This window comes from Salmonella sp. 2018103 (assembly GCF_026247685.1).
GTDB classification, from domain to species: Bacteria; Pseudomonadota; Gammaproteobacteria; order Enterobacterales; family Enterobacteriaceae; genus Salmonella; species Salmonella enterica.
In genome coordinates, this window is the sequence record NZ_CP111029.1 from 1,318,283 (window position 1) to 1,375,953 (window position 57,671).

47 protein-coding genes and 5 pseudogenes (2 of these 52 running past the window's edge) are annotated in these 57,671 nt (G+C 52.0%); 28 read left to right on the forward strand and 24 right to left on the reverse strand.

Annotated features, from left to right (window positions below; translation table 11 throughout):
* Positions 1–2,600, forward strand: the 3' portion of a protein-coding gene (shdA, locus tag OLG56_RS06265; protein ID WP_079900365.1) for a fibronectin-binding autotransporter adhesin ShdA. The gene continues 2,770 nt to the left of window position 1, outside the view; 2,600 of the gene's 5,370 nt are visible here — the last part of the coding sequence; the start codon falls outside the window, past its left edge; it ends in the stop codon at positions 2,598–2,600.
* Between the two features lie 163 nt (positions 2,601–2,763).
* On the opposite strand, the gene xseA is transcribed toward shdA, so the two are convergent.
* Positions 2,764–4,113 carry an exodeoxyribonuclease VII large subunit gene (gene xseA, locus OLG56_RS06270; RefSeq protein WP_000953183.1) on the reverse strand — a complete coding sequence of 450 codons (1,350 nt, stop codon included), beginning with the start codon at positions 4,111–4,113 and terminating at the stop codon, positions 2,764–2,766.
* A 160-nt stretch (positions 4,114–4,273) separates the two neighbouring features.
* On the opposite strand from xseA, the gene guaB reads away from it, so the two are divergent.
* The 3 genes and pseudogenes from guaB to OLG56_RS06285 form a co-directional block, all read left to right on the forward strand.
* On the forward strand, positions 4,274–5,740 hold the full coding sequence (gene guaB / locus OLG56_RS06275; RefSeq protein WP_000944174.1) for an IMP dehydrogenase: 1,467 nt from the start codon (positions 4,274–4,276) through the stop codon (positions 5,738–5,740).
* A 68-nt stretch (positions 5,741–5,808) separates the two neighbouring features.
* Positions 5,809–7,386, forward strand: a complete 1,578-nt coding sequence (guaA, locus tag OLG56_RS06280) for a glutamine-hydrolyzing GMP synthase (RefSeq protein WP_000138293.1) — start codon at positions 5,809–5,811, stop codon at positions 7,384–7,386.
* Positions 7,387–7,599: 213 nt separating this feature from the next.
* Positions 7,600–7,743, forward strand: a pseudogene (locus tag OLG56_RS06285) (Arm DNA-binding domain-containing protein); the annotation flags it as partial.
* Here OLG56_RS06285 and OLG56_RS06290 read toward each other — a convergent pair.
* From OLG56_RS06290 to OLG56_RS06300, 3 genes and pseudogenes are all read right to left on the reverse strand, one after another.
* Positions 7,732–8,505, reverse strand: a pseudogene (locus OLG56_RS06290) (DUF927 domain-containing protein); the annotation flags it as partial. The pseudogenes OLG56_RS06285 and OLG56_RS06290 sit on opposite strands and share 12 nt — an antisense overlap.
* Before the next feature lie 62 nt (positions 8,506–8,567).
* The gene (locus OLG56_RS06295; RefSeq protein WP_023207709.1) at positions 8,568–8,756 is read right to left on the reverse strand and encodes an AlpA family phage regulatory protein; all 189 of its coding nucleotides are present in this window, start codon (positions 8,754–8,756) and stop codon (positions 8,568–8,570) included.
* 298 nt (positions 8,757–9,054) lie between these two features.
* On the reverse strand, positions 9,055–9,711 hold the full coding sequence (locus OLG56_RS06300; RefSeq protein ID WP_023207710.1) for a hypothetical protein: 657 nt from the start codon (positions 9,709–9,711) through the stop codon (positions 9,055–9,057).
* Positions 9,712–10,143: 432 nt separating this feature from the next.
* On the opposite strand from OLG56_RS06300, the gene OLG56_RS06305 reads away from it, so the two are divergent.
* The 4 genes and pseudogenes from OLG56_RS06305 to OLG56_RS06320 form a co-directional block, all read left to right on the forward strand.
* On the forward strand, positions 10,144–13,467 hold the full coding sequence (locus tag OLG56_RS06305) for a VPA1262 family protein (protein WP_001645530.1): 3,324 nt from the start codon (positions 10,144–10,146) through the stop codon (positions 13,465–13,467).
* Positions 13,468–13,569: 102 nt separating this feature from the next.
* Positions 13,570–13,803 (forward strand): type II toxin-antitoxin system Phd/YefM family antitoxin, encoded by a 234-nt coding sequence (locus OLG56_RS06310; protein WP_004853132.1) that lies wholly within the window; start codon positions 13,570–13,572, stop codon positions 13,801–13,803.
* Positions 13,804–13,998: 195 nt separating this feature from the next.
* Positions 13,999–14,166 (forward strand): annotated as a pseudogene (locus OLG56_RS06315) (type II toxin-antitoxin system RelE/ParE family toxin); the annotation flags it as partial.
* Between the two features lie 340 nt (positions 14,167–14,506).
* Positions 14,507–14,827 (forward strand): annotated as a pseudogene (locus OLG56_RS06320) (DDE-type integrase/transposase/recombinase); the annotation flags it as partial.
* Positions 14,828–14,903: 76 nt separating this feature from the next.
* Here the strand turns inward: OLG56_RS06320 and OLG56_RS06325 are convergent.
* Together OLG56_RS06325 and OLG56_RS22180 are read right to left on the reverse strand one after the other, a co-directional pair.
* Entirely contained in the window at positions 14,904–15,233 is a 330-nt protein-coding gene (locus OLG56_RS06325; RefSeq protein ID WP_023215027.1) for a DUF1493 family protein, read from the reverse strand.
* Positions 15,218–15,535, reverse strand: a pseudogene (locus tag OLG56_RS22180) (STM2901 family protein); the annotation flags it as partial. The gene OLG56_RS06325 and the pseudogene OLG56_RS22180, both read right to left, overlap by 16 nt.
* Between OLG56_RS22180 and OLG56_RS06330 the strand changes: the two are divergent.
* Entirely contained in the window at positions 15,459–15,695 is a 237-nt protein-coding gene (locus OLG56_RS06330; RefSeq protein WP_024146631.1) for a hypothetical protein, read from the forward strand. The pseudogene OLG56_RS22180 and the gene OLG56_RS06330 sit on opposite strands and share 77 nt — an antisense overlap.
* A gap of 166 nt (positions 15,696–15,861) precedes the next feature.
* On the opposite strand, the gene OLG56_RS06335 is transcribed toward OLG56_RS06330, so the two are convergent.
* The 3 genes from OLG56_RS06335 to OLG56_RS06345 all read right to left on the reverse strand — a co-directional run bounded on the left by OLG56_RS06335 (position 15,862) and on the right by OLG56_RS06345 (position 17,352).
* A complete protein-coding gene (locus tag OLG56_RS06335) occupies positions 15,862–16,401 on the reverse strand; it encodes a DUF5384 family protein (RefSeq protein WP_000755795.1) in 540 nt (179 codons plus the stop codon).
* 15 nt (positions 16,402–16,416) lie between these two features.
* Positions 16,417–16,935, reverse strand: coding sequence for an outer membrane lipoprotein (locus OLG56_RS06340; RefSeq protein WP_023136450.1), 519 nt, complete (start codon positions 16,933–16,935; stop codon positions 16,417–16,419).
* 225 nt (positions 16,936–17,160) lie between these two features.
* Entirely contained in the window at positions 17,161–17,352 is a 192-nt protein-coding gene (locus OLG56_RS06345; RefSeq protein ID WP_000075924.1) for a YfgG family protein, read from the reverse strand.
* Positions 17,353–17,530: 178 nt separating this feature from the next.
* On the opposite strand from OLG56_RS06345, the gene OLG56_RS06350 reads away from it, so the two are divergent.
* Positions 17,531–17,668 (forward strand): hypothetical protein, encoded by a 138-nt coding sequence (locus tag OLG56_RS06350; protein WP_031603429.1) that lies wholly within the window; start codon positions 17,531–17,533, stop codon positions 17,666–17,668.
* A 96-nt stretch (positions 17,669–17,764) separates the two neighbouring features.
* Positions 17,765–19,978: a bifunctional diguanylate cyclase/phosphodiesterase gene (locus OLG56_RS06355; RefSeq protein ID WP_061377283.1), complete on the forward strand. Its 2,214-nt coding sequence runs from the start codon at positions 17,765–17,767 to the stop codon at positions 19,976–19,978.
* 35 nt (positions 19,979–20,013) lie between these two features.
* On the opposite strand, the gene ppx is transcribed toward OLG56_RS06355, so the two are convergent.
* From ppx to purM, 4 genes are all read right to left on the reverse strand, one after another.
* Entirely contained in the window at positions 20,014–21,555 is a 1,542-nt protein-coding gene (gene ppx, locus OLG56_RS06360) for an exopolyphosphatase (protein WP_001123330.1), read from the reverse strand.
* Positions 21,556–21,559: 4 nt separating this feature from the next.
* A complete protein-coding gene (gene ppk1 / locus OLG56_RS06365) occupies positions 21,560–23,626 on the reverse strand; it encodes a polyphosphate kinase 1 (protein WP_000529555.1) in 2,067 nt (688 codons plus the stop codon).
* A 188-nt stretch (positions 23,627–23,814) separates the two neighbouring features.
* Positions 23,815–24,453, reverse strand: coding sequence for a phosphoribosylglycinamide formyltransferase (gene purN / locus OLG56_RS06370; RefSeq protein WP_001028588.1), 639 nt, complete (start codon positions 24,451–24,453; stop codon positions 23,815–23,817).
* Positions 24,453–25,490: a phosphoribosylformylglycinamidine cyclo-ligase gene (purM, locus tag OLG56_RS06375; protein ID WP_000130477.1), complete on the reverse strand. Its 1,038-nt coding sequence runs from the start codon at positions 25,488–25,490 to the stop codon at positions 24,453–24,455. The genes purN and purM overlap by 1 nt, the downstream gene beginning before the upstream one ends.
* A gap of 413 nt (positions 25,491–25,903) precedes the next feature.
* Here purM and upp point away from each other — a divergent pair, with 413 nt between their 5' ends.
* The 3 genes from upp (at position 25,904) to OLG56_RS06390 (ending at position 28,703) form a co-directional block, all read left to right on the forward strand.
* Positions 25,904–26,530, forward strand: a complete 627-nt coding sequence (upp, locus tag OLG56_RS06380; RefSeq protein WP_000706208.1) for a uracil phosphoribosyltransferase — start codon at positions 25,904–25,906, stop codon at positions 26,528–26,530.
* A gap of 87 nt (positions 26,531–26,617) precedes the next feature.
* The gene (gene uraA, locus OLG56_RS06385; RefSeq protein ID WP_000198346.1) at positions 26,618–27,907 is read left to right on the forward strand and encodes a uracil permease; all 1,290 of its coding nucleotides are present in this window, start codon (positions 26,618–26,620) and stop codon (positions 27,905–27,907) included.
* Between the two features lie 94 nt (positions 27,908–28,001).
* Positions 28,002–28,703, forward strand: coding sequence for a DnaA inactivator Hda (locus OLG56_RS06390; protein ID WP_061835882.1), 702 nt, complete (start codon positions 28,002–28,004; stop codon positions 28,701–28,703).
* Positions 28,704–28,729: 26 nt separating this feature from the next.
* Here OLG56_RS06390 and arsC read toward each other — a convergent pair whose 3' ends face one another.
* Positions 28,730–29,089 carry an arsenate reductase (glutaredoxin) gene (gene arsC / locus OLG56_RS06395; protein ID WP_000132650.1) on the reverse strand — a complete coding sequence of 120 codons (360 nt, stop codon included), beginning with the start codon at positions 29,087–29,089 and terminating at the stop codon, positions 28,730–28,732.
* A 39-nt stretch (positions 29,090–29,128) separates the two neighbouring features.
* A complete protein-coding gene (bepA, locus tag OLG56_RS06400) occupies positions 29,129–30,592 on the reverse strand; it encodes a beta-barrel assembly-enhancing protease (RefSeq protein WP_000489631.1) in 1,464 nt (487 codons plus the stop codon).
* Positions 30,593–30,799: 207 nt separating this feature from the next.
* Between bepA and OLG56_RS06405 the strand changes: the two genes are divergently transcribed.
* From OLG56_RS06405 to OLG56_RS06420, 4 genes are all read left to right on the forward strand, one after another.
* Entirely contained in the window at positions 30,800–31,867 is a 1,068-nt protein-coding gene (locus OLG56_RS06405) for an AI-2E family transporter (RefSeq protein WP_000892056.1), read from the forward strand.
* Between the two features lie 275 nt (positions 31,868–32,142).
* Positions 32,143–33,330: a sugar diacid recognition domain-containing protein gene (locus tag OLG56_RS06410; protein ID WP_061377284.1), complete on the forward strand. Its 1,188-nt coding sequence runs from the start codon at positions 32,143–32,145 to the stop codon at positions 33,328–33,330.
* Between the two features lie 67 nt (positions 33,331–33,397).
* Positions 33,398–34,666, forward strand: coding sequence for a GntP family permease (locus OLG56_RS06415; RefSeq protein WP_000200859.1), 1,269 nt, complete (start codon positions 33,398–33,400; stop codon positions 34,664–34,666).
* 5 nt (positions 34,667–34,671) lie between these two features.
* Entirely contained in the window at positions 34,672–35,811 is a 1,140-nt protein-coding gene (locus OLG56_RS06420) for a glycerate kinase (RefSeq protein WP_000706377.1), read from the forward strand.
* A gap of 46 nt (positions 35,812–35,857) precedes the next feature.
* On the opposite strand, the gene bcp is transcribed toward OLG56_RS06420, so the two are convergent.
* Positions 35,858–36,328 (reverse strand): thioredoxin-dependent thiol peroxidase, encoded by a 471-nt coding sequence (gene bcp, locus OLG56_RS06425; RefSeq protein WP_001068686.1) that lies wholly within the window; start codon positions 36,326–36,328, stop codon positions 35,858–35,860.
* Positions 36,328–36,900, reverse strand: a complete 573-nt coding sequence (locus OLG56_RS06430) for a glycine cleavage system transcriptional repressor (protein ID WP_000189061.1) — start codon at positions 36,898–36,900, stop codon at positions 36,328–36,330. Before OLG56_RS06430 ends, bcp begins: the two co-directional genes overlap by 1 nt.
* A gap of 145 nt (positions 36,901–37,045) precedes the next feature.
* On the opposite strand from OLG56_RS06430, the gene dapA reads away from it, so the two are divergent.
* From dapA to tmcA, 5 genes are all read left to right on the forward strand, one after another.
* Positions 37,046–37,924, forward strand: coding sequence for a 4-hydroxy-tetrahydrodipicolinate synthase (gene dapA, locus OLG56_RS06435; RefSeq protein ID WP_000494020.1), 879 nt, complete (start codon positions 37,046–37,048; stop codon positions 37,922–37,924).
* Positions 37,925–37,940: 16 nt separating this feature from the next.
* Positions 37,941–38,975: an outer membrane protein assembly factor BamC gene (bamC, locus tag OLG56_RS06440; RefSeq protein WP_000331871.1), complete on the forward strand. Its 1,035-nt coding sequence runs from the start codon at positions 37,941–37,943 to the stop codon at positions 38,973–38,975.
* A 174-nt stretch (positions 38,976–39,149) separates the two neighbouring features.
* On the forward strand, positions 39,150–39,863 hold the full coding sequence (gene purC, locus OLG56_RS06445) for a phosphoribosylaminoimidazolesuccinocarboxamide synthase (RefSeq protein ID WP_001171630.1): 714 nt from the start codon (positions 39,150–39,152) through the stop codon (positions 39,861–39,863).
* A gap of 130 nt (positions 39,864–39,993) precedes the next feature.
* Positions 39,994–40,857, forward strand: coding sequence for a KPN_02809 family neutral zinc metallopeptidase (gene ypfJ / locus OLG56_RS06450; RefSeq protein WP_001267523.1), 864 nt, complete (start codon positions 39,994–39,996; stop codon positions 40,855–40,857).
* 15 nt (positions 40,858–40,872) lie between these two features.
* On the forward strand, positions 40,873–42,891 hold the full coding sequence (gene tmcA / locus OLG56_RS06455; RefSeq protein ID WP_061377285.1) for a tRNA cytosine(34) acetyltransferase TmcA: 2,019 nt from the start codon (positions 40,873–40,875) through the stop codon (positions 42,889–42,891).
* A gap of 26 nt (positions 42,892–42,917) precedes the next feature.
* On the opposite strand, the gene OLG56_RS06460 is transcribed toward tmcA, so the two are convergent.
* Genes OLG56_RS06460 through OLG56_RS06470 form a run of 3 tightly spaced genes read right to left on the reverse strand, consistent with a single transcriptional unit; the run spans position 42,918 to position 44,633 of the window.
* Positions 42,918–43,118, reverse strand: coding sequence for a YpfN family protein (locus OLG56_RS06460; protein WP_000383843.1), 201 nt, complete (start codon positions 43,116–43,118; stop codon positions 42,918–42,920).
* A gap of 27 nt (positions 43,119–43,145) precedes the next feature.
* The gene (dapE, locus tag OLG56_RS06465) at positions 43,146–44,273 is read right to left on the reverse strand and encodes a succinyl-diaminopimelate desuccinylase (RefSeq protein WP_001277825.1); all 1,128 of its coding nucleotides are present in this window, start codon (positions 44,271–44,273) and stop codon (positions 43,146–43,148) included.
* Between the two features lie 3 nt (positions 44,274–44,276).
* Positions 44,277–44,633, reverse strand: coding sequence for an ArsC family reductase (locus OLG56_RS06470; RefSeq protein WP_000631923.1), 357 nt, complete (start codon positions 44,631–44,633; stop codon positions 44,277–44,279).
* 412 nt (positions 44,634–45,045) lie between these two features.
* On the opposite strand from OLG56_RS06470, the gene ypfM reads away from it, so the two are divergent.
* Positions 45,046–45,105 (forward strand): protein YpfM, encoded by a 60-nt coding sequence (gene ypfM, locus OLG56_RS06475; protein ID WP_001386977.1) that lies wholly within the window; start codon positions 45,046–45,048, stop codon positions 45,103–45,105.
* Between the two features lie 101 nt (positions 45,106–45,206).
* On the opposite strand, the gene acrD is transcribed toward ypfM, so the two are convergent.
* Both acrD and narQ read right to left on the reverse strand, forming a co-directional pair.
* A complete protein-coding gene (acrD, locus tag OLG56_RS06480) occupies positions 45,207–48,320 on the reverse strand; it encodes a multidrug efflux RND transporter permease AcrD (RefSeq protein ID WP_079822176.1) in 3,114 nt (1,037 codons plus the stop codon).
* Between the two features lie 184 nt (positions 48,321–48,504).
* Positions 48,505–50,205 carry a nitrate/nitrite two-component system sensor histidine kinase NarQ gene (gene narQ, locus OLG56_RS06485; RefSeq protein ID WP_061377287.1) on the reverse strand — a complete coding sequence of 567 codons (1,701 nt, stop codon included), beginning with the start codon at positions 50,203–50,205 and terminating at the stop codon, positions 48,505–48,507.
* Positions 50,206–50,390: 185 nt separating this feature from the next.
* On the opposite strand from narQ, the gene aegA reads away from it, so the two are divergent.
* Positions 50,391–52,352 (forward strand): formate-dependent uric acid utilization protein AegA, encoded by a 1,962-nt coding sequence (gene aegA, locus OLG56_RS06490; protein ID WP_061377288.1) that lies wholly within the window; start codon positions 50,391–50,393, stop codon positions 52,350–52,352.
* Between the two features lie 448 nt (positions 52,353–52,800).
* On the opposite strand, the gene pbp4b is transcribed toward aegA, so the two are convergent.
* Entirely contained in the window at positions 52,801–54,099 is a 1,299-nt protein-coding gene (gene pbp4b, locus OLG56_RS06495; RefSeq protein WP_061377289.1) for a penicillin binding protein PBP4B, read from the reverse strand.
* Between the two features lie 203 nt (positions 54,100–54,302).
* On the opposite strand from pbp4b, the gene nudK reads away from it, so the two are divergent.
* The 3 genes from nudK to OLG56_RS06510 all read left to right on the forward strand — a co-directional run bounded on the left by nudK (position 54,303) and on the right by OLG56_RS06510 (position 56,405).
* On the forward strand, positions 54,303–54,878 hold the full coding sequence (gene nudK, locus OLG56_RS06500) for a GDP-mannose pyrophosphatase NudK (protein ID WP_000084033.1): 576 nt from the start codon (positions 54,303–54,305) through the stop codon (positions 54,876–54,878).
* Between the two features lie 124 nt (positions 54,879–55,002).
* The gene (locus OLG56_RS06505) at positions 55,003–56,046 is read left to right on the forward strand and encodes a DUF1176 domain-containing protein (protein WP_001270668.1); all 1,044 of its coding nucleotides are present in this window, start codon (positions 55,003–55,005) and stop codon (positions 56,044–56,046) included.
* A 128-nt stretch (positions 56,047–56,174) separates the two neighbouring features.
* Positions 56,175–56,405, forward strand: coding sequence for a hypothetical protein (locus OLG56_RS06510; RefSeq protein ID WP_000700635.1), 231 nt, complete (start codon positions 56,175–56,177; stop codon positions 56,403–56,405).
* Positions 56,406–56,467: 62 nt separating this feature from the next.
* Here OLG56_RS06510 and tkt read toward each other — a convergent pair whose 3' ends face one another.
* Positions 56,468–57,671, reverse strand: partial view of a transketolase gene (gene tkt / locus OLG56_RS06515; protein WP_000087328.1) — the 3' portion only. Its footprint extends 797 nt past the window's final position; the window shows 1,204 of its 2,001 coding nt (coding positions 798–2,001); its start codon lies off the right edge, out of view; its stop codon occupies positions 56,468–56,470.

Below are 57,671 nucleotides of genomic sequence, written 5' to 3' on the forward strand. Positions count from 1 at the left end.
GAGAAGATGTTGACTTCCTGACTATCGACGGAAAAGTCGACGAAGCAGACAACACCCACTATGATCTGACGGCCTCCCTCTCCTGGTATGCGGACAGAGACAACGCTTCTACCGACGCTCACGGTACCTTTACCCTTAGCGACCCTGACGGCAGCTTTAACGTTGCGGCTAATCTGACAGACGTTGACGACACGCTTGATCCGAATAGCACATGGGACGGTAAATCGCTGACCAAAGAAGACGCAGGCACGCTGATCCTCTCCGGCGACAACGACTACAGCGGCGGCACCACCATCAATGAAGGTACGCTGGTCGCCGCCAGTACGACGGCGCTGGGCACCGGCCTGGTCGACAATAACGCCACGCTGGTGCTGGACGCAGATGGTGAAGTCAGTGCGGTGGGCGGCATCACCACTCATAGCGGCGCGACGACCCAACTGGCGCTCGGCACCTCGTTGGATCTCGGCGACAGCGCGTTAATTCAGCAAGATGGCAGTACGCTGAACGTTGAGCTGAATAGTGACTCAGTGCAACCGCTGATTACCGGCGGCAGCGCCACGCTTGGCGGCGATCTGGTCGTCAGCGACGCCAGCCTGCAAGCGCGCGCCTCCGACGCGGAGTTCCAGTCCTTTAAACTGATGGATATGGACAGCGATATCAGCGGCGACTTTACCAGCCTGACGATGAACCTTACTGACCAGCCGGACTATCTGACCGTAACCGGGACAATCAATCCTGAAGATGCGTCAGAATATCTGCTTACCGAAGGGCTGAGCTGGAATGCGACCGCCACGTCAGCGACGCCAGCACATGGCACGTTTACCCTGGGCGCAGGCGACAGTTTTGAAGTCACCAGCGTACTGGGCGATAAAACCGGCAACGGCGACTGGGACGGTAAATCGCTGACCAAACTGGGCGCGGGTAAACTGACGCTGAGCGGCGCGAATACCTATAGTGGCGATACTAACGTACAGGAAGGCACGCTGTGGCTGTCCGGGGACGGTACGATTGGCGAAATGGGCAGCCAGCAGGCGGTGAACGTCGCCTCTGACGCGACCTTCGGCGGCAGCAACGGTACGACCGTTAACGGTAAGGTGACCAACGAAGGGACGCTGGTCTTCGGCGACAGCGAGGAAACTGGCGCCATCCTCACCCTCAATGGCGATCTGATCAACATGGGGACGCTCGCCAGCGGCAGCTCCTCCAGCACGCCTGGCAATACGCTTTATGTCGATGGCGATTACACCGGCAACGGCGGCTCGCTTTACCTGAATACCGTCCTGGGCGACGATGATTCGGCGACCGATAAGTTAGTCATTACCGGCGATGCCTCCGGCACCACCGATCTGTACATCAACGGCATCGGCAATGGGGCGCAGACCACTAACGGTATCGAAGTGGTGGATGTTGGCGGCACATCGACAAGCGATGCGTTTGTGTTAAAAAATGAAGTTAACGCCAGTCTGTATACCTACCGTCTGTACTGGAATGAAAGTGACAACGACTGGTATCTGGCGTCAAAAGCACAGTCTGATGATGACGACAGCGGCAGTGATGTCACGCCTCCAGATGATGACAGTGATGTCACGCCTTCGGACGACGGCGACGATGGCGGTAATGTCACGCCTCCGGACGATGGCGGCGATGTCGCACCGCAGTACCGTGCGGATATCGGCGCGTACATGGGCAACCAGTGGATGGCGCGCAACCTGCAAATGCAGACCCTCTATGACCGCGAGGGTAGCCAGTATCGTAACGCCGATGGTAGCGTATGGGCGCGCTTCAAAGCGGGTAAAGCGGAATCCGAGGCTGTCAGCGGCAATATCGATATGGACAGCAACTACTCCCAGTTCCAGTTAGGCGGCGACATTCTGGCCTGGGGCAACGGCCAGCAGAGCGTTACCGTTGGCGTCATGGCGAGCTACATCAACGCCGATACCGACAGTACCGGTAACCGTGGCGCAGACGGTAGCCAGTTCACCAGTAGCGGCAACGTAGACGGCTACAACCTTGGCGTCTATGCCACCTGGTTTGCCGATGCTCAAACGCATAGCGGCGCGTATGTCGACAGCTGGTACCAATATGGTTTCTACAACAACAGCGTAGAGAGCGGTGATGCGGGTTCTGAATCTTACGATTCAACCGCTAACGCTGTCTCGCTGGAAACCGGTTATCGCTACGATATTGCGCTGAGTAACGGCAATACTGTCAGTCTGACGCCGCAGGCGCAGGTTGTCTGGCAGAATTACTCAGCGGATAGCGTGAAGGATAACTACGGCACCCGGATCGACGGTCAGGATAGTGACAGTTGGACAACGCGCCTGGGTCTGCGAGTTGACGGCAAGCTGTACAAGGGCAGTCGTACGGTTATCCAGCCGTTTGCTGAAGCTAACTGGCTGCACACCAGCGATGATGTGTCGGTATCGTTTGATGATGCTACGGTGAAACAGGATCTTCCGGCTAACCGTGCGGAGCTGAAAGTAGGTCTGCAGGCAGATATCGATAAGCAGTGGAGCGTTCGCGCTCAGGTTGCCGGGCAGACTGGCAGCAATGATTTTGGCGATCTGAACGGTAGCCTCAATCTGCGCTATAACTGGTAAGTTAGTGACAAAACCGGGCAGGTATTCTCTGCCCGGTTTTGAGGCGAATGACAAACCGGTTGATCGTCAGATTATGGCTACACCTTATCCAATGTGGCGCGTAGGTTGGCTGAGGCGAAGTCGAAACCCAACATCGCGCTGCAAAGGGTAGGGGAGTGTTGGATTACGTGCCCGGCGTGACGGATTTGACTTCACTTTCAAGCCAGCCGTCCTCCAGTCTCGTGGTCATGATATCGCCTGCTTTGACCTGTTTGATCTTTTTCAGCACCTTGCCGTCCGTTGTCGTCGAAACCGTATAGCCGCGCGCCAGCGTGGCTAACGGGCTGACCGCCTCCAGATGCGTGACCGCGTTGCCAAAGCGTTCGCGCTGTTCGCTTAACCGTGAGCGGATATTCTCCGTCAGACGATATTCCAGCTGTTGGATGCGCGACTGCGCGCGGTGAATTCGCGGCTGCGGATTTTGCTGGCTCAGGCGTTGACTTACGCGCTGTTGGCGCTGAGTGGCCTGCTTAATCCTGGCCTCAAGCGCAAACCCCATCCGTTGGCGTAGACGTTCCAGCGCGGTTTGCTGGCGGGCCAGACGCAGTTGCGGGTGTTGCTGTTGCAGGCGGTGAAAAATCTGCGTGAAACGACGGCTGCGGTTGGCGAGGTAGTAGTCCATCGCCATGCCCAGACGCTGCTGGGCGGATTGAATCTGGCGCAACAACTCCTGCTGGTTACGGCTGACAATTTCTGCCGCTGCTGATGGCGTCGGCGCGCGCAGGTCGGCGACAAAATCAGCTATCGTGACGTCCGTTTCGTGACCGACGGCGCTGACCACCGGAATGCGGCTGGCAAAAATCGCCCGCGCCACGCGCTCGTCGTTAAAACTCCACAAATCTTCCAGTGAGCCGCCGCCGCGCCCGACAATTAACACATCACACTCGCCCCGCGTGTTCGCCAGTTCGATAGCACGAACGATCTGCCCCGGCGCGTCATCGCCCTGGACCGCAGTCGGGTAGATAATAACGGGCAGGGATGGGTCACGACGCTTTAGCACGTGGAGAATATCGTGCAACGCTGCGCCGGTTTTCGAGGTGATCACCCCCACGCAGTGGGCCGGGGAGGGTAACGGTTGTTTATGCTGCTGATCGAACAACCCTTCGGCCTGGAGTTTGGCTTTTAGCTGCTCATATTTCTGCTGCAACAAGCCTTCGCCCGCCGGCTGCATACTTTCGGCGATGATTTGATAATCGCCGCGCGGCTCGTACAGCGTAATATTGGCGCGTACCAGCACCTGCTGCCCGTGCTGCGGGCGGAACGTCACCCGGCGATTGCTGTTACGGAACATCGCACAGCGCACCTGAGCGGTATCGTCTTTGAGCGTAAAGTACCAGTGGCCCGACGCAGGCTGCGTGAAATTAGAAAGCTCGCCGCTGATCCATACCTGTCCCATCTCCTGTTCTAACAGCAGACGAACCGTCTGGTTAAGGCGGCTTACGGTAAAAATTGAGGAAGTTTGAGAGGATAACATGTGAGCGGGATCAAATTCTAAATCAGCAGGTTATTCAATCGATAGTAACCTGCTCACGGGGGATCGCAAGCACTATTTGCAAAAAAATGTAGATGCAACCGATTACGTTCTGTATAATGCCGCGGCAATATTTATTAACCTCCCAGGTGAGATATTGCCCATGCTACGTATCGCTAAAGAAGCCCTGACGTTTGACGACGTCCTCCTTGTTCCCGCTCACTCCACCGTTTTGCCGAATACTGCCGATCTCAGCACGCAGTTGACGAAAACTATTCGTCTGAATATTCCTATGCTTTCTGCGGCGATGGACACCGTGACGGAAGCGCGCCTGGCAATTGCCCTGGCTCAGGAAGGCGGCATTGGTTTTATCCACAAAAACATGTCCATCGAGCGCCAGGCGGAAGAAGTTCGCCGCGTGAAGAAACACGAGTCCGGCGTAGTGACCGACCCGCAGACCGTCCTGCCAACCACCACGTTGCATGAAGTGAAAGCCCTGACCGAGCGTAACGGTTTTGCGGGCTATCCGGTGGTGACTGAAGATAACGAGCTGGTGGGTATCATCACCGGTCGTGACGTGCGTTTTGTGACTGACCTGAACCAGCCGGTGAGTGTCTACATGACGCCGAAAGAGCGTCTGGTGACTGTTCGTGAAGGCGAAGCCCGCGAAGTCGTGCTGGCAAAAATGCACGAAAAACGCGTAGAAAAAGCGCTGGTCGTTGATGATAACTTCCATCTGCTTGGCATGATTACCGTAAAAGATTTCCAGAAAGCGGAACGTAAACCAAACTCCTGTAAAGATGAGCAGGGCCGTTTACGTGTCGGTGCGGCGGTCGGCGCAGGCGCGGGCAACGAAGAGCGCGTTGACGCGCTGGTGGCGGCAGGCGTTGACGTACTGCTGATCGACTCTTCTCACGGTCACTCTGAAGGTGTGTTGCAACGTATCCGTGAAACGCGCGCTAAATATCCTGACCTGCAAATCATCGGCGGCAACGTTGCGACGGGCGCAGGCGCTCGCGCGCTGGCGGAAGCCGGTTGCAGCGCGGTGAAAGTCGGTATCGGTCCTGGCTCCATCTGTACCACTCGTATCGTGACTGGTGTGGGCGTTCCGCAGATCACCGCTGTTTCCGACGCAGTTGAAGCGCTGGAAGGCACCGGAATTCCGGTTATCGCTGACGGCGGTATCCGTTTCTCCGGCGACATCGCCAAAGCCATCGCCGCAGGCGCGAGCGCGGTGATGGTGGGTTCTATGCTGGCCGGTACCGAAGAATCCCCGGGCGAAATCGAACTCTACCAGGGCCGTTCGTACAAATCTTACCGCGGCATGGGCTCGCTGGGCGCGATGTCCAAAGGTTCCTCCGACCGTTACTTCCAGAGCGACAACGCCGCCGACAAACTGGTGCCGGAAGGTATCGAAGGCCGCGTAGCCTATAAAGGTCGCCTGAAAGAGATCATTCACCAGCAGATGGGCGGCCTGCGCTCCTGTATGGGGCTGACCGGTTGTGCTACCATCGACGAACTGCGTACTAAAGCGGAGTTTGTGCGTATCAGCGGTGCGGGTATCCAGGAAAGCCACGTTCACGACGTGACCATCACCAAAGAGTCCCCGAACTACCGTCTGGGCTCCTGATTCTCTTCGCCCGACTTCATGTCGGGCGATTTATTTAATCTGTTTCACTTGCCTCGGAATAAGCGTCAATGACGGAAAACATTCATAAGCATCGCATCCTCATTCTGGACTTCGGTTCTCAGTACACTCAACTGGTTGCACGCCGCGTGCGTGAGCTGGGTGTTTACTGCGAACTGTGGGCGTGGGATGTGACAGAAGCACAAATTCGTGACTTCAACCCAAGCGGCATTATTCTTTCCGGCGGCCCGGAAAGCACCACCGAAGAAAACAGCCCGCGCGCGCCGCAGTATGTCTTTGAAGCAGGCGTGCCGGTATTTGGCGTCTGCTACGGGATGCAGACTATGGCGATGCAGCTTGGTGGTCATGTAGAAGGTTCTAATGAGCGTGAATTTGGTTACGCGCAGGTCGAAGTATTGACCGACAGCGCGCTGGTTCGCGGTATTGAAGATTCCCTGACCGCCGACGGCAAACCGCTGCTGGACGTGTGGATGAGCCACGGCGATAAAGTGACGGCGATTCCGTCCGACTTCGTGACCGTCGCCAGCACCGAAAGCTGCCCGTTCGCCATTATGGCCAACGAAGAAAAACGCTTCTACGGTGTACAGTTCCACCCGGAAGTGACCCATACCCGCCAGGGTATGCGTATGCTGGAGCGTTTTGTACGCGATATCTGCCAGTGTGAAGCCCTGTGGACGCCGGCGAAGATCATCGACGACGCCGTGGCGCGCATTCGCGAGCAGGTGGGCGACGACAAAGTAATCCTCGGTCTCTCCGGCGGCGTGGATTCCTCCGTAACCGCAATGCTGCTGCACCGCGCGATCGGTAAAAATCTGACCTGTGTTTTCGTCGACAACGGCCTGTTACGCCTCAACGAAGCCGAGCAGGTGATGGACATGTTTGGCGACCATTTTGGTCTGAACATTGTTCACGTACCGGCAGAAGACCGCTTCCTGTCCGCGTTGGCTGGTGAGAACGATCCGGAAGCCAAGCGTAAGATCATCGGTCGCGTTTTTGTGGAAGTGTTCGACGAAGAAGCGCTCAAACTGGAAGACGTGAAATGGCTGGCGCAGGGCACCATCTACCCTGACGTTATCGAATCTGCGGCGTCTGCAACCGGTAAAGCGCACGTCATCAAATCTCACCACAATGTCGGCGGCCTGCCGAAAGAGATGAAGATGGGGCTGGTTGAACCGCTGAAAGAGCTGTTCAAAGACGAAGTGCGTAAGATTGGTCTGGAGCTGGGCCTGCCGTACGATATGCTGTATCGCCATCCGTTCCCGGGGCCGGGCCTCGGCGTGCGCGTACTGGGTGAAGTGAAGAAAGAGTACTGCGACCTGCTGCGCCGTGCGGACGCTATCTTCATTGAAGAACTGCGCAAAGCGGATCTGTACGACAAAGTTAGTCAGGCGTTCACCGTCTTCCTGCCGGTCCGTTCCGTTGGCGTCATGGGCGATGGTCGTAAGTACGATTGGGTGGTCTCTCTGCGTGCCGTCGAAACCATCGACTTTATGACCGCGCACTGGGCACATCTGCCGTATGACTTCCTGGGTCGTGTTTCCAACCGCATTATCAATGAAGTCAACGGGATTTCCCGTGTGGTGTATGACATTAGCGGTAAACCACCGGCTACCATTGAGTGGGAATAAGCCGATAACCCTTCCTGTGTTTTCATGAACAGGTAAAAGGAAATTTAACCCTCTGTTTTTGCAGAGGGTTTTTATTTATGTGCATAGATGCATTTTTTGTGTAGCGCACAGCTCCTGACGGCAAATTTGACGTAATCGTCGAAAAAGTAGACAGCCCTCATTAGTCAATACATACAGTAATTAGTCAATTCTGACGGTATTTCCGGAGGGCGTATGCTTACCGATATCCAGCTTAAAAGACTTAAACCGCAGGAAAAAATCTACAAAGTTACCGATCGTGATGGGCTCTATGTAGCCGTATCGCCCACCGGAACTCACTCATTTCGTTACGATTATCGGATTAATGGCCTGCGCAAAGCCGCCAGTCAGATAGTGGCTGCCCTGAAGGATGACATTGTTGCCACCGGGACCTATAACCTCATCCGGCAGCACATACACCCCGCAGTGCCAGCCGGTTTTCTCCACGCAGGTGACCCGGCGTCCGGGGAGTGACCGTGAGATGTACTCGCACAGCAGGCTGCGCAGGGCGGGGCGGGTGGAGATATAGGTCAGGCCATTCTCCAGCAGGATGCGCCGCAGCTCCTCGCCGTTGCCGCTGAGCATCGCCATCGGCATGGCCCAGTGCCGCAACTGCCCGGTGGTGGTGTGCCATTCCAGCAGGCGGCCATAGCTGCCGTCATGGCTGTCGCAGGTGATGGCGGTGACGCGTAGCGGGGAACAGATGCGCTGGGGCTGGACGCCGCTTTCGCCGTCACGGCGTTCGATGAGCTTGTCAAACCACAGCGCCTCTTCATCGAGGCGGAAGTGCTCCGGCAGGATGTCAGAGGGCCTTTCCTGTCGAAGGCGTTCAAGCTGCCCGGTCCAGTTCTCCAGCAACTCCTCCTCGCGGATATCGCCTGTGCGAAGCACCCGGACGTAGAGCGCGTCAGGTCTGATTATGGTCAGGTTATCCAGATCGGCCCGTTCATCCGGTCCGAGAACCACCGGAGGAATATCATCTTCCCGGTCGGGATCTTTTCGCCAGGCGCGTGAGGTCTCCCATGCCAGGCTTCCGGCCAGGATCAACACCTTGAGCGTGCGCTCGGGAGACTGCTTATTGAGAAAAGGGGCGCGTTTCATGATGGGATATCGGTCGGCTCATCCCTGAGCATGGATTAAAGGATGGCGGTGCGGCGCTGTTGTCACTGGCGGATTTCAGCGGCATCGAAGACCACCAGTCGGGAAGAGAGGTGGACGGGGCGGGGGAACCCGGTCTCTTTCACTCTGCGATGGACAGTGGATTCAGTCATTGCCAGGAACTGTGCGACCTGACGGATGCGCACATTTCCTGAAAGAGGAAATTCCGAGGCTGAGGTTGGTAATATATTCATAATCGCTCCTGCTTGGAGTTGAGGTGGCAAGGCCGATAGTATTCAGCTGGTTAGAACACGTCTATAGGGTTGAAAAAATACAGTGAAAGATGCAGTCGTCCAGTGAAAGAAAGTGCTATCTGATGAATAACGATGGATAGGATAAAAAGGGAAGTATAGTTCCAAAATATGTTCTATCTTTATGTATTATAAATAAAAAAACATGGATTGAGCTAATGGGATGACAGAACAGTGAACGACTACGAACCCGTACGAATACGTCCTGAGACGTCCAGGGATGACTGTGGAACACAAAAAGTTAATCTGCGTGGCGATGTTGGACAGACAGAGCCGATTTTAACTTGTTGTAAATGGTAGCGCGTGAGAGACCTTCAGACGAAAATCCTTCGTCTTCCGCAAGGGTTTGTAAATCCCGATAGAGGTTAGACAGACGAGGTGAGTCGAGTGTTCCATATGTACCATTGGCATTTTTGACTAACAGTGAGAGTAATAAAAAAAGCAACCTGTAGGTGTTTTCCTGCTCTGCCGCTTTCCTGTACTGGCCGCGCTGATTGCGGCGTAGTTCCAGACCGCACTCCAGCAATTGCTGGCCTCCAAGTTGCATCAGTAGATCTCTGGCTTTGTTGCGTTTGGCAATAGCAGCTACTGCTCGAAGGCAACGTTCTTGCACTGGTTTTGGTGTGATCTCTTCATCAATCATCAGGTATGCCAGCGCGAACATTTCATCAGCCGAGTGAGTCTGCGAGTTTCTGCCCGGAGGGAAGCATCCGGCAGATTTGATTTGCCGGATAATTTGGTGAAGGAAGATATCGTAGTACTCGTGTTTATCGTCAGGAATTGCAGCGGTTGTGAGGTGTGGTTCCAGAGCACACAACATCAGCGCCAGTTCACGGGCACTGACGGCAGGTAGGTTAGCAGCCCGTTCGAATAGGCTCTGGCGAATAGGACTTATCATAAGAGAGATACTCCAGTTATTTATTAAATACTTAACATGAGGAAAGCTTAAGTTTCTAAGTGGCTTACGAAAAGTGTGTTGCAAGTAACATCAAGTGTCAGTGCCAAGCATACAATCCAGCATTATGTAGGTTAGTCTACACTTAAAATAATGGCTTGGATGAGACTGGTTTTTTAAAATATTGAATTTGGATTTTGGATCTAAGAGAGACTCTCTCTGATCTCCATCAGAGCAATTTTCGTGGAACTATTTTAGCAGGTTTTGTAAAGTGGGAGTTTTTTGCAAGATTTTTCGACTTTTTTGCAACTTGTGTTCTTGCTCTGGATACTATAGATAAAGAGTGTGATATATTTATTAAAATTTACTAAATATATGTTTTAATGTAAAAATATATTCGATTTTGAAATATTATTAAGGATTGGTGGATATTTTATGGCATTTGCACTTGATGATTTAATAAATGATAATCGATTAGGGCGATTGTTTTCTGCGGATGAGCGTAATTGTGCGTTGCAACTATGGGTCTTACAGATAACATCCAATTCAATGACGCAAAATCGTATTCTTTATGGGCGTTTGCTCCCATATAACCATTCTAATAATAGCTGGTCCTTTAGTGATAATAATAAATTTCAATCGCTTGGTCAATTCAAAGTAAATGTCACTCGGCTAAATTTATATATTAAAAATAATATTTGTGCCGAGTTGTTAAAAAAAATAAATGATGGTTTGACTATATCTGTAATAAGTGAGGCATTAGGTTTTAAATTTCCTGATAAACTAAATAAACGATTTGGAGAAACAAAGCTTTCTACTGAGGCCTTGGCTTATCGTCCTGTTTCATATTTACTTAATCGAGATGCCTATGACTTTCATACTCTTTCTAGCCCTCATGGCGGAGCAGGGGCACTGAGCGCCTCTATAATCCAGACGGATAAGGCTGCGTTGTTTCGCTTGGGGCCAGATTATGACACTGCGTTAATGGACATGGTAGTCAAGGATCTTAATGAAGATACTGGACTGGACTTCGGAAGAACTGATATTGCCCGATTTGGCGAAATCGAGTTGTTGGTTTTTCCTGCTCTGGATGATAAAGAACGTAAACTACTTGATGTTAGTTGGGTAAATAGACCTAGGGCTTTAGTTGTAAGATTTAATTCTATGCAGGTTCCACAGTTTACGGCTTTTCAGTTTCGCCTGAATATAATGAATAATGGACAGGTTATTTTCTCAGGTATTGCTGTTGGTATTCGTGACTCTGAAGGGATATTTGAATGTTCGTTTGAATTAAGTGACCAAATCCGAACTATTACCGACAGTACAGAAATTGAAATTTTTGGTTTCGTTGATGAATGTTATCGCCTCGGAATGCTGTGTTGCCGCTGGCGTATAGGATATATCCGGGAAATTAATATTCTAGGTCATGCTATTGGACAAAAATCTAATCCAGTAAAATTTGATTGGTTAGAAAAAACGATAAAGCCATCAATGTCAGATCGTGCGAAATCTGCACTCACAATTAATCGCGGTAATTTGGGTTTTACCAGTCATGTTGGAGGGCGTGAAATTGATGTGTGGGTTCCTGCTAACAAAGAGTTGTTATCTATTTTTGAACAGCTTCACCCGAAAAAATCTGAGGGTATATTTTTCTTGCGATGGGGACAAAGTGATGGTGAAGGACGGTTGCAATTTGTAGAATGGTTTAGGAAAGTTCTATCTCAATACCAAGAACACCAAATAGTTATTTTTGACCCATATTTTGAAGATGCGGGTTTAGGGTTAGTTTTGCTTTGTGCAGCATCAAACTCTGATTATATTATTTTTACGTCTCTTCCAAAAATACCGAAGTTTGATGAAACGGTTGTAGAGGTAGAGTCAGATAAATTATTCACAGGACGAGTTAATAATCTTGTTGCCTGTTGTGAAAATAATATCAACCTGTTAAGTAAGCTTAAGTTACGTATTTATGGAATGAAAGAAGGGCGACTGCATGATCGCTATATCCTAATTATGGGAAGAAATGGATTACCAGTTACTGGGTTTAACCTATCAAATTCTTTCCAGAAAGCCGCAGAAAATCATCCTTTGTTGATAACTCCAATCCCATCAGATGTATTACTTCAGGTGGAGGAGTATATGTCTAGCCTATTGCAGGAAATTGGAACTAATAAGAATGATGATATAGAGGGAAGTACTGCTATACGACTTCTTTTTGACTCAAAGTCATTAGTTATGAGTCCGAAGCGCTATGAACCATTACGTTTTCTTGAGAAAAAGGATGCTGGAAGTGCATTAAGTTTATGGTTTAATCAAATAATATTACGAGATTTAAGTGGTGATACATTAAAAGAACAGCTAGTAGCACTCGGTTTACTTAAAGGAGACTCACATATTCTGGGTGAAGCCGGTAGCATTCGGTATTATTTAGATAACTTGGCAGTGGATTTATCTGGTTTTATTTCTAGTTGGGATGTCATTGGTGATTTGCTGGCTCATTCCCATAATGATGAGATCAATATACAAAATGAACATAATTTTATTGAATTGTTGACGCAATACCTTGGGTTATCATTTAATCGCTCACATGATGATACTAATAAAGAGTTGGCAGTTGTTGATTCACAACTATTTCAACGAACACTTAAATCTCTCTTACAAACCTCTTATCGTGTAGAACATCTATTTCATTCTACAAAATATACGGTTCTTACTTGGGCTGAATATTACGCAGTCTGTTTATTGTGGCGATATGCTCCTAAACAATTGCTGTTACTTGCTGAAGAGCAAATTACTAAAATGCCAAAAGATACGCAAGGCATAGAAATAGTTAGAATATCTTTATTAAGTCAGATCGTTAGCCAAATTTCCTTATCTATGAATTTTAATCTTAGTGAGGTTCAACAAAAATGTCTTCTCCGAAGTGGCAATGGCTTACTACAATGGATGGGGATAAGTGCTATTGAATCAAAGTTAGAGAAGGTTAGATGTGTTTCCACTGTTTTACCGTTATTAAATATTTTTTCCCATACTGAGCGTGTAATGATATTAGGATGGATGGTTAATCATGCAGCAAGAAACAAGCATGAAATACAGCCCTATAAGGATTTAATCAAAGCATTACATACAGTACTGCCAGAAATTATATCATCAGATGAGTTGCAGCATTTGGTTGACTCTTTACGAGGCCATATGCAGCGATTGGCTTGGGCAGAACCATGGTTATTTACGGATGTAGTTGCTCCTTTGTTGCAAGCGGGAAGAGTGTCTAATGACGACGCTTGTAAAATTTGGACAGAGGAGCTTGTTTATATGCTTGAGGCCCATTCACCGAAGTTGTTTGAGGAATCTAGAGAGGGGCAAACAACTAACATCGCCGCTTTCCTTCTTGCTAATAGTAATCCTGAGGCACAATCGACTAGCGTTAAATTGATACACAATATATTGAAACGTCAGCAACGGATAGTACAACAACCACTTGCGAGTACTTCTAACTGGACTCGATGGGATGGTGCGCTTTTGATTTCTATGTGGATACTGATCTTTGCAAGATGGGGGAAATATTACTTGCGTCAGCGTTCCATGGTTAATGCTGAGTTGGAGCATTTATCACAAGAGGCGTATAGGTTGGTTGTATTTAGACCAGAAGATGAATGGCGATCGAAAAATACAGGTAAAGAAGGTGCATTAATGGCTGTTCTTGATCAAGTAGAGCTACTTTTGACCGAACAGGACGGTGCTGAGGTAAGCCCTCAATAGGCTAAGGTGTTCGCAAGGCAGTTATCAGCACTCATGAATCTTGCTGATGGTCTAAATATAGTCTATATTAAAACCAAAGGATGACTATTAGGCGGACCAATCATGAAAGTAGAGACAATCAGCTACGTTAAAAAGAACGCAGCAACGCTTGATCTGTCAGAACCCATCCTGGTCACACAAAATGGTGTGCCTGCTTATGTTATAGAGTCCTATGACCAGCAACAGGAACGGGAGAACGCCATTGCTTTGCTGAAGCTGCTTACCCTGTCAGAGAAAGATAAAGCTGAAGGGCGCGTGTTCTCGAAAGACCAGTTGCTGGATGGCCTTGCGGATTAAACGCAGCGCGCTAAACGTTAAGGGATTTCCATGGAACAGCAGGTGACCTTTGAGTACACGCTTACGGTAAGACACTGCATTGACACAATAGCCGGTTTTCTGAAGCGTGTTGATGTTGAGCCTCGTCCGGTTATCGCAGATATTCTCACACAGTTTGAGAGTACCGTGGGTCAGTTCCCGCTGGGATGCCAGATTTGCCCTGAATTGCTGAAAATTGGCTGCGCCAAATACCGGGAATTTAACCACTCTGAAGGCTACCGGGTTTTGTATTCAGTAGACGGAACGTTAGTGACAGCACATGCGATCCTGGCACATCGGCAGGATGTTCAGCAGCTGCTGTTTAAGCGTCTGATAATGGCCTGAGAACCCGATCAGTTTACCAATGTCCGCTGTCTGGCAATGGTGAGAGTTCAAAGAAGGCTGGATGTAACTTATGTGTAAAAAATAGTTTACAGCCTCAGCTTTATCATTCTTACGGTATTAATTACGGTATCACAAGAAAGCTTATCTCATAAAACCAATTAATAACAATTAGATAGAATTATTATAAACCATTGAGTGGGAATAAACCGATAACCCTTCCTGTGTTTTCATGAACAGGTAAAAGGAAATTTAACCATCTGTTTTTGCAGAGGGTTTTTATTTATGTGCATAGATGAGTTTTCTGTGTAGTGCACAGCTCCTGACGGCAAATTTGACATAATTACGAACCCACGAAGGTTGGCTGTATCTTGCCGTGGTCGTTGATTTGTTCTCGCGCAAAGTTATCGGTTGGTCAATGCAACCACGAATGACAAAAGATATTGTCCTGAATTCGCTTCTGATGGCCGTGTGGTGACGTCATCCCCAAAAACAGGTGCTGGTTCATTCTGATCAGGGTAGTCAGTACACCCGCTATGAATGGCTGAAATCGCACGGACTGGAGGGCAGTATGAGCCATCGTGGCAACTGTCATGACAATGCGGTTGCAGAAAGCTTTTTCCAGCTACTGAAGCGTGAACGGATAAAGAAAAAGATCTACCAACGACTCAGAAGTGCCCAGGTTATCCGTGGCGATTCAGCCCAAATAAGGGGTATTTAAAATATAGTAACTTTATTCTTCAACTATATAACCAACGTCCAGCTTTAGCACTTTCAACGAGCATACCAACTGTTAGTGGCTTACGCGGATCAGGCTCTTTACTTCCAAAGTACTCTGGATTCAGATAGTTGAGTATGTCAAATCCTTCTGAATCTATATTCCAACGCTTGAAGTACTCTTGTAGAAGTTCTTCACTATCTTCAAAAACGAGTTTTAGATCATCCCTAATACTGGTATCAAGCGTGATGGTTCGCTTTGGCCCACAGAGAAAGTACTTTTTAGTGTTATATTCCTGATCGATAAAATCGATAATTTCTTTCTCAATATCTCTCATTAGAAGCACGTCCACTGAATGCGATCTTTAGGAACCGCCACACGATTAAATGTATCTTTAATATCACGCTGGATATCATAAATCGTAGTGAATGTCATAACCCAACCGAGCCAGGGTACATTACGACCAACGAAACGACCTAAATTATTCGTTGAGCTTAGCTGTAATGAGTTGATGGTTTTGCCTGTCAACGTTGGTAATCTGATCCCAGGTGGCAGTTTATAGTTCAACCAATTACTGATGTACTTAGAAGCAATTGATGTTCCTGGAGTTGTTCCACGAGGTTTACCCCTCGTAGGTAGAACTGGTTGCCCTGAACTGCTGAAAATTGGCTGTGCCAGCTACCGGGAGTTTAACCACGCTGAAGGCTATCGGATTTTGTATTCGGTCGAGGGAATCTTAGTAACCGCGCATATGATCTTGTCACCCAGGCAGGATATCCCGCGGTTGCTCTTTAAGCGTCTGATCATGGCCTGAACCCATTGAGTGGGATTGTCTTTTTGCGTTAACGCTAAAGCTTCTTTTTCTTGCGCGGGCTTTTTTATGTAGGGTGACCCGTCCTGAACAGCGAAAATACTGTGCGACCAGACAGAAACCTCCGCTCACGCAGAGGTTTTTTACTGGTCATAAATGATTAGCGAAATCAGTTAAACCAGCCGCTTGCCTTTTTCTCACGGGCTTTACCTTCGCTTTGCAGCAGATCGCGACCGCCTTCAGATAGATTTCTGTTTGCATCAGCATGAGATTGAATAACATCTGTCTGGGCAGCTTTACTTTTCAGCTCTTGATCGATGAATTCATTTTCTCTTTTTACCCGGGCCTCTTCCCTGGCCAGCGCCAGTTTTTGTTTCTGAATTTCTAAACGACGAAGCTCATCTTCGTAGCTTTGATCGCGCGCTTTATCTTGCGCGGCTTCCGCTGCCAATTTTGCTTGCCGTGCTTTCCGTTCAGCTTCTGCCGCTTTTGCTCGCTGCTTAGCAACCGCGGCCGCATTGGCTTGCCTTTGTCTTTCCTGTTGAGCCTCTTGATCTCGTTTGGCTTGCAGAGCATCACGTTGTCTGTTTTCTTCATTTTTTCCTTGCTGTTCAGCCTGGGCTACCGCCGCAAGCTGATCCTGCAAAGAAGAAGATAAAACCGAGCCGCTTAGGGTGAATAAAACAGTGGCTAAAATAACTTTCTTCATAAAATCTCCTGATAGTTAGCTTTTCTCAGGACATTTCGTATTGGGTTGAATTCGCGTTTCGTTATCTTTGGTCGATATCACCATCGCCAGACCGGTGGTAAATTGGCACGTTTTTCCAACCTGGGTGGAGGTATAAACCTTCGTTCCTTCTTTGTAAGTCAAAGATACAGCTTCAACTAACGTTTTATCTTTAACTAATGAACCCGCCGCTGCGCCAACGGCTCCGCCGCCAACCGCGCCGGCAGTAGTACCCAAACCGCTACCTGAACCCACGTTATGACCAGTAACGCCGCCCGCTACAGCCCCAAGAATTGCGCCGAAGGTCTGAGCGGTTTTTTTATTGGCGGTGTTATCTACGGCAACTTTCGCTGGCAAAACAGAGATAATATTGACGGTCTTTGTTTCTTGCTTCGCGTTTAACTGCCCGGTTTGGTAAACATCTGCGGCATAGTCATCCGCATTGGACTGGCATCCGGCAAGAGAAAAAGAGGCAAACAAAACCAGAGGCAAAGCATTTTTTTTAAAATTCATCACAATTCCTTGTTTAGGTAATAACGTAAAAAGGAATGTATTTAAGACTAATCTTAAAAAAAGTAAACTATCGTTTCTTGTAGTTGATTGTTTTTTTAGACTAAAAAACAAAGCATTAGATAGTACGATGCTTTGTTTTTATCGGTTCATGCTAAGCCAGGGAAGGGAAAACAGAGTTCTGGATAACACAGTAAGCCTGTGACGATAATATCGCCAACGGATAACAGCTTAACGTTGTCCCGGCGTGGTGACAGAAAGCGATGACTGTTGCGCTTCTTTTTTATCCTGATGGTGCTGCCAGGCGCCGATAGAAGAGTAGACGAAACGTCCAAAGAAGAAGAGAAAACTGATAAGCAGTACGATACGGGTCATGCGAGTGTTAAATCGATGTCGTTTTCGCATACTGTTGGCCTGACTCACAAAGGGTTCCTTAACGTTGGCCCAGCGATATGGGCGGGATCAGGCTGGGTTCTTCAAGGGTATTATCAAGGCGAAGAACGTAACAAGCCTGCGTTCACTCTACATTAAGGCATACTGCGAACCGATGGTCAATTCCTCTTAATGTAAAATTGCGTCAGTTGATTTATCTTATATTGTTATGGAAGATAATTTTAGTATTTACATTAATAATAAATTAATGATAACAAAGAATAAAAAGACGAATAAAGGCGGCAGGAGAAAGGTAATAATTGACTTAAATCAAATGTTACTTTTGTTTAATAATTACAATCGATGACTATCGTGTGATGTATATCGCATCATCAATTTAAAGTCAGGTGGGATGCCTGTCTGTTAACGCCCCTTTGGGATTGGGGGGTTCTGCTGAGCATCTATGAAACTAAATAAAACTTATATAAATATCAGAGATAAATGGTGGGGACTACCGCTCATTCTCCCTTCGATTTTACTACCTGTTTTAAGTAGCGCAAATACTTATGCGCTTACCAGCACTGGAAATGTGGTTCTTTTTTACCTGCCGTTAGCTTTTATGCTTAGCCTGATGCTCTTTTTCGGCTGGGCAGCACTGCCGGGCATTGTGCTTGCTATCTTCTGGCGCAGATACCCGCAGACAGGTCTGTATGAAACCCTTTCTGTGACAATGCACTTTATCATTACTATCGTGCTAAGTTGGGGCGGCTATCGTGTCTTTTCCCCCCGGCGAAACAATGTTTCCCACGGCGACGCCCACCTGTTGTTTCAACGAATGTTCTGGCAGGTATTTTGTTCAGCAACATTATTTCTGGTCATCTACCAGTTTGCCGCTTTTGTTGGCATGTACGAAAGTAAAGCCAGCCTGATGGGGGTAATGCCCTTTAATATCAACACGCTGATTAATTACCAGGCGTTACTGGTCGGTAACCTTATCGGCGTGCCATTGTGCTATTTTATTATTCGTACTCTCCGCAATCCGCTGCACCTGCGCGGGTATTATCAGCAATTAAAGCTACAGATTGATAGCAAGGTCACTAAAAAAGAGATCGTTATTTGGCTGGCCGTATTGACTACACTAATGTTTATACTGTGTATGCCATTGACTGATAATAGTTCAATATTTAGTACCAACTATACGCTTTCGTTATTATTGCCGGTCATGCTGTGGGGCGCGATGCGCTATGGCTATAAGTTTATTTCAATTATCTGGGCCGTCGTGCTAATTACGTCAATTCATTATTATCAGCGTTATATGCCCTGGTATTCAGGTTATGATACGCAATTAGCGATTACCTCTTCGAGCTATCTGGTTTTTTCTTTTATTGTTAATTATATGTCTGTGCTGGCCACGCGCCAGCGCGTAGTGAGTGGTCGCGCACGGCGGCTGGCCTATCTTGACCCGGTTGTACATCTTCCCAATTTACGTGCGTTAAACCGCGCGCTCCAAAATGCGCCCTGGTCTACGATCTGTTTTTTACACGTGCCGGGTCTGGAGCTATTGGGTAAAAATTATGGCGTCATGCTACGCATCCAGTATAAGCAAAAGCTCTCTCACTGGATTACGCCGATGCTGGCCTCAAATGAGTGCGTCTACCAGATGTCAGGGCACGACCTGGTGCTGCGTCTTAATACAGAGGCGCATCAGCAGCGTATTGAAGCGCTGGATAAACATATTAAGCAGTTTCGGTTTATCTGGGACGGACTGCCGCTACAGCCGCCTGTCGGCGTGAGCTACTGCTGCGTGCGTTCTCCGGTTAGCCACCTTTATCTGCTGTTGGGCGAATTAAGCACTAGTTCCGATCTTTCGTTGACGACTAACGCGCCGGAGGATTTACAGCGGCGCGGCGCAATGCACCTGCAGCGCGATTTGAAGGGCAGAATTGCGATGATGAATCGGCTGCAACAGGCGTTGGAGCACGATCATTTTTTCCTGATGGCGCAGCCTATTTTCGGTGTTCGTGGGGACGTTTACCATGAAATTTTACTGCGACTCAGGGATGACAACGGCGACGTTATCAACCCGGACAATTTTTTACCCGTGGCGCATGAGTTTGGTTTGTCTTCCGCTATCGATCTCTGGGTGATTGAAAACACGCTGCGGTTTATGGCGGACAGCCGGGAATATATGCCCGCGCATCGTTTTGCCATTAATCTGTCGCCAACATCGGTATGTCGCGCCCGTTTTCCTGCAGAAGTTAAGCAGTTGCTTAAACAATATCAGGTTGAACCCTGGCAACTGGTTTTTGAGGTAACGGAAAGCAACTCTCTCACCAATGCTGAGCAGGCGCAGTTGACGCTGGGACAGCTACAGCAGTTTGGCTGTCAGATAGCGATTGATGATTTCGGTACAGGCTACGCCAGCTATGCGCGGCTGAAAAACGTTAACGCCGATATTCTTAAAATTGACGGCAGTTTTATTCGCAATATAGTGTCAAATAGTCTCGATTATCAGATTGTGGCTTCTATTTGTCATTTAGCTCGAATGAAAAAAATGCAGGTCGTCGCGGAGTATGTCGAGAGCGAAGAAATACGAAGCGTCGTGCTGTCGTTGGGGATCGACTATCTTCAGGGATATTTAATTGGCGAGCCGCAGCTATTATCTGAGATTCAGTAAAGGCAGACGCCGCGGCGCGGCGTCTGATCCACAATTTACGCGGCGATCTCCGGCGAGCTTTCTTCCTCAATATTGAGACGCCAGCCAGTTACCGCTTCCCAGTACTGCTGTTCTTTTTCCAGATCAAGCAGTACCAGCGCATTCTGGCTGAACCAGTCATGCGGAAAACATAACGTCCAGTGGCTGTCATCGGTCGTTAGCCGCAGCGTCGGCGGCGTGGTGGTCGCCTGCCGCTGGTTGTTCAGTAATACGCCCAGCCGAAGTAGCTGAATTAACGGCAGATACTGTTTTTTCTTAAACAGCGTAAAGCGGGGCATATCATCCAGTTTTATGGCTTTACGATGATAACGCACCAGCGTCGCCATCATCATTTGCTGCTCCTGATTAAAGCCGGGCAAATCGCTGTGTTGCAGAATATAAGCCGAATGGCGATGTAAACCGCTGTGATTAATATTCAGTCCAACCTCATGCAGCATTGCCGCCCAGCGGAGCAACGCTTCAAGCTGCGGATGCGCCAGTTTTGGCTGCTGGGCTTGCCACTGCTCGTACATTTGCATGGTGGTTTCCAGCACGCGTCTGGCCTGTTCTCTGTCAATGTTGTATTGATTGGCCAGACTTTTTGCGGTACGGCTGCGAACATCCTGATGGCGGAAGCGGCCTTCCATTTCATACAGCACGCCTTCGCGCAACGCGCCGTCGGAAAGGCGAAGCTCGCGGATAGCCAGAGCATCAAAAACGCCGCACAGAATCGCCAGGCCCGGCACAAAGACCGCTTTTCGTTCTTCAGACAGACCCGGCAGGCTGAGCGCATTAAAGGAGCGGTGCTTCAACACTTCTGACTTCAGTTTATCGAGGCGCTCCGGCGTAATGAAGCCATCTTTCTCACCCAGCGCCAGGAGAACTTCATGAGCGGCCTTAATCGTACCGGAAGCGCCCATCGCCACGTTCCAACCCTGAATACGATACTGCCAGGTTAAGGTTTCCAGTTTTTGCGCCGCCGCCATTCGGGCGCGCTGGAAGTTTTCTTTATTGATAACGCCGCCGGGAAAGTAGAGCTGCGCGAAGCTCACGCAGCCCATACGACGGCTTTCAACCAGCCTGGGTTCGAAGTTTTCGCCAATGACCAGCTCTGTTGACCCGCCGCCGATATCGATCACCAGCTTGCGGCCTTTTTCCGGCTGCGTATGTTCTACGCCCATAAAAATCAGGCGCGCTTCTTCGTTACCGGAAATAATCTCTATCGGGTAGGGAATAACCTTTTCCGCGCGTTTGAGAAAATCAGCGGCATTTTGCGCCTGACGTAACGTATGGGTGCCTACGATACAGACGCTGGAAGGGGAGAAACCTTGTAAGCGTTCAGCAAACAGCGACAGACAGCTAAGCCCCCGTTCCATGGCTTCTTCGCTGAGTTTGTTATCTGCGCCCAGCCCGTCCGCCAGATGGACGCGCTGTTTTAAGCGCCCGATAATCTGCATTGCGCCGTCAACCACGCGGGCAATGACCATATGAAAGCTGTTTGAGCCGAGATCGACCGCAGCGAACTCCTGCGGGCGAGGGGATTTATCGTAAATTGGCATAGCGTTAGTCTGGTTGCTCGAGTGATTTGATGTAGTCATAAATTGCCAGCTGCGCCTGAACTTTACGGCGATTGCCGCGCGGCACGTAGCGGTTGCTGAGTTCTTTATCGATAAAACGCGCTTTTACCGTGTCGCTAAACAGAATGTCAATGATATCCAGGACGCGTTGTTTAAGCCGCGGGTCGAGGATAGGCGTAGCGACTTCGATACGGTAGTCAATATTACGCGTCATCCAGTCAGCTGAAGAGAGCCAAACTTGCTTATCACCGCCGTTTTCGAAAATATAAACCCGATCGTGTTCCAGATAGCGATCCACGATGCTAATCGCGCGAATATTATCGCTAATGCCTTCCAGCTGCGGAATAAGAGAACACATACCGCGCACCAGCAGATTGACCTGGACGCCCGAACCCGACGCGGCGTATAGCCTGTCGACCAACCCTTTATCGACCAGGTTGTTAAGCTTTAACGTAATCCCTGACGGTAAGCCTTGCTGGGCATTGGCGATTTCACGATCGATCATCTCATACAGCAGACGCCGTGAGTTTTGTGGAGAAACCATCAAATAATCGAAAGTGACCGGGCGATAGGGGTTTTCAATAAAATTAAAGACCCGACGCACTTCATTGGTAATGCGCGCATCGGCGGTCAGCAGCGAATAATCGGTATACAGCCGCGCTGTTTTTTCGTTGAAGTTACCGGTGCCGATATGCGCATAACGCACCACGTCATCGCCCTCTTTTCGTGAGATGAGGAAGAGTTTGGCGTGAATTTTCAGCCCAGGCGCAGAGAAAATAACATGGACGCCCGCTTCGGTTAACCGCTTGGCCCAGTGAATATTCGCCTCTTCATCGAAGCGCGCCTGCAACTCCACCACCACGGTGACTTTTTTGCCGTTATGGGCGGCATGGATCATCGAGTCAATAATGCGCGAGTCTTTCGCTACGCGATAAATATTGATTTTGATCGCCAGCACGCTTGGGTCAAACGACGCCTGGCGTAGCAGTTCCAGTACATGCTCGAAGGTATGGTACGGATAATAGAGCAGCACATCACGTTCGCGAATCGCGTCGAAACCGTTACGAAACTTCTCTTTATCAAACCAAAGATGGCGTAACCGCGGTAACGGTTTATTGACCAGGTTGGCTTTACCGACATTCGGAAAATTAATAAAGTCTTTAAAATTGTGGTAGCGCCCGCCGGGTACGATTGAGTCATACCGGGAGATCGTCAGTTTTTCCCGCAGCACGTCGACCAGTGCGGCGGGCATATCGCGTTGATAGACAAAGCGCACAGGTTCAGCGGTCAGGCGCTGCTTCAGGCTGGAAGACATCAGCTCCATCAGACTGGATTCCATCTCATGCACCAGGTCATATTCGGCATCGCGGGTCATTTTCATCGAATAGGCATTAAGCGCGTCATAGTCGAAGAACCCTTTAAAAATGTCATCCAGGCAGTAGCGCAGAATATTATCCAGAAGGATCATCGGCTTGCGTCTGCGTGGTGTTTCCGGCGGCAGATTAACGAAGCGTGGGACTTTGTCGGACGGTATCTCCAGCAGCGCATAGTTGATGGTGTCGCCACGGATAATCTCCACCGCCAGATAGGTGTAATCATCTTTTAAAAACTGAACAAGATCCGTCTCCCGGTTAATGAGAATCGGGGTAATATGCTGGCGCAAATAGTGCTTAAAATAGTGGCGCAACCAGCTTTGTTGGTTCACCGAGAGCTGACGCTCGTTGATCAGAAAGATTTGATTACGCGCCATTTCCAGCAGTAATTCGTTGTACAGGCCGTCGAACTCCTGGTCTGCTTTCAACACGCGGGACTGAATTTTGCCTAACAAATGGCGTGAATGAGAATTTGAACCCTGTTCTTCGCTGATAATAATGCGTCGTTTCAGCTCAGCGAAACGCACTTTGTAGAACTCGTCGAGGTTATTAGAATAGATTCCCAGGAACCGCATCCGCTCAATCAACGGGTTGGATTTATCCGCTGCTTCCTGTAACACGCGTTCGTTAAATGCTAACCAGCTTAGTTCTTTCTCGATATATAGCTTTTCCTGACCCATTACTACCTATACTCCGTTTTATTCACGGGACACTGCCTGATGATTATGGCGAGCATTACGCGTTAATGTCCAACTGCGCCAGAAAAATATGACAATAAACTGATAGCATAAAGGAAGGGAAAAGAGTAGGCCGGATAGGCATTTATGCCACCATCCGGCAAGCAGACGCAGTCCTGTCCGATGACGTATTATTCGTCAGACGCATAACCTTGCGGCGGCAGACGACGCCCGTCCAGCCAGGCGGCGTTATCGCGCATCTTTAGACGCCCCTGCGCAAACCAGCCAATCACCAGCGGATAAATCGCATGTTCCTGAGTTTGTACGCGTGCGGTGATATCATCTTCGCTGTCGTCGGCAAAAACCGGCACCTTCGCCTGGAGAATGACCGGGCCGCCGTCGAGTTCGTCTGTCACGAAATGCACCGAGGTACCGTGCTCCTCATCGCCGTTTTCCAGCGCCTGGCGATGGGTATGCAACCCCGGATATTTTGGCAGCAGGGAAGGGTGAATGTTCAGCAGACGCCCGTAGTAATGCGCGACAAACATCGGACTCAGAATACGCATAAAACCGGCCAGCACGACCACATCGGGCGCATACGCGTCTATCTTGCGAATCAACTCGCGATCGAAGGCGTCGCGGCTGTCAAACCGATCGGCAGTCAGCGCTTGCGCCGGAATGCCTGCTTCTCTGGCGCGTTCAAGGCCGAACGCGTCGGCCTTATTGCTGAATACTGCCCTGAGGGTGCCTTTAATTTTCTTCGCTTCGCAGGCATCGATAATCGCCTGTAAATTGCTTCCATTGCCGGAAATCAGCACCACAATATTCATTATTCAATAACCACACGCTGTTCGGAATCAGAGGCTTTGATGATACCGATTTTCCATGCGTTTTCACCTTTCTCGTTTAGCAGAGCAAGCGCTTTGTCCGCTTCCGGAGCGGAGAGCGCAATCACCATGCCGACGCCGCAGTTAAAGGTACGGTACATTTCATGTCGGCTGACATTACCGGCGGTTTGCAGCCAGGTAAAGATAGCGGGCCACTGCCAGGACGACTCATTAATTACCGCCTGGGTATTCTCCGGCAGAACGCGCGGAATATTCTCCCAAAAGCCGCCGCCGGTGAGGTGGGCGATAGCGTGTACATCGACGTTTTCAATCAGTTCCAGAACCGATTTTACGTAGATACGGGTCGGTTCAAGCAGATGATCGGCCAGCGGCTTCCCTTCCAGCAGAGTGGTCTGTGGGTCGCAGCCGCTAACGTCAATAATTTTCCGCACCAGCGAATATCCATTCGAGTGCGGGCCGCTGGAGCCGAGCGCAATCAGCACGTCGCCTTCGGCAACCCGGGAGCCGTCGATGATTTCTGATTTTTCGACTACGCCGACGCAGAAACCCGCCACATCGTAATCTTCGCCGTGATACATGCCCGGCATTTCCGCCGTCTCGCCGCCAACCAGCGCGCAGCCGGATTGCAGGCAGCCTTCGGCAATACCGTTGATCACGCTGGCGGCGGTATCGACATCCAGTTTACCCGTGGCATAGTAATCGAGGAAAAACAGCGGTTCCGCGCCCTGAACGACCAGATCGTTTACGCACATCGCCACCAGATCAATACCGATAGCGTCGTGACGCTTTAAGTCCATCGCCAGGCGAAGTTTGGTGCCTACGCCGTCAGTGCCGGAAACCAGTACCGGTTCACGATATTTTTGCGGCAACGCGCACAGCGCACCGAAACCGCCCAGACCGCCCATAACCTCCGGGCGGCGAGTTTTCTTCACTACGCCTTTGATTCGATCAACCAGAGCGTTACCCGCATCAATATCGACGCCGGCATCTTTATAGCTAAGAGAGGTCTTATCGGTCACTGCCTGGTTCCCCACGTTTTTTCTTGCGGTAAAAGTTAAATTCGGCGCAATTCTAACAGGGAAAGCAAACGTTTGCGAGCGTGGTCTGCGCCCTGGATATCCGGGCGATTTTTTTGGCATGGTTTCGGTCGCTGCTTGAAAATTTCTCTGTTGGTAAAAAAGAAAAGGATATCCAGCACTTGGTTTACGACAGGTGGTCTGGACAGGCCATTCATCCTTAAAATTGCTAAGATTCAAACGGTTGTTAGCCTTTATCGCCTGTTTCAACGTGAGTGATTTATACTCACTTTTCCGCTATCAGCGCTTTTGGTTGATCCAGGTCAAGCATACATTGTGTTGCGTCAGAGAGGAAAAGCGGTATAATCCGGCGATTTTTTTTGTGGTTGCCAGTCATCTGAGGATAGGAGAAGAGTATGAAGATCGTGGAAGTCAAACACCCACTCGTCAAACACAAGCTGGGTCTGATGCGTGAAAACGACATTAGCACTAAACGCTTTCGTGAACTCGCCTCAGAAGTAGGCAGCCTGCTGACGTATGAAGCGACAGCCGATCTGGAAACGGAAAAAGTCACCATCGAAGGCTGGAATGGCCCGGTGGAAATCGACCAGATCAAAGGTAAAAAAATTACCGTTGTGCCGATTCTGCGCGCGGGTCTGGGCATGATGGAAGGCGTTCTGGAAAATGTACCGAGCGCGCGTATCAGCGTAGTCGGGATGTACCGTAACGAAGAGACGCTTGAGCCAGTACCTTATTTCCAGAAACTGGTATCGAACATTGATGAGCGCATGGCGCTGATCGTCGACCCGATGCTGGCGACCGGCGGTTCTGTCATCGCGACCATCGACCTGCTGAAAAAAGCAGGCTGTAGCAGCATTAAGGTGCTGGTGCTGGTCGCCGCGCCGGAAGGCATTGCGGCGCTGGAAAAAGCGCACCCGGACGTTGAACTGTACACCGCCTCTATCGATCAGGGGCTTAACGAGCACGGATACATTATTCCGGGGCTTGGCGATGCCGGCGATAAGATTTTTGGTACCAAGTAAGTGAATAAATAATTAAAAGCCGACTTTAAGAGTCGGCTTTTTTTTGAATAAAACAACTCATAACAAACACACTTAGAGGAAAACACTATGACGCGCCGTGCTATCGGGGTGAGTGAAAGACCGCCGCTTTTACAGACAATCCCGCTTAGTTTACAGCACCTTTTCGCCATGTTTGGCGCGACCGTGCTGGTGCCAGTTCTGTTTCATATCAACCCCGCGACGGTGCTGCTGTTTAACGGTATCGGAACGCTGCTGTATCTCTTTATCTGCAAAGGTAAAATTCCGGCCTACCTCGGATCGAGCTTTGCCTTTATTTCCCCGGTACTACTGCTGTTGCCGCTGGGTTATGAAGTGGCGCTGGGCGGTTTTATTATGTGCGGCGTGTTGTTCTGTCTGGTTTCTTTCATCGTTAAAAAAGCGGGCACCGGCTGGCTGGATGTGATGTTCCCGCCTGCGGCAATGGGCGCAATCGTTGCCGTCATCGGTCTGGAGCTGGCTGGCGTCGCGGCGGGGATGGCCGGATTGCTGCCTGCGCAAGGGCAGTCGCCGGACACGAAAACAATTATCATCTCCATGGTCACGCTGGCGGTGACGGTGTTCGGCTCCGTACTGTTTCGCGGTTTCCTGGCGATCATTCCGATTTTGATCGGCGTGCTGGCGGGCTATGCGCTGTCATTCGCGCTGGGGGTGGTCGATACCACGCCCATTGCCCAGGCACACTGGTTTGCGCTGCCGACCTTCTATACGCCGCGTTTTGAATGGTTCGCGATCCTGACGATTCTGCCCGCGGCGTTGGTCGTGATCGCCGAGCATGTCGGTCATCTGGTGGTGACGGCGAATATCGTCAAAAAAGATTTAGTGCGCGATCCCGGTTTGCACCGCTCGATGTTCGCTAACGGACTGTCGACGATCGTCTCCGGTTTCTTCGGCTCCACGCCGAATACCACCTATGGGGAAAATATTGGCGTCATGGCGATCACCCGCGTTTACAGTACCTGGGTTATCGGCGGCGCGGCGATTTTCGCCATTCTGCTTTCCTGCGTCGGCAAACTGGCGGCGGCGATTCAGATTATCCCGTTACCCGTGATGGGCGGCGTCTCGCTGCTGTTGTACGGCGTCATCGGCGCGTCGGGGATTCGCGTCTTGATCGAATCGAAAGTCGACTACAACAAAGCGCAAAACCTGATCCTCACCTCGGTGATTTTGATCATCGGCGTGAGCGGCGCGAAAGTGCATATCGGCGCGGCAGAATTGAAAGGGATGGCGCTGGCGACCATCGTCGGGATTGGCCTGAGCCTGATTTTTAAACTGATTAGCCTGTTGCGTCCGGAAGAAGTGGTACTGGAGGCAAATGATGCGGAGTCTCCGCATCAGTAACGGGTTGCCGGGCAGCGATGCTGCCCGGTTCTATCTCAAGGGAATTATGTGGTAAACTCAGCGCGATTTTATGTCATCCTGGGTTGAGGTATCTCTGAACACACCGGCACAGCTCTCTTTGCCACTTTATCTTCCTGACGACGAAACTTTCGCAAGTTTCTGGCCGGGGGATAACGCCTCTCTACTGGCCGCGTTACAAAACGTGTTGCGCCAGGAACATAGTGGATATATCTACCTTTGGGCGCGTGAAGGCGCGGGCCGCAGCCATTTATTGCACGCCGCCTGCGCTGAATTGTCGCAGCGTGGAGATGCGGTAGGCTATGTCCCGCTCGATAAACGCACCTGGTTTGTGCCGGAAGTGCTCGACGGTATGGAACACCTCTCGCTGGTGTGTATTGATAACATTGAGTGTGTCGCTGGCGATGAACTGTGGGAGATGGCGATCTTTGATCTCTATAACCGCATTCTGGAGTCCGGTAAGACGCGGTTATTGATCACCGGCGATCGTCCGCCAAGACAGTTAAATCTGGGCTTGCCCGATCTCGCTTCCCGTCTGGACTGGGGGCAAATCTATAAACTCCAGCCTCTTTCCGATGAAGACAAACTTCAGGCGCTACAGTTGCGCGCCCGGTTACGGGGGTTTGAACTGCCGGAAGATGTCGGGCGGTTTTTACTCAAACGTCTTGATCGCGAAATGCGCACGCTGTTTATGACGCTGGATCAGCTCGATCATGCGTCGATCACTGCCCAGCGAAAACTGACGATCCCGTTTGTCAAAGAGATCCTGAAACTGTAATACGCCGCGACGGCGGCGTTCAACGGTTAACCGAGGATGTCCAGCACCTGCTCAGGCGGTCGGCCAATGCGCGCCTGACCATTTGCCACCACAATGGGGCGCTCCATCAGTTTAGGGTGTTCAACCAGCGCCTGGATTAACGCCTCTTCACTCAGCTGGCTATCCGCCAGGTGAAGCGTCTTATAGAGATCTTCTTTCTGGCGCATCAGTTCGCGCGCGCTGGACATGCCCAACATACGCAGCAGTTCCCGCACGGTGGCGGCGTCGGCGGGCGTATCCAGATAAAGCACCACTTCCGGTTCCACGCCGTTAGATTTCAGCAGGTTCAGCGTGTCGCGGCTCTTCGAGCAGCGCGGGTTATGGTAGATTTTAATCGTGTCGGTCATGAGTTCTCCTTGTGACGCCATCCGGCTAATAAACGGCGATTACATTTTCGTGTATGGCTTGAAGCGTTCCTGTAACTGGCGCAACTGGTCGATACGCGCATCGTAACGCGCCTGTTGCTGGCTACCCAGTTTTGCCTGGGCGCTGGCGCTACTGAGCAGTGAAATTGCCTGATCCAGTCGTCCCGCCAGCGCATAACTTTCAGCGCGCGCCGCCAGCTCCTGATCGCGGTTGTTCAGCGCGGCTTCGGCCTGAGCAAGCAGATCCCAGCCGTTACCGTCATCTTTATGGCTAAAGGTGTAGCGATTCAGAATGGTTTCCGCCGCTTTTGGCTGGCCTCCCTGGAGGTACGCATTGGCGAGGTTTAACTGCAGCACAGGATTAACGCGCAGATCGCGGGCATTTTTCAGGCGATTAATCGCGTCGTTGGCTCTTTTCTGCCCCAGGTCAATATCGGTGGCGAGGTCAAGATACCAGGCATTGTTCGGTTCCGCGCTTAATAGCGGCTGCAACGTTTTGCGCGCTTCATCGTACTTGCTCGCTTCCATCGCCTGCAACGCCCGGCCATATTGCGCCGCATGTTGCTGACGCACGTTGCCTTTAGACCACTGATCCAGCAGATCGCTGGTGAGCTGGTTACGTCCGGAATTGTACATTCCCAGGGCGCGCGCTTTGGCGAGATAGAAGTCGGCGGAAGATTGCACCACGACCGGGCGCATCTGGTTGGCACGGTTGCGGGCATCCGCAAGGCGGCTTTCCGGTAAGGGGTGAGTGAGCAAAATTTCAGGCGGACGCGTGGAGTAACGCGCCTGGTCGAGCAGTTTTTCGAGGAAAGAGGGCATCGCCTGTGGGTCAAATCCGGCGCGTTGCAGTACCTGAATACCAATACGGTCGGCTTCTTGCTCATTTTGCTGGGTGAAACTTATCATTCCCTGGCGCGTTCCCGCCAGAGTACCGGTTAGCGCCGCCATACCGGCCTGTGGGCTGGCCATGGCCAGCAAAATGGAACCCAGCGCGCCCACCCAGGTAAGCGGCGCGCTGCGCTTTTGATCTTCCATCGCGCGCGCCAGATGGCGCTGCGTCACGTGGGAGATTTCATGCGCCATGACTGAAGCTAGCTGGCTTTCGTTATCCGCGTAGCGAAAAAGCGCCGAGTGCAGCACCACATTGCCGCCAAAGAACGCGAACGCGTTGATTTCGTCATTATTGATCAAGAAAAAATGGAAGGGCGTTTTGACGGAGTCGGCGTGCGAGACCAGACGCATACCCAGCGCGTTAATGTATTGCACCAGCAGCGGATCGTTGATTAACGGCGCGCTGCCGCGTAGCTGGCGCACATAAAAGTCGCCCATTTGCATCTCTTGTCCGATAGAAAGCGTGCTTCCTGCCGAGGTTCCCATATCGGGCAGCGTGTCGGCAGGGTCGGCAAATGCGGGCGCGACCTGACCGAGAGCCAATGCTGCAATGAGGGTTGCCACCAGGTTTTTTTTCAACTGCCTGAACATAACCTCTATCCTGTTGTTTTGAGATAGCCCTTTGACCAACGTCGTGAAATATCGTTCCACGCTCCGACACTTCATAAGTGTAACTGTGATGAGCACAGACTCACTATTTTAGTTTCCTGAATCAACGATAAAAAGCGAAGTCTTTTTTGTGACATTTCGATACAATTCGGCATCACAATCCCGCAGTTGAGTTCTGGGAAGGGTTTTATGCTCGAAATGTTAATGCAATGGTATCGCCGTCGCTTCAGCGACCCGGAGGCGATTGCCTTGCTGGTCATTCTGGTGGCTGGTTTTAGCATCCTCTTTTTCTTTAGCGGCCTGTTAGCGCCGCTGCTGGTCGCTATCGTACTGGCCTACCTGTTGGAGTGGCCGACGGCGCGCCTGCAGGCGATTGGCTGTTCCCGGCGCTGGGCAGCCTCCATTGTCCTTATCCTCTTTGTCGGCATTCTGTTATTAATGGCGTTTGTGGTGATGCCGATTGCCTGGCAGCAGGGTATTTACCTGATTCGTGATATGCCCGGTATGCTGAATAAACTGTCCGATTTTGCCGCGACCTTGCCGCGACGCTATCCGGCGCTGATGGATGCGGGCATTATTGATGCGATGGCGGAAAACATGCGTACCCGGATGCTTAACATGGGCGATTCGGTGGTGAAGTATTCGCTGGCTTCGTTAGTCGGGCTACTGACGCTGGCGGTATATCTGGTTCTGGTGCCGCTGATGGTCTTTTTCCTGGTAAAAGATAAAGAGCAGATGCTGAATGCCGTGCGCCGCGTGCTGCCGCGTAATCGCGGGCTGGCGGGGCAGGTGTGGAATGAGATGAATCAGCAGATCACCAACTATATCCGCGGAAAAGTGCTGGAGATGGTGGTGGTGGGCGTGGCGACCTGGCTGGGCTTTTTGCTGTTTGGCCTCAATTATTCGCTACTGTTGGCGGTACTGGTGGGCTTTTCGGTCCTGATCCCCTATATCGGCGCCTTTGTGGTGACAATTCCGGTGGTGGGCGTCGCGCTGTTTCAGTTTGGTCTGGGGACGGAATTCTGGAGCTGTTTTGCCGTTTATCTCATTATTCAGGCGCTGGATGGCAATCTGCTGGTACCGGTACTTTTCTCCGAAGCGGTGAATTTGCATCCGCTGGTGATTATTCTGTCAGTGGTGATTTTCGGCGGTCTGTGGGGTTTCTGGGGAGTGTTTTTCGCCATTCCATTGGCGACGCTGATTAAAGCCGTTGTCCATGCCTGGCCGGATGGTCAGGTGACAGATGCCTCATCCTGAGCGGTCTGTACAAAAGTTGTAAAGCGTGAACGACATCATAGTGCCCTGCCGCCATTTTGCGCACGCCTGATGAGGGACAAGCGCTTAGAAAGCCGCTCTTTTTTTAATGCCGCGCCGTGTTGCGGCATTTTTATTGTCGGAACCTACAAAATTCTCGCTGTAAAGCCGCCAAAATTTGGTGACTTAACCTAAGCATTCTTCTGAGAAATTCGTTAATAAGTGACATCATTGATGCGAGATTGCTTTTTTAATGTAAAGCGATAACGAAACAGGGAATGAGTGTGTTGAGAAAACATTACTTGAAAGGGTATACCGCGCGGCAAATTGTACAGCGAGCCATGAAAATTATTCCTTACTCGGTAAACGTCATGGATGAACATGGCGTCATTATCGCGTCTGGCGAACCTTCGCGGCTTCGCCAGCGTCACGAAGGGGCCATTCTGGCGCTGAAGGAAAACCGTATTGTAGAAATTGATTCCGCTACCGCCAATCAGCTAAAAGGCGTGCGATCCGGCATTAATCTTCCCATCTCTTTTCATGAACAGCTTATCGGCGTGGTCGGCATTACCGGCGAGCCGGAGGAGGTTCGCGCGTATGCCGAGCTGGTTAAAATGGCGGCGGAGCTGGTGATCGAGCATATGGTGCTGATCGAACAGCGACAGTGGGATAAACGCTATCGCGAAGAGCTGATCAACCAATTGATTTTGCGAGAAAATTCAACAGAGTCGTTGCGCTCCATGGCGGCCTATCTGGGCATTGATCTGGCGGTTCCCAGAGTGGTGCTGATTATTGAACTTTCCCAGCCGGATCGCGAAGCGCTGCGCAATGTAATGGATTATTTCGAGAATCACGCGCGCAACCATTTGGTGACGTTTACCGAATTTAATGAATTAATCATTATTAAGCCTATCACGTTAAAAGAGGGAAAGTGGAATACCCGCCAGGAAATGGGCGAATTGCAGATTTTTAAATCATGGGCTGCATCATCGGGCTTTAGCCGTATTTTGGTTGGGGGTTATTTTGCCGGCGAGACGGGATTGCACCGATCTTTGCTCACTGCGAGAGCCACGCAGGCGATGGCGAAAAGACAAAAGCTGCGCAGCCAGTACATTTTTTATCATGACCATGCGCTTCCCGCGCTGCTAAGCGGGCTGTCTGAAAGTTGGCAAGTGCAGGAGCTATCGCGTCTGTGGCTGCAACTGACGCAACATGACGCGAAAGGCGTATTGCAACAGACGCTGCGGACCTGGTTTGAACATAATTGTGACCTGACGCAAACAGCCAAAGCATTGCATATTCATGTGAATACATTGCGCTATCGCTTACAGCGCTGTGAGGATATTACACACATAAAAATCAACGAGTTAAAAAGTACGCTTTGGCTTTATATCGGTATGGAGCTCCAGGCCGAATCTGTACTGTCCGACAAGTTACCGCTGCCTGGTCGAATCGAAATTTGTTGAAAGCTCCAGCGGATTTTTAGGCGGGTTTTTCCATACTGCGCGCTCCATGTTAAAGGAGGCGCAGTATATGACGTCGATATCCACCCTGGGAGCCATTGCCGCATTGGTTGTGGCCATCGTATTAATTTTAAGAAAAGTGTCGCCAGCCTACGGCATGATGGCGGGCGCGCTGGTCGGCGGTTTGATTGGCGGCGCCGATCTTCTGCAAACCGTGTCGTTGATGGTGTCAGGCGCGCAGGGCATCGTTAATGCCGTATTGCGTATTCTGGCCGCAGGCGTACTGGCGGGCGTATTAATTGAGTCCGGGGCGGCGAATACGATTGCTGAGACGATTGTCCGCAAAGTGGGGGAAACCCGGGCATTATTGGCATTAGCCATTGCCACACTATGTTTGACTGCCGTCGGCGTATTTATTGATGTGGCGGTGATTACCGTCGCGCCGATTGCGCTGTCGATTGCGCGTAATGCTGGCCTGTCAAAAAGCGCTATTCTGCTGGCGATGGTTGGCGGCGGCAAAGCGGGTAACGTGATGTCACCTAACCCGAACGCTATTGCCGCCTCCGATGCGTTTCATGTTCCTCTTACCTCTATTATGCTGGCGGGCGTGGTTCCGGGCATCGTTGGGCTTATTATCGCCTATCTGTTAGCGAAACGGCTGAATAATAAAGGCGCGGGCGTCGCCGATCATGAAGTGACTCACCATGATGACTCCGTCGCCAGACCCGGTTTTCTGGTGGCGATTAGCGCGCCGCTGGTCGCTATTTTCCTGCTTTCTCTCCGTCCGTTTGCCGGCATTTCCATTGACCCGTTAATTGCCCTGCCCGTAGGGGGATTGGTCGGTCTGCTGTTGATGGGACGCGCGCGCCACTGTAACCAGTACATGGTCGCTGGTCTGATGCGTATGGCGCCTGTCGCTATTATGTTGCTGGGAACCGGTACGCTGGCCGGCATTATCGCTAATTCCGAACTTAAAGATGTCCTGATTCATGGCCTCACCGCTTCGGGATTGCCGTCCTGGCTGCTGGCGCCCGTGTCTGGCGCCATGATGTCAATGGCGACGGCCTCAACCACGGCGGGAACGGCGGTGGCGTCCGGCGTTTTCTCTCCCACATTACTTGAACTTGGCGTTTCCGCCCTGGCGGGAGCCGCTATGATCCATGCGGGCGCCACGGTGCTGGACCATCTGCCGCACGGCAGCTTTTTCCACGCGACGGGCGGCAGCGTCAATATGCAAATTCATGAACGTTTAAAGCTAATGCCGTATGAAACGCTGGTGGGGTTAGCCATTACCTTTATTTCTACTCTGATGTTCGGTTTCTTTGGTTTTGCAGGATAATCCCTATGAAAATTGTTATTGCTCCTGATTCATTTAAAGAAAGTTTGTCCGCAATGGCGGTCGCTGAGGCGATAGAAAAGGGGTTCCGCGAAATTTATCCTGACGCCGACTACGTTAAAGTGCCCATGGCGGATGGCGGGGAAGGAACCGTACAATCAATGGTGGAAGCCAGCGGCGGGCGTTATGTCGACCAGTGGGTACAAGGCCCGCTTGGGCAACCGGTGGCCGCGCGCTGGGGAATGCTGGGCGATAGCGATACCGCCGTGATTGAAATGGCGGCGGCATCCGGGCTGCATCACGTTTCGCCTGAATTGCGCAACCCGCTTAATACCACCAGCTACGGCACCGGCGAGTTAATCGTCGCGGCGCTGGAGCGTGGCGTAAAGCGTATTATTCTGGGAATTGGCGGCAGTGCGACGAATGACGGCGGCGCGGGGATGATGCAGGCGCTTGGCGTTATATTGCGCGATAAACAGGGGCGCTCGCTTTCTCCGGGCGGCGAGGCGCTGGCGGCGCTGGCCTCTATCGATCTGTCCGGTTGTCACCCATTGCTGCGTAAGGTATCGATAACCGTGGCGTGTGATGTCAACAATCCGTTGTGTGGTCCCCAGGGCGCATCGGCCATCTTTGGCCCACAAAAAGGGGCGACAGCGGAAATGGTGAACACCCTGGACGCGGCGCTGGAAAACTGGGGCCGACATATTTATCAGGCTACGGGACGTGAGGTGATTAACGCTCCCGGCGCGGGTGCGGCAGGTGGAATGGGCGCCGCGCTTTTAGGATTGCTCAATGCGGAATTACGCGCCGGCGTAGAGATTGTTGTGGAAACGCTACAGCTTGAGCAGGCGGTTAAAGATGCCGATCTGGTGATTACCGGAGAAGGGCGGCTGGACAGCCAAAGTATTTGCGGCAAGACGCCGATTGGCGTCGCCAGAGTGGCGAAGCGGTATCATAAACCGGTTATCGCGCTCGCCGGTGGGCTGCAACACGATCATCACGTTGTGTATCAGCAGGGTATCGATGCGGCGCTGTCGATTTTGTCGCATATCGTTACGCTGCCGGAAGCCTTACACGAGGCGGAATATAACCTGAGCCTGTCGGCGCGCAATGTGGCGGCGATATGGCGTCTGGCGCGGCAAGCCTGACGGCGCATTCCCTTTCCAGGCCGCACATCAGCGCGGCCTGAGGCTTTTACGCGTTTTCTTTCAGCCAGTTCAGCACCACATCATGGTGATTGCTGGTTTTAAAATCATTAAAGACGTGTTCAATCTTACCATCAGCGTCAATCAAAAAGCTGATGCGGTGAATGCCGTCATACGTTTTGCCCATAAACGACTTTTCGCCCCAGACGCCGAACTGTTCACACACCTGATGGTTTTCATCGGACAAAAGGGTAAAGTTCAGCAGCTCTTTTTCAGCGAAACGGGAGAGTTTTTCAGGTTTATCGGTGCTGATGCCCAGCACGTCCACGCCTGCTTTTTTGAGCTCGTCCATGTTATCGCGTAAGCCGCAGGCCTGCACGGTACAGCCGGGTGTCATGGCTTTTGGGTAGAAATAAACCAGAACGCGCTGTCCCTGGAAGTCGGTCAAATTTACTTGTTCCCCGTCTTGATCCGGCAAGCTAAATTTCGGTGCGATATCACCGGCTTTCAGTGGATTCATTACTTAACTCCATCCTGTTCATCATGTTGTGAGTAATTGACGACGTTTATACTGCCTTGCGCATTGAGTTCTGTACATAGTGCTTTAAAGGCTTGCTCAATATTTGCGGAATTTTGCGACGCCGGGCTATGTGCGGTGATTTGAATAAATAATTGCGCAGCTTTATCACCTTCAGCCGGCTGTGTGCGGGAGACCAGCTCCGCAATATTCATTTCATGACTATTAAACAGCGCGGTGAATCGCTCAATTAAATGCGGGGAGTCGGCGACCTCAACCTGAACCCATACCGTCGCGGGCATTGCCGGGCGGGGGCGGTCGGACGTCCGTTTCATCACAATCAGCAGATCCAGCTCCGCGCCTTTTAACGGCAATGTCGATTCAATCAAGGTAATCGCGTTCCACGTGCCGGACAACAACATAATAAACGTGAATTCATCGCCCAGCATCGCCAGTCGGCTGTCTTCGATATTACAGCCGCAACTGCTGACATGGCGAGTAATGGTATTCACAATACCGGGCCTGTCGGCGCCCAGCGCAGTGATAACCAAATAGTGTTGTGATGACGGTGTCAAACCAGTTATTCCTTTGAGCGGTGAGGTAATCTTAAGGAAACCATAAAAAAAACCTGCATACAACAATCAGAACGGCTTTGGTCGCTTGCTTTTATTGCCATACCAAACGTACCATTGAGGGACTTGTTTGCACAGAGGATGGCCCATGTTCACGGGAAGTATTGTCGCGCTTGTTACGCCGATGGATGAGAAAGGTAACGTCAGTAGGTCTTGCCTGAAAAAACTCATTGATTATCATGTCGCCAACGGTACCTCGGCGATTGTTTCGGTTGGCACCACCGGCGAGTCTGCCACGCTAAGCCATGATGAACATGGCGATGTCGTGATGATGACGCTGGAACTGGCTGACGGACGTATTCCGGTTATCGCCGGCACGGGCGCAAACGCGACCGCGGAAGCGATTAGCCTGACGCAGCGTTTTAACGATAGCGGCATTGTTGGCTGCCTGACGGTGACGCCGTACTACAATCGCCCCACGCAGGAAGGTTTGTTCCAGCATTTCAAAGCCATCGCGGAACACACTGACTTGCCGCAAATTCTGTATAATGTGCCGTCCCGTACCGGCTGCGACATGTTGCCGGAAACCGTGGGTCGTCTGGCGGAAATAAAAAATATTATCGCTATCAAAGAGGCGACAGGGAACTTAACCCGCGTTCACCAGATCAAAGAGCTGGTTTCAGACGATTTTATTCTGCTTAGCGGCGATGACGCGTCTGCGCTGGACTTTATGCAACTGGGTGGTCATGGCGTGATTTCCGTTACGGCTAACGTAGCGGCGCGCGAGATGGCTGACATGTGCAAACTGGCGGCGGAAGGGCAATTTGCCGAGGCGCGCGCTATCAACCAGCGTCTGATGCCGTTACACAACAAACTATTTGTCGAACCCAATCCTATCCCGGTGAAATGGGCATGTAAGGCATTGGGTCTTGTGGCGACCGACACGCTGCGCCTGCCAATGACGCCTATCACGGACCATGGTCGTGACATCGTCAAAGCAGCGCTTCAGCATGCTGGCCTGCTGTAAAGTTTAGGGAGATTTGATGGCTTACTCAGTACAAAAGTCGCGCCTGGCGAAGGTTGCGGGTGTTTCGCTTGTTTTGCTGCTCGCTGCCTGTAGTTCCGATTCGCGCTACAAGCGCCAGGTAAGCGGCGATGAATCCTATCTGGATGCCGCGCCGCTTGCTGAACTTCACGCCCCGGCAGGAATGATCCTGCCGATAACGACCGGCGACTACGTTATTCCGGTCACGAAGGGGAGCGGCGCGGTTGGTAAGGCGTTGGATATCCGTCCGCCGGCGCAGCCGTTAGCGTTAGTGAGCGGCGCGCGTACCCAGTTCTCTGGCGATACCGCTACGCTATTGGTGGAAAATGGTCGTAGCAGCACGCTGTGGCCGCAAGTCGTCAGCGTGATTCAGGCGAAAAATTATCCGATTGAAAAACGTGACGATGCCAGCCAGATCCTGACGACCGATTGGGTGAACTGGAACCGCCTGGATGAAGACGAACAGTATCGCGGACGTTATCAAATCTCGGTGAAGCCGCAGGGCTATCAGCAGGCGGTAACGGTAAAACTGGTTAATCTGGAACAGGCTGGCAAGCCGGTCGCTGACGCGGCGTCGCTGCAGCGCTATAGCACGGAAATGATGAACGTCATTTCCGCCGGTCTGGATAAGACCGCTACGGATGCGGCAAATGCCGCGCAGAACCGTTCCGCCGCAACGATGGATGTGCAGAGCGCCGCTGATGATACCGGTTTACCTATGCTGGTCGTTCGCGGTCCGTTCAACCTCGTGTGGCAACGCCTCCCGGCCGCGTTGGAAAAAGTGGGCATGAAAGTCACCGACAGCACTCGCTCTCAGGGCAGCATGGCGGTAACGTACAAACCGTTGTCTGACAGCGACTGGCGGGATCTGGGCGCTAGCGACCCGGGCCTGGCATCCGGAGACTATAAATTGCAGGTCGGCGATTTAGATAACCGCAGCAGCTTGCAGTTTATCGATCCTAAGGGGCATACTCTGACGCAAAGCCAGAACGACGCGCTGGTTGCCGTCTTCCAGGCAGCGTTCAACAAGTAATTTAACAGGGCTGGAGTAATCCGGCCCTTTTTTCTGATAAGATACGCAAACGTGTGCGTTGGTACAAAAACGCGATTTAACCGCTATTTCGCACCACAATTACAGGCCGACGTCTCCGGCAGGCGTAGCAGGAAATGAATACTTATCGTTAATTCACACCCAGGAGTGTTAAAGATGCAAAAGCAAGCTGAGTTGTATCGTGGTAAAGCGAAAACCGTATACAGCACGGAAAACCCGGACCTGTTGGTGCTCGAATTCCGCAATGATACGTCAGCAGGGGATGGCGCGCGCATTGAACAGTTTGATCGCAAAGGCATGGTAAATAACAAATTCAACCATTTCATTATGACCAAACTGGCCGAGGCGGGCATCCCGACCCAGATGGAACGTTTGCTGTCTGATACCGAGTGTCTGGTGAAGAAGCTGGAGATGGTGCCGGTTGAATGTGTGGTGCGCAACCGTGCGGCTGGGTCGCTGGTCAAGCGTCTGGGCGTGGAAGAAGGCATGGAGCTTAACCCGCCGATATTCGATCTGTTCCTGAAAAACGACGCGCTGCACGACCCGATGGTGAATAGTTCCTACTGTGAAACGTTCGGTTGGGTAAGTCAGGAAAATCTGGCGCGTATGAAAGAGTTAACCTACAAAGCCAACGACGTACTGAAAAAACTGTTTGATGACGCGGGTCTTATCCTGGTGGATTTCAAACTGGAGTTTGGCCTGTATAAAGGCGAAGTGGTGCTGGGCGATGAGTTTTCACCGGACGGTAGCCGCCTGTGGGATAAAGAGACGCTGGACAAAATGGACAAAGACCGCTTCCGCCAGAGTCTGGGCGGTCTGATTGAAGCCTATGAAGCCGTCGCGCATCGCCTGGGCGTGAAATTAGATTAATTCCGCTTCTGACCGGGGGGCAACCGCTCTCCGGTATCATCCTTTCCTCATTCTGATAGCGTTTACCTGTGGTAATCCTGCGCCTGACCGCCTACGATCATCTGTATAACAAAGAGAGAATGAGGTGATTATGCGCTGGCAAGGGCGTCGTGAAAGCAACAATGTAGAGGACAGACGTAATCGGCCAGGCGGCCCCTCGCTGGGTGGCCCAGGCTTTCGTCTTCCGCGCGGAAAAGGCGGCATCATTCTGTTGGTGGTGGTGTTGGTCGCAGGGTACTATGGGGTGGATTTAACCGGTCTGTTGACCGGCCAGCCGGTTTCGCAGCAGCAGTCGACGCGTTCGATAAGCCCCAATGATGATGAAGCGGCAAAATTTACCTCGGTGATTCTGGCGACGACCGAAGATACCTGGGGTCAACTCTTTCAAAAAATGGGGCGCGGCTATCAGCAGCCAAAACTGGTGATGTACCGTGGTATGACGCGCACCGGCTGTGGTGCGGGTCAGTCCGTGATGGGGCCGTTTTACTGCCCGGCGGACGGCACCGTTTATATCGATCTCTCATTTTACGATGATATGAAAAATAAGCTGGGCGCGGACGGTGATTTTGCCCAGGGTTATGTTATCGCCCACGAAGTCGGCCACCACGTACAAAAACTGTTAGGTATTGAGCCGAAAGTACGCCAGTTGCAGCAAAACGCGTCGCAAACGGAGGTGAATCGCCTTTCGGTGCGCATGGAGCTACAGGCGGATTGCTTTGCCGGCGTGTGGGGACACAGTATGCAGCAGCAAGGCGTACTGGAGGCGGGCGATCTGGAAGAGGCGCTCAATGCCGCACAGGCTATCGGCGACGATCGCTTACAGCAACAGGGGCAGGGGCGCGTCGTGCCGGATAGTTTTACCCACGGCACCTCAGAACAACGCTACAGCTGGTTTAAGCGTGGCTTTGACAGCGGCGACCCGGCGCAATGTAATACGTTTGGCAAAAACTTTTGATAAACCGGGGCAGGGATGTCTGATATCGATGCGCTACAGGCGTTAACGTTGCAAATGACACAGGAAGGCATTCGCCGTTTACTGGTCATCAGCGGCGATGCGGCGTGGTGCCGGGAGCGGGCCGAGGCGATACGCGCTGCGTTGCCCGGTGACTGGCTGTGGGTTGCGCCTGACGCGCCCGCGCAGCCGCGCTGTACGCCACAGGCGTTACAAACGCTGCTGGGCCGTGAATTTCGTCATGCGATATTTGATGCCTGGCAGGGCTTTGATGCCGCAGCGTTTGCCGCCCTGAGCGGGACCTTGCAGGCCGGAAGCTGGCTGCTTCTGCTGATGCCGCCGTATGAGACGTGGGAAAGCAGGCCTGATATCGATTCACTGCGCTGGAGCGACTGCGCGCAGCCTATCCCCACACCGCAGTTTGCACAGCATCTTAAACGGACTCTTTCCCGCGATCCGCAAACGCTGCTTTGGCGACAGCGCCAGCCGTTTTGCTGGCCATCTTATCCTTCCCGTGAATGCTGGCGACCCGCCACTGGCGAGCCGCAGCCGGAGCAGGCGGCTATCTTATCGCGTTTACGTGAAATGCCGCCCGGCGTGGCGACGGTTATTGCCCCCCGTGGGCGCGGCAAATCGGCGCTGGCCGGGCAATTCATCTCCCGGATGGCGGGCACGGCTATCGTGACCGCACCGGCGAAAACGGCAACGGATATCCTGGCAGCGTTTGCCGGTGAGCGGTTCTGCTTTATGGCGCCGGATGCGCTGCTGGCGAGCGGGGCAAGAGCCGACTGGCTGGTGGTTGACGAGGCGGCGGCAATCCCCGCGCCGCTGCTGCTGCAACTGGTTTCGCGCTTTCCCCGTATACTACTCACCACCACCGTTCAGGGCTACGAAGGCACCGGACGCGGTTTTTTACTTAAGTTTTGCGCCCGTTTTCCGCAGCTTCACCGCTTCACGCTTCGTCAGCCTGTCCGCTGGGCGCCAGAATGCCCGCTGGAAAATATCGTCAGCGAGGCGCTGATATTCGACGATGAAGCGTTTGCGCAGGCGCCACATGGCGCGATAGCAATCTCGGCGTTTTACCAACAGGCCTGGGGGGAGACGCCCGCGTTGCCGAGGGCTGTGTATCAGTTACTGTCGGGGGCGCACTATCGTACTTCGCCGCTGGATCTGCGCCGAATGATGGATGCGCCAGGACAGCATTTCTTGCAGGCCACGGCGAATAACCGTGTGGCGGGTGCCCTCTGGCTGGTCGAAGAGGGCGGGTTATCCGCAGAACTCAGTCAGGCTGTATGGGCCGGTTTCCGGCGTCCGCGTGGAAATCTGGTGGCGCAGTCGCTGGCGGCGCACGGTAGCGACCCTTTAGCCGCGACGCTGGTCGGGCGTCGCGTAAGCCGTATCGCAGTGCACCCCGCTCGCCAGCGTGAAGGCATCGGTCAGCAGTTGATTGCCTGCGCGTGCATGCAGGCGGCGCAGTGTGATTATCTTTCCGTCAGCTTCGGCTATACGCCGGAGCTGTGGCGTTTCTGGCAACGTTGCGGCTTTGTGCTGGTACGGATGGGCAACCATCGGGAGGCGAGCAGCGGTTGCTATACGGCGATGGCGTTATTGCCGCTGAGCGACGCGGGAAAACGGCTGGCGCAACAGGAACACCGGCGTTTACGCCGCGATGCGGATATCCTGACGCAGTGGAACGGCGAGGCGATACCGCTGGCGGCGTTACGCGAACAGGCGCTTAATGATGAAGACTGGCGTGAGCTGGTCGGTTTTGCGTTCGCGCACCGCCCGCTACTGACATCGCTAGGTTGCCTGCATCGTTTACTGCAATGCAGCGCATTGCCGTTACCGGCGCTGAGAGGACGGCTGGAGGAAAAAGCCAGCGATGCCGAACTGTGCGCCCGGCTACGCATTTCAGGCCGTAAAGCTCTGCTGGCGTTGCAGCGTGTGCAGACGGCGCAGGCGCTGATTGCGCTGGATGCCGGACGAACGCAGCGTTTGCGCGACGTAATGCCCGGCGGTGGGGAGCATGCCGGATAGCGATAGCTGTCCGGCATGTTATCCGGTTACTTTTTCGGCTGATTTTTCTTCGGCCAGTCTTCTTCATCGTCCCACTTATCGTTAAAATCGCGATGCGGGGGCAGCTCAGGTTTATTGGCAAGGAATTTCTTATGGTCGATGCGTTTGAGATCTTTGATCACATTCAGCAGTACGCCTACCAGAAACACCAATACCAGAATCCACCAATATTTTGCCAGCCAGTCCATGCTTATTTCCTCTTACCGGAACGCTCATCAGGCGACGAGCTGTTCCATAATACGTTGATACATACGGGCCAGTAGCTGGAGATCGGCGGCATTCACACATTCATTAATTTTATGAATGGTGGCGTTCACCGGCCCCAGTTCTACCACCTGCGCTCCCATACGGGCGATAAAACGTCCGTCGGACGTACCGCCCGTCGTCAGTAATTGCGGTTTAATTTCATTATAGTGCTCAATGGCGTTTACCACCGCGTCCACCAGCTTGCCGCGTGCGGTCAGGAACGGCTGGCCGGAAAGCCACCAGTCTACGGTATAACGCAGCTGATGCTTCTCAAGCAGCGCATGTACCCGCTCTTTGATCATCTCATCGGTCAGTTCCGTGCTGAAACGGAAGTTAAACTGCACGAACAGTTCGCCGGGAATGACATTATTGCTGCCGGTGCCTGCCTGGATATTGGCTACCTGCATACTGGTGGCCGGGAAAAAGTCATTGCCCCGATCCCACTCGATAGCGACCAGTTCATTAAGAAAAGGCGCGGCGCGATGAACAGGGTTATCCGCCAGATGCGGATAGGCGACGTGCCCCTGAACGCCATGAATAGTGAGGTTACAGGTGAGAGAACCGCGACGCCCGTTTTTGACGACATCGCCCACAATTTCAGTACTGGAAGGTTCGCCGACCAGACAGTAATCCAGCCGCTCGTTACGGGCCATCAGCGCTTCAACCACCTTTACGGTGCCATTTTTTGCGCTGGCTTCCTCATCAGAGGTAATCAAAAACGCGAGGCGGCCCCGGTGATGAGGATGCTGCGCAACAAAACGTTCAGCAGCCACCACCATGGCCGCCAGTGAACCTTTCATATCCGCCGCGCCGCGACCGAACAACATTCCGTCGCGAATCGTAGGCTCAAACGGCGGATTGATCCAGCGATCGACATCGCCTGCCGGTACGACGTCAGTATGCCCGGCGAACGCCAGCGTTTCGCCACGCCCACGCCATGCCCAAAAATTTTGCGTGTCGCCAAAATCCATATGCTCAATGGTAAAACCGATTTTACGCAGGCGTTCAATCATTAATGCCTGACAGCCTGCGTCATCCGGACTCAGGGAGGGGCGACGAATAAGTTGCTGTGTCAGCTCAATAACCGGGCACGACATAGACTACACCTCATCAAAAAACTGCTGATAACGGGATTCACTGAAACCAAGCAGCATAGGCTTCCCGGGCGCGCAGAGCAATGGGCGTTTGATGATTGCCGGCTGTTCAACCATGAGAGCAGCGGCGGAGTCGGCATCGGTAATCCCGCTGCGGTCGCCTTCATCCAGTTTGCGCCATGTTGTGCCGCGCGTATTCAGTAAAGGCTGCCAGCCGAGTTCGGCAATAAAGGTATTAAGAAGAGGGAGGTCTATGCCATCCACACGGTAATCGTGAAAACGATAATCAATGCCATGCTCCTCCAGCCAACGGCGCGCTTTTTTGATCGTGTCGCAATTCTTAATGCCATAGAGGGTAATCATATTGAATCCTTTAACGCGAAATTCGAATAAATAATCAATAGTATCGTCTGCGGGATAATAAGTGTGGCTGTTAATGGTTATTTATCCAGCGCTGATCGGCAATCAATATAACATTGTTGAGTGAATGTGAATAATGATTCCAAAACGTTCCAAATGTGGCTTGTTTATAATTCGCGGGACAAATCCTATTTTGCGCACATGCAATTGATTGTTTTTTAACCCGATTTGATAAAGTAGTAGAAAAGGTATTAATGTTGCTAAATATTGCAGTAAGTCACATAAAATTTACGGCTACAGCGCCATAGTAATATCATAGACAGCGTAACCAGAGGATATCGCAACAATCGGTTAAATGAACTTCTCTCTATACCGCTAACTACGTAGAATACCCATAATAATAAGAGAGGCTATTATGATTGAACGTGAACTGGGGAACTGGAAAGATTTTATCGAAGTCATGCTTCGTAAATAAATGACTGGAAGGCACCGCGCTCCCATAGGGGATAAGAAAAGGCGACTCAACGAAAGTCGCCTTTTTTGTGCCCGACACCTCGTATCAGGCTGGCCAGGAGCTTATTCCGGGCGCGGCTTCAGCGGGAAGCGGCGACGTATCAGCACGAAAAACAGGGGTACAAAGAAGATAGCCAGAATGGTTGCTGAGATCATTCCCCCCATCACGCCGGTTCCGACAGCATGTTGGCTACCCGAGCCTGCCCCGGTGCTGGTGGCCATCGGCAATACGCCAAAGATAAACGCCAGCGAAGTCATCAGTATCGGTCGCAGGCGCTGGCGGCTGGCGTACAGCGTGGCGTCTAACAGCGCGTGTCCCTTCTGATTCATTTCGTTGGCGAATTCCACAATCAGAATCGCGTTTTTCGCCGAGAGGCCGATAACGGTCAACAGCCCCACCTGGAAGTAAACATCGTTTTCCAGCCCGCGCATCCAGGTGGCGAGTAACGCGCCGATGACCCCGAGCGGCACAACCAGCATCACCGAGAAGGGCACCGACCAGCTTTCATACAATGCCGCCAGACACAGGAAGACGACTAATAGCGAAATAGCGTACAGCGCAGGCGCCTGCGCGCCGGAGAGCCGTTCCTGGTAAGACATGGCTGTCCATTCCAGGCCAAAACCGCCCGGTAGCTGATGCACCAACGACTCCATGACATCCATCGCCGTCCCGGTACTGACCCCCGGCGCGGCCTCTCCGACAATTTCTACCGCCGAATAGCCGTTATAGCGTTCCAGACGCGGCGATCCGGTTTCCCAGCGCGAGGTGGCGAAGGCGGAGAAGGGGACCATGCCGCCGTCTTTGTTACGGACATACCAAAGATTAATATCATCCGGCAACATACGATATTTCGCCGCGGCCTGAACATAGACCTTCTTCACGCGGCCCCGGTCCATAAAGTCGTTGACGTAGCTCGATCCCCAGGCTGTTTGCAGGGTGTCGTTGATATCGTCAATCGATACGCCCAGCGCCTGCGCTTTTCGTTGGTCAATATCAATTTGCAGTTGCGGGCTGTCGTCCAGGCCGTTGTGGCGTACGCGGGTCAAGGAACTGTTTTTCCCGGCCAGCTCAATGAGTTGATCTCGTGCGGCCATCAGCGCGTCATGGCCTGCTCCGGCGTGGTCCTGTAATTCCATATCAAAACCGGCGGAGCTGCCCAGACCGCTAATTGCCGGCGGGCTGCTGGCGAAGACGCGAGCTTCTTTAATCTGGTTAAACGCTTTTGTCGCCCGCTCAATAATGGCGAACGAGGAGCCGGTGGTGGGATCGCGCGCGTCCCAGTCTTTCAAGCGAACAAACATGCGCGCGACGTTTTGCCCATTCCCGCCAGGGCCGGAACCTACCGTCGAGAAGACCGACATAATGTTGTCTTTCTCATGGGTGAAGTAATAGTTTTCAACCTTTTCAACGACTTTCAGGGTCTGCTGTTGCGTAGAACCGCTCGGTAGCTGGATAGACGTAGTGAACATGCCCCGATCTTCTTGCGGTAGAAAGGAGGTGGGGAGACGCAAAAACAGGAGCACCATGCCGCCAAGCAACAGAACATAAATCAGAATCCAGCGCAGGCTGCGATGCAAAATTTTCGCTACGCCTTTCTCATAACGTTCGGCATTACGATTGAAGGTACGGTTAAACCAGCCGAAAAATCCGCGTTGCCCGTGTTGTTCGCCTTTGTTCAACGGTTTTAATAACGTTGCGCACAGCGCCGGCGTCAGGATCATGGCGACCAGCACCGACAGCACCATTGCCGAGACAATGGTAATAGAAAACTGACGATAAATCGCCCCGGTGGTACCGCCAAAGAACGCCATCGGCACGAATACCGCAGACAGCACCATCGCAATACCGACCAGCGCCCCCTGGATCTGCCCCATGGATTTGCGCGTCGCTTCACGCGGCGTGAGCCCTTCTTCGCTCATGATACGTTCGACGTTTTCCACCACCACGATGGCATCGTCGACCAGGAGCCCGATCGCCAGCACCATCGCGAACATGGTTAATGTGTTAATACTGTAGCCAAACGCGTAAAGCACGGAGAAGGTGCCCATTAATACCACCGGCACGGCGATCGTCGGAATCAGCGTGGCGCGAAAGTTTTGCAGGAACAGGTACATCACCAGGAAAACCAGCGCGATAGCCTCCAGCAACGTTTTGACCACATCGATAATCGAGGCTTTAACAAAGGAGGTGGTTTCATACGCGATCTTGTATTCCAGGCCGTGAGGGAAGTACTGCGCCAGCTCGTTGAGGCGATCCAGCACCAGCTTCGCGGTCGCCATTTCATTCGCGCCGGAAGCCAGCTTAACCCCAAGACCGGAAGCCGGATTGCCGTTAAAACGGCTGAGGTAGTCATACTTTTCCGCCCCCAGCTCCACGGTGGCGACATCGCCCAGTTTGACCTCGGAACCGTCCTGATTAACGCGCAGGGTGATATCGCGAAATTGTTGCGGCGTTTGCAGCAGTGACTGCGCATTAATGGTGGCGTTCAGCGCCTGCTTGTCGACCGAAGGCGTACCGCCAAGCTGCCCGACGGCGATTTGCGCATTCTGCGACTCAATTGCATCGGTCACGTCTTTCGTGGTCATCTGAAAACTATTCAATTTGGCCGGATCGAGCCAGATACGCATAGAGTACTGTGAACCATAAGCGTCAATATCGCCCACGCCGTTGACGCGGCTGAGCGGGTCCTGAATATTACTGGCGACGTAGTCGGCGATATCCTGCTTGTCCATAGAACCGTCGGTAGAGACGAAAGCGATGGTCAAAATATTGGTATCGCCCGTTTTGCGTACCGTGACGCCTTGATCCTGTACCGCCTGCGGCAGTTTACGCATCGCGGACTGTAACTGGTTTTGCACCTGCTGAACCGCCTCATCAGGATCGGTTCCCGCAATAAAGCTCAGGGTGATGGTCGCCTGTCCGGTTCCGCTGCTTTGTGATGACATGTACATCAGATTATCGAGGCCCGTCATATTCTGCTCAATAACCTGGGTTACGGTATTTTCCAGCGTTTGCGCCGACGCTCCCGGATAATTCGCGGTAATACGTACGTTGGGCGGCGCCAGATCGGGATATTGTTCAACAGGTAAAGAAAAAATGGCTAACGCCCCTGTCAGACACAACAGGATAGCCAGCACCCAGGCAAAAATGGGGCGATCGATAAAAAAATTCGCCATTAAAGGGGAACCTCGTGTTTCTACATATCGTTATAGATTTGAACTGCTTCACTGTAGCGGCAAGCTACGAGCCAAACGTGGAGAAATAAAGGAGATAATGTAAATTATCATGCGCTTTTACAGCATACTTTTTGTGCCAACGCCGGAAAGCCTGACATCTGGCCTTCCGGCGATTTGCCGTTCTTTACGTTAACTGACTCTCTTCCTTGTTGGAGGAGCGAAAACTAATACTGACCAGGGTGCCGCCGCCGGAGGGTTGCGAAAAATTCAGCGTGCCGCCAAGGCGCTCCGCGCGCTCACGCATTATATTCAGACCATAGTGTCCGGCAGGCTCATGCGGTTCGCCGATACCAATGCCATTATCGCGAATATAAACGGTATGATCGCCGTCAGGCGCGGTGACGCAGCTCACGGCGATTTCGCTCGCGTTGGCGTGTTTAATGGCGTTCAGGACCGCTTCGCGCACAATTTGCAACAAATGCACCTGCATTTGCGCATCCAGCGCCAGCGTGGGTAAACGGCAATCCAACGTGAGTTTGGCCGGGGTCTGACTCTGTAAATCTTCCAGCATCTCATGCAATGCGGAGGGTAAATCGGCCTGCTGTAACGTCAGACGGAACGTGGTGAGTAGCTCGCGAAGCTGACGGTAGGCGTCGTTCAGCGCTCTGGAAAAATCCGCCATGATGCTTTGCGCGCCGGCGTTATCCTGAGGAATGGCGCGCTTCAAAAGCGTTAACTGAATACGTAAATAAGAAAGTACCTGCGCCAGCGAATCGTGTAGCTCACGGGCAATCGTCGCGCGCTCTTCCATTAACAAAAGTTGCTGGAAGTGTTTTTGCGCCTGATTAAAGTACAAACCACGCCCCAGCATCGTGGAGACGCTGTTTAGCAGCGGCGTAGAGGCATTAACGTTGGGGCTTTGCCAGTGGAGTTCGCCATAAACCGTGTCCTGCATCGTCACTGGCAGCATTTGCATCGGCAGGTCGGGGCTTTGCGTGCCTTCGCTAATCCGCCAGTTATCGCCCACGGTTAACTCCAGATACCAGGCGGCGTCATGTTCACGGACAATTTGCAAAATATGGCGAAAACAGTGGACATCGATTTGGCTGGTATTCAGCGCCTGGGAGCACTGGTATAACACCTCCAGGCGGCGATGCGCTTCGTGCAGATCGTGCGTTTTTTCTTCCACCGAGGCTTCCAGCGAACGGTAAAGTTTATGCAGCTCGCTCGACATCTGACTAAACGTTTTCGCCAATAATCCCAGCTCATTGGGTAAGCTGGTATCCAGCGGCAGCGGGGCGAACTGACCATGTTCAATACGCTGACTGGCGGTGACCAGTTGATTCAGCGGGCGAACGACCTGCTGGCGAATACGCCGTAGGGTAAAAAAGACCAGCGTAAATATGCCGATACCGCCCGCCAGCGATATGGCGACGACCAGCATGACTTTACGCTCGGCGTAATGCTGTAACGCCAGAACGAAGAGATCAATTTGATCGACGTAATTGTTGATATTGATCTGATACCAGGCAATGTCGCCGTCCTGTAGGCGGCTATTCATCTCCAGCCAGTTGGCGTGCAGGCGCGCGTAGCGAGTTTTCACCGCCTGCGGCACATACCAGGCGTTGAGATTTTGCAGTACCGGCGAGTTGAGCGCGTGCTGGAAAAGTTGACGATGCGCATTAATCTGCGGGCTACGGCTTTGCAGATCGTAACCCAGCCGATAGCTCTGCATTCGTAGCGAACCGGCGATATTGATCGCTTCGGCATCCCGTAAACTGCTGGTCAGCGTCAGTAATGCGCTGCCGGTGGACAGAATAGACAACAGCACAATATAGAAAAAAGCCTTAGCCAGACTGGCTGAGACCGGGCGTTTAACCGTCACGCTGGCACTCCCCGCATTTAGCTGAATCGCAATTGCATTTGCTTTGAAATAAATTGATCTGCCACAGGTTCTGGACAGATAGTTGTGCTTCCTGGGCAGATGAACATTGCCGACCCCGCCTTCGTCAGTTAATAACAATGCTCATATAAAGAATAAGGTTTTTACAACCAAAACAGAAGGATGCCATGAATCGTTTTATTATGGCCAATAGCCAGCAGTGTCTGGGCTGCCATGCCTGCGAGGTCGCCTGCGTAATGGCTCACAATGATGAGCGACATGTCCTGACGTCACAGCGCTATCAGCCCCGAATTACTGTCATCAAACATCAGCACCAGCGCAGCGCGGTCACATGTCACCATTGCGAAGATGCGCCCTGCGCCCGTAGCTGTCCGAACGGCGCGATCGCGCATATTAACAACAGCGTGCAGGTCAATGCGCAGAAGTGCATCGGCTGTAAATCCTGCGTCGTCGCCTGCCCATTCGGCACCATGCAGATGGTATTGACGCCCGTCGCGCCAAACCAGTTCAAAGCCAGCGCGCATAAATGCGATCTGTGTCAGGGACGTGAACAGGGTCCGGCCTGCGTGGAAAATTGCCCGGCGGATGCGCTGCAACTGGTCACCGAAGACTCGTTGACCCGTCTGGCTAAAACGCGACGGCTGCGTACCGCCCGGCAGGAGATTCGCCCCTGGCATACCGTGGATACACAACACAGTGGGACAGCAAGCAGCAAAGTCGAGCGTATGCAGGCGACGCCGCCACGCGGCGAACCGGATAAACTGGCGATTGAAGCGCGTAAAACCACCCTTGAGGAAATTTATCTGCCGTTTCGCGCCGCGCAGGCCGAGCGTGAAGCGTCCCGCTGCCTCACATGCGGGGAACACAGTATCTGCGAATGGACCTGTCCTCTGCATAACCATATTCCCCAGTGGATCGAACTGGTGAAAGCCGGCGATATTGATGCGGCGGTAGAGCTTTCCCACCAGACCAACTGCCTGCCGGAAATTACCGGGCGCGTCTGTCCGCAGGACCGGCTATGCGAAGGCGCGTGTACACTCCGCGATGAGTATGGCGCGGTTACCATCGGCAACATTGAGCGCTATATCTCCGATCGCGCTCTGAGCAAAGGCTGGCGTCCCGACCTGTCGGACGTACAGAAGAGCGATAAGCGCGTGGCGATTATCGGCGCGGGGCCGGCAGGTCTTGCCTGCGCTGACGTGCTGGCGCGCCATGGCGTAAGCGCCACCGTCTACGATCGCCACCCGGAAATCGGCGGTTTGCTCACCTTTGGTATTCCGGCTTTCAAACTGGATAAATCTCTGCTGGCGCGCCGTCGGGAAATCTTCAGCGCGATGGGGATTCGTTTCGAGCTTAACTGCGAAGTAGGGAAAGATATTTCTCTGGAGACGCTGCTGGAGAGTTATGACGCCGTCTTTGTCGGGGTAGGAACCTACCGTTCCATGAAGGCTGATTTACCGAATGAAGACGCGCCGGGGGTATATGATGCGTTGCCATTCCTCATCGCCAATACCAAACAGGTGATAGGGCTTCCGGCGTTGCCTGACGAGCCGTTTATTGATACTGCGGGCCTTAACGTGGTTGTGCTGGGCGGCGGTGACACCGCAATGGACTGCGTACGTACGGCGCTGCGTCATGGCGCTGCCAACGTCACCTGCGCTTATCGCCGTGATGAGGCCAATATGCCGGGGTCGAAAAAAGAGGTGAAAAACGCGCGGGAAGAGGGCGCGAACTTTGAATTTAACGTTCAGCCGGTTGAGTTGGTGCTGGATACGCACGGGCGCGTCAGCGGTATTCGCTTTTTGCGTACGCGGCTTGGCGAACCGGATGGTCAGGGGCGACGCCGTCCGGTACCTGTACCGGACAGCGAGTTCGTGATGCCGGCGGATGCGGTCATTATGGCGTTTGGTTTTCATCCGCATGGTATGTCGTGGCTGGAATCGCATGGCGTGAAGGTGGATAACTGGGGACGTATTGCCGCCAGCGTCGAGAGCGAGTTTCGTTACCAGACGTCCAACCCGAAAATTTTCGCCGGCGGCGATGCGGTGCGCGGCGCCGATCTGGTGGTGACGGCGATGGCAGAAGGCCGACATGCCGCGCAGGGGATACTCGACTGGTTAGCTAAATAAGCGTATTTGTAGGCCGGTTAAGGCCTGGAACGGTTAAATGATTGAGTGATAAAAAATCTTAAACTTATTGGCTAACCTTACTCCGTTTGCAGAAATGTTGACGCTCGCAGGGCTGGACGCCCTGCGATAAACATTTTCCCGTCGGGGCGACGTTTAACAGGCCTGATGAGGCCAATCTTAGTATTGAAAATAGAGTGTAAATTGAAGGAAGGGACGCTATCAGAATCCCTTCTTAGAGCCTATCCCATTACGACTATTTTACTTGTCATTTTGGTCCTGGGCAGTGCTCGCCAAAACGCGTTAGCGTTTTGAACGCCGCTAGCGGCGGCCCGAAGGGCGAGCGTAGCGAGTCAAACCTCACGTACTACGTGTACGCTCCGGTTTTTGCGCGCTGTCCGTGTCCAAACTGGCTGCGCCAATAACGCCTGGTGGGATAGGCTCTTAATTTTTATTTTAAGGAACCATATATCCGGTCAACAATCCAGCCATACGTCGCCGCAGGTAATAATCCACTGACAAAAACATTCGGATTTACTTTAGGATTTGCTACCGGCGAGTGCGGCCTGTTACCTAAAATCACAATCGCCATATGATTAACCGGATCGATAGACGTCAGCGTTCCGGTCCATCCGGTATGTCCATACGTTTGCGGACTGGCTAATACCCCGAACGTGGGGGTCATTGAGGCGTTGCCGTTAACGCGCCACCCCAGACCAAAGGTAGCGTCTTCTGGCGAGCGGCGAGTAAACTGCGCAACCGTTTTGTCGTCGAATAGCTTCACGTTACCGTAGCCGCCCCCATTGAGCATGACTTGCATTAACACAGCCATATCATGGGTGTCAGAAAACAGTCCGGCGTGTCCTGAAACGCCGCCCATTGAGTACCAGGCTTTTTCATCATGCACCTGGCCCCATAGTGTATTGGTGCGAATATTGGGGAAATGAATCACGCCGTCACGCGTATTGCCGTGTAGTTCCGTTGCGGCGATTTGCGGCGGCGTGAAGCCTTTCATCAGCGGGTTAAAGACGGTATGTTTTAATCCGAGCGGTTTATAAATGGTGGTTTCGACGTAGCGATCTAATGGCATTGCCGTTATCGATTCAACGATAAAACCAAGAATCATATAATCCACGTCGCTATAGATATGCTTTGACCCAGGTTGATATTCCAGCGGCGTCTTTTTAATCATCTCCAGAGTAGTGCTTTTACTCTGTGAGAATAATTTACCGGCGACGTTTTTATTAGGATATTGTGGGTCGGCAGGAAAGCCCGCGACGTGATGAAGAATATCAATAATGCGGAGTTTATCTTTGCCTTTTATTTTATCCCCAGGCATATCCTTAAAGCCGGGGATGTATTTTGATACCAAATCATTGACATCTATTTTTCCTTCATACACCAGTTTTTGCAATGCAAAGTTAGTGGCATACATTTTTGTGTTTGAAGCCAGGTCATACATCGTGTTAGTGGTCGCCCGAATAGGATGGGTTAACAGCGTGGAACCGTCATATTTTTTGGCATAGCCCCAGGCTTTTTGTAGAACAATATGATTATCTTTTATCACCAGAAGATTAATACTGGGATATCCGGCATCAATTTGATTTTGAATCCAGCCATCAAGTCGGTGAAGTTTTTGGCTATCAAACCCCACCTGATCAGGACTCGCGGTGGTCAATACCGGATATTCAACGGCAAAAGCTGAAAGGGAAAACGTCAGTAGAACCGTCGCAACGAGAGTAAATTTCATGATGATTCCCTCAGTCTCACTCCGGCCGTCAAATCATATCGCGAGCATGGACTCTGCGGCCCGGAGAAGCAGAATATGGTCATAGCAGTGACAGAAAAATATGGCTGTACGTCCGTTCAGTTGGCATTAAGGATTAACCCTTCAGCAGACAAAACCGGCCTCACGGCGTAATATTAATGCTCTTTTTACACCCTGGAGCCAGCATGTCGCAAACCATTACGCTTATTAAGGATAAAATTCTTTCTGATAATTATTTTACTCTGCGCAACATTACCTATGACCTGACCCGTCGTAATGGCGAGGTTATCCGTCACAAGCGTGAGGTTTACGATCGCGGGAATGGCGCAACCATTCTGCTTTACAACTCAACTAAAAAAACCGTGCTTCTGGTTCGCCAGTTTCGCGTGGCGACATGGGTCAACGGTAATCAAGACGGTATGTTAATTGAAACCTGCGCTGGCCTGCTTGATAACGACGAGCCGGAGGTCTGTATCCGTAAAGAGGCCATTGAAGAGACAGGGTATGACGTTGGTGAGGTACGCAAGATATTTGAGCTTTATATGTCGCCAGGCGGCGTCACGGAGCTGATTCATTTCTTCATTGCCGAATATCATGATAGCGAGCGTGCCAGCATCGGCGGCGGCGTGGAGGACGAAGAGATTGAGGTGCTTGAACTGCCGTTTTCCCGGGCGCTGGAAATGGTGCGCTCAGGTGAGATTCGGGACGGTAAGACCGTGTTATTGCTTAACTATTTACAGACGTCTCATCTAATGGACTGAAAAAAAAGAAATATATTTCTTTACACAAAAAAGACCAATCCGATAAATCTGATTGAGAACCCTGAGGCGCGCAAGGAAGATACCGCCTTAGCTGTGTTGTTCTGAATCTGGGGTTGTTCCGTTCATGCGCTACCGCGTTATTCTTTTTTGTCTGTTTGGCCTGTTGCCGGTCCAGCTACTGTGGGCTGCGCCAGCGCAACGGACTTTTTCCGACTGGCAGGTCACCTGTAATAACCAAAATTTTTGCGTAGCGCGCAATACTGGCGAACATCATGGGCTGGTGATGACATTAAGCCGCAGCGCCGGGGCGCGTACCGATGCGGTACTGCGTATCGACCGCGGCGGTTTGGCGCCGCCCGACGCCAAAGAAGCCGCAATTGCGCCTCGCTTATTGCTGGATGGCAAACCGCTTTCGTTCAACAGTCCACACTGGCGCGTGTCGCCCTGGCATCTCATGACCGGCGATCCTGCCACCATCACCGCATTTTTACAGACGATTCAGGATGCGCAAGCTATCACCTTAAAAAACGGCGTTCAGACGCTTTCGCTGGCGGGATTAAAAGCGGCATTACTGTTTATCGACGCGCAACAAAAACGTGTGGGCAGCGAAACCGCCTGGATTGAAAAAGGAAACGAACCGCCGCTCAGCGTGCCCCCGGCACCGGCATTAAAGGGGATCGCCGTGATTAATCCAACGCCCGTACCGCTGAGTGAGGAAGAACGCGACGATCTGCTGGACTACGCAGCATGGCGGGTAAACGGCATTCGCTGTTCGCTTGACCCGCTGCGTCGCGAGACGCAGGTCAGCGCGTTGACGGATGATAAAGCGTTATTGATTGTTAACTGCGAAGCCGGCGCCTATAACACTATTGATCTCGCCTGGGTAGTTTCACGCAAAAAAACGCTCGCCTCGCGCGCCGTACGTTTGCGGCTGCCGTTTAATCGCGGCGTCGAAAGTAATGACATGGAGTTGATGAACGCCTTCTTTGACGAGAAAACGCGCGAGCTGGTGACGTTGGCGAAAGGGCGGGGGTTAACCGACTGTGGTATCCAGACGCGCTGGCGTTATGATGGCGATCGTTTTCGTCTGGTACGTTATGCCGAAGAACCGAGCTGCGATAACTGGCACGGGCCGGATGCCTGGCCTACGCTGTGGATCACGCGTTGAATCCTGGTTGTTATCCCCCTTTTCAGAATAGGGATACACCTATTGAGGTTTCATTTATGGTATAGAGATTGCTACGTTACGGTAGGATTGTTATTTTACCCGATAGCCTCACCACAGCAGGAAATAGTATGAAAATAAATAATGGCCCCGTATTATGCCCCCATTGTGGCTGCCTGAGCGCTTATTATGAAATAGATCGGCTGGCGGCGATAAGAGAAAAAGTGAATAAAGAAGGCGGATCAGCGGCGTGGGATTCAACATTGCAGGCGCATAAAAAAAAGGCCTTTTGCCTGATGTGCCATAAATCCATTGATGAGGTCGTCATCGGGCAGTCAGATGCGCCTGAGTCTACGAAGTAATTTTGCACAGCCTACAGAACAGGTCTGCAGACTGCGCAAAGTCTGTGTTGCTAACGCTCGCCTTAGCCTTTGATGTTCAGCACCCGGCGGGCTTTTTCTACAATATTTTCCACGGTAAAGCCAAAATACGGGAACAGTTTGTCAGCCGGGGCGGATTCACCGTATCCCGTCATGCCGATAATTGCGCCTTTTAGGCCAACATATTTATACCAGTAGTCGGCTATACCGGCTTCCACCGCGACGCGGGCGGTCACGTGCGCCGGTAGCACTGATTCGCGATATGCCTCGTCCTGCGCATCGAAAATATCCGTTGAAGGCAACGACACCACGCGAACGTTATGCCCCTCGCCAGTCAATTTTTCCGCCGCCTGGAGGGTAATTTCCATTTCCGATCCGGTAGCGATCAGAATGATATCCGGCTTGCCGCCGCTATCCTTCAGAATATAACCGCCGCGAGCAATTGCTTTCACCTGTTCCGGCGTGCGTTCCACCTGCGCCAGATTCTGCCGCGAGAGAATCAACGCCGTCGGCCCGTGCTGACGTTCAATGGCCAGCTTCCAGCCGACCGCCGCCTCAACCTGATCGCAGGGACGCCAGGTGCTGAAGTTAGGCGTTAAGCGCAGGCCCGCCAGTTGTTCCACGGCCTGGTGCGTCGGGCCATCTTCGCCCAAACCGATGGAGTCGTGGGTATAGACCATAATCTGCCGGGCTTTCATTAAGGCCGCCATACGCGCCGCGTTACGCGCATATTCGACAAACATCAGAAACGTGGCGGTATACGGTACAAAGCCGCCGTGGTGGGCGATGCCGTTGGCAATGGCGGTCATGCCGAATTCGCGCACGCCATAGTGGATGTAATTACCTGCCGGATCCTCTTTCAACGAGGTCGAACCTTTCCAGATAGTCAGGTTGCTCGGCGCCAGATCCGCCGATCCGCCCAACAGTTCCGGCAACAGGGGACCGTAGGCATTGAGCGTATTTTGCGATGCTTTACGGGTGGCGATTTTGGCCGGATTAGCCTGCAAGTCGTTAATAAATTTTTGCGTGGCGGATTCCCATGTCTCCGGCAGTCCGCCGCTCATCCGGCGGGTAAACTCTGCGGCCAGCTCAGGATAAGCCTTCTCATAAGCAGCAAACTTTTCCTGCCACTGCTGCTGCGCTTTCTCACCTTTTTCACGGCCATCCCACGCGCGGTAAATTTCTTTTGGGATCTCAAACGCCGGATGATGCCATCCCAGCTTCTGGCGGGTCAACGCCACCTCTTCT

Excerpts from the sequence above, each read along its gene's own strand:
- xseA (WP_000953183.1), bottom strand. The coding sequence starts at position 4,113 with ATGTTATCCTCTCAAACTTCCTCAATTTTTACCGTAAGCCGCCTTAAC.
- guaB (WP_000944174.1), top strand. The coding sequence starts at position 4,274 with ATGCTACGTATCGCTAAAGAAGCCCTGACGTTTGACGACGTCCTCCTT.
- guaA (WP_000138293.1), top strand. The coding sequence starts at position 5,809 with ATGACGGAAAACATTCATAAGCATCGCATCCTCATTCTGGACTTCGGT.
- OLG56_RS06295 (WP_023207709.1), bottom strand. The coding sequence starts at position 8,756 with ATGAATATATTACCAACCTCAGCCTCGGAATTTCCTCTTTCAGGAAAT.
- OLG56_RS06300 (WP_023207710.1), bottom strand. The coding sequence starts at position 9,711 with ATGATAAGTCCTATTCGCCAGAGCCTATTCGAACGGGCTGCTAACCTA.
- OLG56_RS06305 (WP_001645530.1), top strand. The coding sequence starts at position 10,144 with ATGGCATTTGCACTTGATGATTTAATAAATGATAATCGATTAGGGCGA.
- OLG56_RS06310 (WP_004853132.1), top strand. The coding sequence starts at position 13,570 with ATGAAAGTAGAGACAATCAGCTACGTTAAAAAGAACGCAGCAACGCTT.
- OLG56_RS06330 (WP_024146631.1), top strand. The coding sequence starts at position 15,459 with ATGTACTTAGAAGCAATTGATGTTCCTGGAGTTGTTCCACGAGGTTTA.
- OLG56_RS06335 (WP_000755795.1), bottom strand. The coding sequence starts at position 16,401 with ATGAAGAAAGTTATTTTAGCCACTGTTTTATTCACCCTAAGCGGCTCG.
- OLG56_RS06350 (WP_031603429.1), top strand. The coding sequence starts at position 17,531 with ATGGAAGATAATTTTAGTATTTACATTAATAATAAATTAATGATAACA.
- OLG56_RS06355 (WP_061377283.1), top strand. The coding sequence starts at position 17,765 with ATGAAACTAAATAAAACTTATATAAATATCAGAGATAAATGGTGGGGA.
- ppx (WP_001123330.1), bottom strand. The coding sequence starts at position 21,555 with ATGCCAATTTACGATAAATCCCCTCGCCCGCAGGAGTTCGCTGCGGTC.
- ppk1 (WP_000529555.1), bottom strand. The coding sequence starts at position 23,626 with ATGGGTCAGGAAAAGCTATATATCGAGAAAGAACTAAGCTGGTTAGCA.
- purN (WP_001028588.1), bottom strand. The coding sequence starts at position 24,453 with ATGAATATTGTGGTGCTGATTTCCGGCAATGGAAGCAATTTACAGGCG.
- upp (WP_000706208.1), top strand. The coding sequence starts at position 25,904 with ATGAAGATCGTGGAAGTCAAACACCCACTCGTCAAACACAAGCTGGGT.
- uraA (WP_000198346.1), top strand. The coding sequence starts at position 26,618 with ATGACGCGCCGTGCTATCGGGGTGAGTGAAAGACCGCCGCTTTTACAG.
- arsC (WP_000132650.1), bottom strand. The coding sequence starts at position 29,089 with ATGACCGACACGATTAAAATCTACCATAACCCGCGCTGCTCGAAGAGC.
- bepA (WP_000489631.1), bottom strand. The coding sequence starts at position 30,592 with ATGTTCAGGCAGTTGAAAAAAAACCTGGTGGCAACCCTCATTGCAGCA.
- OLG56_RS06405 (WP_000892056.1), top strand. The coding sequence starts at position 30,800 with ATGCTCGAAATGTTAATGCAATGGTATCGCCGTCGCTTCAGCGACCCG.
- OLG56_RS06410 (WP_061377284.1), top strand. The coding sequence starts at position 32,143 with ATGAGTGTGTTGAGAAAACATTACTTGAAAGGGTATACCGCGCGGCAA.
- OLG56_RS06415 (WP_000200859.1), top strand. The coding sequence starts at position 33,398 with ATGACGTCGATATCCACCCTGGGAGCCATTGCCGCATTGGTTGTGGCC.
- OLG56_RS06420 (WP_000706377.1), top strand. The coding sequence starts at position 34,672 with ATGAAAATTGTTATTGCTCCTGATTCATTTAAAGAAAGTTTGTCCGCA.
- bcp (WP_001068686.1), bottom strand. The coding sequence starts at position 36,328 with ATGAATCCACTGAAAGCCGGTGATATCGCACCGAAATTTAGCTTGCCG.
- dapA (WP_000494020.1), top strand. The coding sequence starts at position 37,046 with ATGTTCACGGGAAGTATTGTCGCGCTTGTTACGCCGATGGATGAGAAA.
- bamC (WP_000331871.1), top strand. The coding sequence starts at position 37,941 with ATGGCTTACTCAGTACAAAAGTCGCGCCTGGCGAAGGTTGCGGGTGTT.
- purC (WP_001171630.1), top strand. The coding sequence starts at position 39,150 with ATGCAAAAGCAAGCTGAGTTGTATCGTGGTAAAGCGAAAACCGTATAC.
- ypfJ (WP_001267523.1), top strand. The coding sequence starts at position 39,994 with ATGCGCTGGCAAGGGCGTCGTGAAAGCAACAATGTAGAGGACAGACGT.
- tmcA (WP_061377285.1), top strand. The coding sequence starts at position 40,873 with ATGTCTGATATCGATGCGCTACAGGCGTTAACGTTGCAAATGACACAG.
- OLG56_RS06460 (WP_000383843.1), bottom strand. The coding sequence starts at position 43,118 with ATGGACTGGCTGGCAAAATATTGGTGGATTCTGGTATTGGTGTTTCTG.
- dapE (WP_001277825.1), bottom strand. The coding sequence starts at position 44,273 with ATGTCGTGCCCGGTTATTGAGCTGACACAGCAACTTATTCGTCGCCCC.
- OLG56_RS06470 (WP_000631923.1), bottom strand. The coding sequence starts at position 44,633 with ATGATTACCCTCTATGGCATTAAGAATTGCGACACGATCAAAAAAGCG.
- acrD (WP_079822176.1), bottom strand. The coding sequence starts at position 48,320 with ATGGCGAATTTTTTTATCGATCGCCCCATTTTTGCCTGGGTGCTGGCT.
- aegA (WP_061377288.1), top strand. The coding sequence starts at position 50,391 with ATGAATCGTTTTATTATGGCCAATAGCCAGCAGTGTCTGGGCTGCCAT.
- pbp4b (WP_061377289.1), bottom strand. The coding sequence starts at position 54,099 with ATGAAATTTACTCTCGTTGCGACGGTTCTACTGACGTTTTCCCTTTCA.
- nudK (WP_000084033.1), top strand. The coding sequence starts at position 54,303 with ATGTCGCAAACCATTACGCTTATTAAGGATAAAATTCTTTCTGATAAT.
- OLG56_RS06505 (WP_001270668.1), top strand. The coding sequence starts at position 55,003 with ATGCGCTACCGCGTTATTCTTTTTTGTCTGTTTGGCCTGTTGCCGGTC.
- OLG56_RS06510 (WP_000700635.1), top strand. The coding sequence starts at position 56,175 with ATGAAAATAAATAATGGCCCCGTATTATGCCCCCATTGTGGCTGCCTG.